The 56231-nt window shown below is 60.9% G+C and carries 56 protein-coding genes and 2 pseudogenes (1 of these 58 running past the window's edge); 27 read left to right on the top strand and 31 right to left on the bottom strand.

Annotated elements, in window-relative coordinates:
- The 5 genes from L1069_RS09195 to L1069_RS09175 form a co-directional block, all read right to left on the bottom strand.
- Positions 1–443, bottom strand: partial view of an FAD-dependent oxidoreductase gene (locus tag L1069_RS09195; protein WP_237455450.1) — the beginning only. 2005 nt of this gene lie to the left of the window's left edge; the window shows 443 of its 2448 coding nt (coding positions 1–443); its start codon is at positions 441–443; its stop codon lies off the left edge, out of view.
- Positions 444–458: 15 nt separating this feature from the next.
- A complete protein-coding gene (locus L1069_RS09190; protein WP_237455449.1) occupies positions 459–830 on the bottom strand; it encodes a GFA family protein in 372 nt (123 codons plus the stop codon).
- Positions 831–839: 9 nt separating this feature from the next.
- Positions 840–1409, bottom strand: a complete 570-nt coding sequence (locus tag L1069_RS09185; RefSeq protein ID WP_129372434.1) for an XRE family transcriptional regulator — start codon at positions 1407–1409, stop codon at positions 840–842.
- Between the two features lie 201 nt (positions 1410–1610).
- The gene (locus L1069_RS09180; RefSeq protein WP_237455448.1) at positions 1611–2066 is read right to left on the bottom strand and encodes a GAF domain-containing protein; all 456 of its coding nucleotides are present in this window, start codon (positions 2064–2066) and stop codon (positions 1611–1613) included.
- Between the two features lie 95 nt (positions 2067–2161).
- Complete coding sequence (locus L1069_RS09175; protein ID WP_237455447.1) at positions 2162–3334, bottom strand: acetyl-CoA C-acyltransferase; 1173 nt, start codon at positions 3332–3334, stop codon at positions 2162–2164.
- A gap of 95 nt (positions 3335–3429) precedes the next feature.
- Between L1069_RS09175 and L1069_RS09170 the strand changes: the two genes are divergently transcribed.
- The 3 genes from L1069_RS09170 to L1069_RS09160 all read left to right on the top strand — a co-directional run bounded on the left by L1069_RS09170 (position 3430) and on the right by L1069_RS09160 (position 6137).
- The gene (locus tag L1069_RS09170; protein ID WP_129372437.1) at positions 3430–3774 is read left to right on the top strand and encodes an STAS domain-containing protein; all 345 of its coding nucleotides are present in this window, start codon (positions 3430–3432) and stop codon (positions 3772–3774) included.
- Between the two features lie 35 nt (positions 3775–3809).
- Positions 3810–4259: an ATP-binding protein gene (locus L1069_RS09165; protein WP_237455446.1), complete on the top strand. Its 450-nt coding sequence runs from the start codon at positions 3810–3812 to the stop codon at positions 4257–4259.
- A 303-nt stretch (positions 4260–4562) separates the two neighbouring features.
- On the top strand, positions 4563–6137 hold the full coding sequence (locus L1069_RS09160; protein ID WP_237455445.1) for a gamma-glutamyltransferase family protein: 1575 nt from the start codon (positions 4563–4565) through the stop codon (positions 6135–6137).
- A 36-nt stretch (positions 6138–6173) separates the two neighbouring features.
- On the opposite strand, the gene hspQ is transcribed toward L1069_RS09160, so the two are convergent.
- Complete coding sequence (gene hspQ / locus L1069_RS09155) at positions 6174–6500, bottom strand: heat shock protein HspQ (RefSeq protein WP_035920248.1); 327 nt, start codon at positions 6498–6500, stop codon at positions 6174–6176.
- An 818-nt stretch (positions 6501–7318) separates the two neighbouring features.
- On the opposite strand from hspQ, the gene L1069_RS09150 reads away from it, so the two are divergent.
- Entirely contained in the window at positions 7319–7906 is a 588-nt protein-coding gene (locus L1069_RS09150; protein ID WP_027256819.1) for a lytic transglycosylase, read from the top strand.
- 201 nt (positions 7907–8107) lie between these two features.
- Here the strand turns inward: L1069_RS09150 and L1069_RS09145 are convergent, their stop codons facing one another.
- The 4 genes from L1069_RS09145 to L1069_RS09130 form a co-directional block, all read right to left on the bottom strand.
- Positions 8108–8692, bottom strand: a complete 585-nt coding sequence (locus L1069_RS09145; protein WP_129372440.1) for an outer membrane lipoprotein carrier protein LolA — start codon at positions 8690–8692, stop codon at positions 8108–8110.
- Positions 8693–8771: 79 nt separating this feature from the next.
- Positions 8772–11792, bottom strand: a complete 3021-nt coding sequence (locus tag L1069_RS09140; RefSeq protein WP_237455444.1) for a DNA translocase FtsK — start codon at positions 11790–11792, stop codon at positions 8772–8774.
- 116 nt (positions 11793–11908) lie between these two features.
- Positions 11909–13087 carry an aminotransferase class I/II-fold pyridoxal phosphate-dependent enzyme gene (locus L1069_RS09135; protein ID WP_237455443.1) on the bottom strand — a complete coding sequence of 393 codons (1179 nt, stop codon included), beginning with the start codon at positions 13085–13087 and terminating at the stop codon, positions 11909–11911.
- Positions 13088–13196: 109 nt separating this feature from the next.
- Positions 13197–14528 carry an amidase family protein gene (locus L1069_RS09130; protein WP_237455442.1) on the bottom strand — a complete coding sequence of 444 codons (1332 nt, stop codon included), beginning with the start codon at positions 14526–14528 and terminating at the stop codon, positions 13197–13199.
- A 111-nt stretch (positions 14529–14639) separates the two neighbouring features.
- Here L1069_RS09130 and L1069_RS09125 point away from each other — a divergent pair, with 111 nt between their 5' ends.
- Positions 14640–15866, top strand: a complete 1227-nt coding sequence (locus L1069_RS09125; protein ID WP_129372444.1) for an FAD-dependent monooxygenase — start codon at positions 14640–14642, stop codon at positions 15864–15866.
- Between the two features lie 26 nt (positions 15867–15892).
- On the opposite strand, the gene L1069_RS09120 is transcribed toward L1069_RS09125, so the two are convergent.
- The 3 genes from L1069_RS09120 to L1069_RS09110 are packed head-to-tail and all read right to left on the bottom strand — an operon-like array spanning position 15893 to position 17676.
- Complete coding sequence (locus L1069_RS09120) at positions 15893–16081, bottom strand: Trm112 family protein (protein ID WP_129372445.1); 189 nt, start codon at positions 16079–16081, stop codon at positions 15893–15895.
- Entirely contained in the window at positions 16078–16722 is a 645-nt protein-coding gene (locus tag L1069_RS09115; RefSeq protein ID WP_237455441.1) for an LON peptidase substrate-binding domain-containing protein, read from the bottom strand. The genes L1069_RS09120 and L1069_RS09115 overlap by 4 nt, the downstream gene beginning before the upstream one ends.
- Positions 16723–16749: 27 nt before the next feature.
- A complete protein-coding gene (locus L1069_RS09110; RefSeq protein WP_129372447.1) occupies positions 16750–17676 on the bottom strand; it encodes a tetratricopeptide repeat protein in 927 nt (308 codons plus the stop codon).
- A 74-nt stretch (positions 17677–17750) separates the two neighbouring features.
- Here L1069_RS09110 and L1069_RS09105 point away from each other — a divergent pair, with 74 nt between their 5' ends.
- The gene (locus L1069_RS09105; protein ID WP_237455440.1) at positions 17751–18272 is read left to right on the top strand and encodes a DUF6653 family protein; all 522 of its coding nucleotides are present in this window, start codon (positions 17751–17753) and stop codon (positions 18270–18272) included.
- A gap of 179 nt (positions 18273–18451) precedes the next feature.
- Here L1069_RS09105 and L1069_RS09100 read toward each other — a convergent pair whose 3' ends face one another.
- Complete coding sequence (locus L1069_RS09100; protein ID WP_237455439.1) at positions 18452–19240, bottom strand: exodeoxyribonuclease III; 789 nt, start codon at positions 19238–19240, stop codon at positions 18452–18454.
- Positions 19241–19474: 234 nt separating this feature from the next.
- Complete coding sequence (locus L1069_RS09095; protein WP_129372450.1) at positions 19475–20161, bottom strand: response regulator transcription factor; 687 nt, start codon at positions 20159–20161, stop codon at positions 19475–19477.
- Between the two features lie 173 nt (positions 20162–20334).
- Here L1069_RS09095 and ribA point away from each other — a divergent pair, with 173 nt between their 5' ends.
- Together ribA and L1069_RS09085 are read left to right on the top strand one after the other, a co-directional pair.
- A complete protein-coding gene (gene ribA / locus L1069_RS09090) occupies positions 20335–21423 on the top strand; it encodes a GTP cyclohydrolase II (protein ID WP_237455438.1) in 1089 nt (362 codons plus the stop codon).
- Positions 21420–21932 carry a L,D-transpeptidase family protein gene (locus L1069_RS09085; RefSeq protein ID WP_237455437.1) on the top strand — a complete coding sequence of 171 codons (513 nt, stop codon included), beginning with the start codon at positions 21420–21422 and terminating at the stop codon, positions 21930–21932. Before ribA ends, L1069_RS09085 begins: the two co-directional genes overlap by 4 nt.
- A 57-nt stretch (positions 21933–21989) precedes the next feature.
- Here L1069_RS09085 and L1069_RS09080 read toward each other — a convergent pair whose 3' ends face one another.
- Together L1069_RS09080 and L1069_RS09075 are read right to left on the bottom strand one after the other, a co-directional pair.
- On the bottom strand, positions 21990–22640 hold the full coding sequence (locus L1069_RS09080; RefSeq protein WP_237455436.1) for a YggS family pyridoxal phosphate-dependent enzyme: 651 nt from the start codon (positions 22638–22640) through the stop codon (positions 21990–21992).
- Positions 22641–22763: 123 nt separating this feature from the next.
- On the bottom strand, positions 22764–23759 hold the full coding sequence (locus L1069_RS09075) for a porin (protein WP_129372453.1): 996 nt from the start codon (positions 23757–23759) through the stop codon (positions 22764–22766).
- Positions 23760–24090: 331 nt separating this feature from the next.
- On the opposite strand from L1069_RS09075, the gene L1069_RS09070 reads away from it, so the two are divergent.
- The 5 genes from L1069_RS09070 to L1069_RS09050 all read left to right on the top strand — a co-directional run bounded on the left by L1069_RS09070 (position 24091) and on the right by L1069_RS09050 (position 29557).
- On the top strand, positions 24091–24579 hold the full coding sequence (locus L1069_RS09070) for a DUF3576 domain-containing protein (RefSeq protein WP_129372454.1): 489 nt from the start codon (positions 24091–24093) through the stop codon (positions 24577–24579).
- An 88-nt stretch (positions 24580–24667) separates the two neighbouring features.
- Positions 24668–27364 carry a leucine--tRNA ligase gene (gene leuS, locus L1069_RS09065; protein WP_237455435.1) on the top strand — a complete coding sequence of 899 codons (2697 nt, stop codon included), beginning with the start codon at positions 24668–24670 and terminating at the stop codon, positions 27362–27364.
- The gene (gene lptE, locus L1069_RS09060; RefSeq protein WP_129372456.1) at positions 27351–27866 is read left to right on the top strand and encodes an LPS assembly lipoprotein LptE; all 516 of its coding nucleotides are present in this window, start codon (positions 27351–27353) and stop codon (positions 27864–27866) included. Before leuS ends, lptE begins: the two co-directional genes overlap by 14 nt.
- A complete protein-coding gene (holA, locus tag L1069_RS09055) occupies positions 27863–28891 on the top strand; it encodes a DNA polymerase III subunit delta (protein WP_134831141.1) in 1029 nt (342 codons plus the stop codon). Before lptE ends, holA begins: the two co-directional genes overlap by 4 nt.
- Positions 28892–28966: 75 nt before the next feature.
- Positions 28967–29557 carry a glutathione S-transferase family protein gene (locus L1069_RS09050; protein WP_237455434.1) on the top strand — a complete coding sequence of 197 codons (591 nt, stop codon included), beginning with the start codon at positions 28967–28969 and terminating at the stop codon, positions 29555–29557.
- Here L1069_RS09050 and L1069_RS09045 read toward each other — a convergent pair.
- Together L1069_RS09045 and L1069_RS09040 are read right to left on the bottom strand one after the other, a co-directional pair.
- Positions 29530–30729, bottom strand: a complete 1200-nt coding sequence (locus tag L1069_RS09045) for a TIGR03862 family flavoprotein (RefSeq protein ID WP_237455433.1) — start codon at positions 30727–30729, stop codon at positions 29530–29532. The two genes, L1069_RS09050 and L1069_RS09045, sit on opposite strands and share 28 nt — an antisense overlap.
- Positions 30730–30864: 135 nt before the next feature.
- Complete coding sequence (locus tag L1069_RS09040; RefSeq protein ID WP_134831138.1) at positions 30865–31566, bottom strand: GntR family transcriptional regulator; 702 nt, start codon at positions 31564–31566, stop codon at positions 30865–30867.
- Between the two features lie 204 nt (positions 31567–31770).
- Here L1069_RS09040 and L1069_RS09035 point away from each other — a divergent pair, with 204 nt between their 5' ends.
- From L1069_RS09035 to L1069_RS09025, 3 genes are all read left to right on the top strand, one after another.
- Entirely contained in the window at positions 31771–32856 is a 1086-nt protein-coding gene (locus L1069_RS09035) for a TRAP transporter substrate-binding protein (protein ID WP_129372461.1), read from the top strand.
- A 65-nt stretch (positions 32857–32921) separates the two neighbouring features.
- A complete protein-coding gene (locus L1069_RS09030; RefSeq protein ID WP_134831137.1) occupies positions 32922–33419 on the top strand; it encodes a TRAP transporter small permease subunit in 498 nt (165 codons plus the stop codon).
- Positions 33416–34966 carry a TRAP transporter large permease subunit gene (locus L1069_RS09025; protein ID WP_237455432.1) on the top strand — a complete coding sequence of 517 codons (1551 nt, stop codon included), beginning with the start codon at positions 33416–33418 and terminating at the stop codon, positions 34964–34966. The genes L1069_RS09030 and L1069_RS09025 overlap by 4 nt, the downstream gene beginning before the upstream one ends.
- 43 nt (positions 34967–35009) lie before the next feature.
- On the opposite strand, the gene L1069_RS09020 is transcribed toward L1069_RS09025, so the two are convergent.
- The 3 genes from L1069_RS09020 to L1069_RS09010 are packed head-to-tail and all read right to left on the bottom strand — an operon-like array spanning position 35010 to position 37050.
- Positions 35010–35696, bottom strand: coding sequence for a VOC family protein (locus L1069_RS09020; RefSeq protein ID WP_237455431.1), 687 nt, complete (start codon positions 35694–35696; stop codon positions 35010–35012).
- Positions 35693–36304, bottom strand: a complete 612-nt coding sequence (locus L1069_RS09015) for an enoyl-CoA hydratase/isomerase family protein (RefSeq protein WP_237455430.1) — start codon at positions 36302–36304, stop codon at positions 35693–35695. Before L1069_RS09015 ends, L1069_RS09020 begins: the two co-directional genes overlap by 4 nt.
- Positions 36301–37050, bottom strand: coding sequence for an SDR family oxidoreductase (locus L1069_RS09010; protein WP_237455429.1), 750 nt, complete (start codon positions 37048–37050; stop codon positions 36301–36303). The genes L1069_RS09015 and L1069_RS09010 overlap by 4 nt, the downstream gene beginning before the upstream one ends.
- 135 nt (positions 37051–37185) lie before the next feature.
- On the opposite strand from L1069_RS09010, the gene L1069_RS09005 reads away from it, so the two are divergent.
- The 5 genes from L1069_RS09005 to lpxK all read left to right on the top strand — a co-directional run bounded on the left by L1069_RS09005 (position 37186) and on the right by lpxK (position 43260).
- Complete coding sequence (locus L1069_RS09005; RefSeq protein WP_129372467.1) at positions 37186–38709, top strand: DUF2125 domain-containing protein; 1524 nt, start codon at positions 37186–37188, stop codon at positions 38707–38709.
- Positions 38710–38831: 122 nt separating this feature from the next.
- Positions 38832–40178 (top strand): TldD/PmbA family protein, encoded by a 1347-nt coding sequence (locus L1069_RS09000; protein WP_237455428.1) that lies wholly within the window; start codon positions 38832–38834, stop codon positions 40176–40178.
- Positions 40165–40968 carry a 3'(2'),5'-bisphosphate nucleotidase CysQ gene (locus tag L1069_RS08995; RefSeq protein WP_237455427.1) on the top strand — a complete coding sequence of 268 codons (804 nt, stop codon included), beginning with the start codon at positions 40165–40167 and terminating at the stop codon, positions 40966–40968. The genes L1069_RS09000 and L1069_RS08995 overlap by 14 nt, the downstream gene beginning before the upstream one ends.
- A gap of 110 nt (positions 40969–41078) precedes the next feature.
- Positions 41079–42272 (top strand): glycosyltransferase N-terminal domain-containing protein, encoded by a 1194-nt coding sequence (locus L1069_RS08990; protein WP_239032496.1) that lies wholly within the window; start codon positions 41079–41081, stop codon positions 42270–42272.
- A complete protein-coding gene (lpxK, locus tag L1069_RS08985; protein WP_237455425.1) occupies positions 42259–43260 on the top strand; it encodes a tetraacyldisaccharide 4'-kinase in 1002 nt (333 codons plus the stop codon). Before L1069_RS08990 ends, lpxK begins: the two co-directional genes overlap by 14 nt.
- A gap of 105 nt (positions 43261–43365) precedes the next feature.
- Here the strand turns inward: lpxK and L1069_RS08980 are convergent, their stop codons facing one another.
- Both L1069_RS08980 and L1069_RS08975 read right to left on the bottom strand, forming a co-directional pair.
- Complete coding sequence (locus tag L1069_RS08980; RefSeq protein WP_237455424.1) at positions 43366–44037, bottom strand: DsbA family protein; 672 nt, start codon at positions 44035–44037, stop codon at positions 43366–43368.
- Positions 44034–44561, bottom strand: a complete 528-nt coding sequence (locus L1069_RS08975) for a DciA family protein (RefSeq protein WP_134831128.1) — start codon at positions 44559–44561, stop codon at positions 44034–44036. Before L1069_RS08975 ends, L1069_RS08980 begins: the two co-directional genes overlap by 4 nt.
- Before the next feature lie 84 nt (positions 44562–44645).
- Here L1069_RS08975 and mutY point away from each other — a divergent pair, with 84 nt between their 5' ends.
- Both mutY and L1069_RS08965 read left to right on the top strand, forming a co-directional pair.
- Entirely contained in the window at positions 44646–45710 is a 1065-nt protein-coding gene (gene mutY, locus L1069_RS08970; RefSeq protein ID WP_237455423.1) for an A/G-specific adenine glycosylase, read from the top strand.
- A gap of 85 nt (positions 45711–45795) precedes the next feature.
- Positions 45796–46929, top strand: coding sequence for an alkane 1-monooxygenase (locus L1069_RS08965; protein WP_237455422.1), 1134 nt, complete (start codon positions 45796–45798; stop codon positions 46927–46929).
- A 3-nt stretch (positions 46930–46932) separates the two neighbouring features.
- On the opposite strand, the gene L1069_RS08960 is transcribed toward L1069_RS08965, so the two are convergent.
- The 4 genes from L1069_RS08960 to L1069_RS08945 all read right to left on the bottom strand — a co-directional run bounded on the left by L1069_RS08960 (position 46933) and on the right by L1069_RS08945 (position 50955).
- Positions 46933–48321, bottom strand: coding sequence for an adenylate/guanylate cyclase domain-containing protein (locus tag L1069_RS08960; RefSeq protein WP_129372476.1), 1389 nt, complete (start codon positions 48319–48321; stop codon positions 46933–46935).
- Between the two features lie 192 nt (positions 48322–48513).
- Positions 48514–49617, bottom strand: coding sequence for a site-specific DNA-methyltransferase (locus L1069_RS08955; RefSeq protein ID WP_024092002.1), 1104 nt, complete (start codon positions 49615–49617; stop codon positions 48514–48516).
- Positions 49618–49724: 107 nt separating this feature from the next.
- Entirely contained in the window at positions 49725–50342 is a 618-nt protein-coding gene (locus tag L1069_RS08950) for a ribonuclease HII (RefSeq protein WP_237455496.1), read from the bottom strand.
- Between the two features lie 97 nt (positions 50343–50439).
- Positions 50440–50955 carry a hypothetical protein gene (locus L1069_RS08945; protein ID WP_129372478.1) on the bottom strand — a complete coding sequence of 172 codons (516 nt, stop codon included), beginning with the start codon at positions 50953–50955 and terminating at the stop codon, positions 50440–50442.
- A 169-nt stretch (positions 50956–51124) separates the two neighbouring features.
- Between L1069_RS08945 and L1069_RS08940 the strand changes: the two genes are divergently transcribed.
- From L1069_RS08940 to L1069_RS08930, 3 genes are all read left to right on the top strand, one after another.
- Positions 51125–51418 (top strand): hypothetical protein, encoded by a 294-nt coding sequence (locus L1069_RS08940; protein WP_134831124.1) that lies wholly within the window; start codon positions 51125–51127, stop codon positions 51416–51418.
- A complete protein-coding gene (locus L1069_RS08935; RefSeq protein WP_129372480.1) occupies positions 51390–52091 on the top strand; it encodes a hypothetical protein in 702 nt (233 codons plus the stop codon). The genes L1069_RS08940 and L1069_RS08935 overlap by 29 nt, the downstream gene beginning before the upstream one ends.
- 142 nt (positions 52092–52233) lie before the next feature.
- A complete protein-coding gene (locus L1069_RS08930; RefSeq protein ID WP_237455421.1) occupies positions 52234–53793 on the top strand; it encodes a DUF427 domain-containing protein in 1560 nt (519 codons plus the stop codon).
- A gap of 16 nt (positions 53794–53809) precedes the next feature.
- On the opposite strand, the gene L1069_RS08925 is transcribed toward L1069_RS08930, so the two are convergent.
- On the bottom strand, positions 53810–53980 hold the full coding sequence (locus tag L1069_RS08925) for a transposase domain-containing protein (RefSeq protein WP_129372482.1): 171 nt from the start codon (positions 53978–53980) through the stop codon (positions 53810–53812).
- Positions 53981–54218: 238 nt separating this feature from the next.
- Here L1069_RS08925 and L1069_RS08920 point away from each other — a divergent pair, with 238 nt between their 5' ends.
- Positions 54219–54878 carry a DUF6538 domain-containing protein gene (locus tag L1069_RS08920; protein ID WP_237455420.1) on the top strand — a complete coding sequence of 220 codons (660 nt, stop codon included), beginning with the start codon at positions 54219–54221 and terminating at the stop codon, positions 54876–54878.
- On the opposite strand, the pseudogene L1069_RS08915 reads toward L1069_RS08920, so the two are convergent.
- Both L1069_RS08915 and L1069_RS08910 read right to left on the bottom strand, forming a co-directional pair.
- Positions 54829–55368 (bottom strand): annotated as a pseudogene (locus L1069_RS08915) (IS110 family transposase); the annotation flags it as partial. The gene L1069_RS08920 and the pseudogene L1069_RS08915 overlap by 50 nt on opposite strands.
- 443 nt (positions 55369–55811) lie before the next feature.
- A pseudogene (locus tag L1069_RS08910) lies at positions 55812–56231 on the bottom strand (hypothetical protein); the annotation flags it as partial.

Genomic DNA, 56231 nt, shown 5'->3' with positions numbered 1-56231 from the left:
TCGGAGGGATCCCACAGCACACCTTCCAGGTCGTGGGTCTCCAGGAACGGGTAGTTTTCCTTGGCCTGTTCCGGGGTCCACATCTCCATCTCGATACCCTGGTAACGGCCCATCGAACAGGCGCGCTCGAATTCCTGGATCCGCTCCTTGGTATGGCCCAGGCGGATCGAGCCGGACTGGTGATAATTCATCGGGTAATCAACTTCGTCACCCAGCCGCGCATACAGTTCGGTCGAATACCGCTGCATGTTCATGATCGCCCAGGAGGTCGAGAAGGTCGGCACATTGCCCGCCGCATGCCAGGTCGAACCGGCGGTCAGCTCGTTCTTCTCCAAAAGCACACAATCGGTCCAGCCCTTCTTGGCCAGATGATAAAGCGACGAGGCGCCGATGACACCGCCGCCGATGATGACCACGCGGGCCTTGGTTGGAAAATCAGACATGTTCGCTCCCTAGTCTCAGTCCTTCTGCGGCACGCCGTCCGCAATCTCGTAGTAGTCGCCCTTGGAGGCGGCAAAGATGTGCTTTTCGACGCTGAGACCGGTGTTCCCGTCGACAGCGCCCAAAGCGAAAATTGTGGTGTCTTCGTCATGCGCCTTCCAAAACAGGAAGGAGCCGCAGCGCGGGCAGCTGCCGCGCTTGGCCGCTGCGCTGGCTTCAAACCAGCTGACCGGACCGGTGATATTGAGGTCTTGGTCGCGCACATAGGCCGAAGACCAGATGCCGCCCGACTGCTTGCGGCACTGGCTGCAATGGCACATGGACGCGCCTTTGGGCTGTGCTGCGGTATCAAAGCGGATATCACCGCAGAGGCAGGATCCCTTGATCATCGAGACCTCCTAATACACCGGCGGTGCAATCACCCAGACGGCCACTGCGGGTACGTCATAGGGATTCGACCACTGATAAGGTTCATGCTTGATCCTGAAGCTGTCGCCCGGGCCAACGGTGAAGCTGCGGCCCCCGATCAGCAAATCCAGCTTACCCGAGATCACATAGCCAACCTCTTGCGTCGGCCGGTGGGCCGGTGTCTGCATGCTTGATTTCGGGCGGAAGGTGGAATGCACCATCTCGAAATCATCCGTCAAGTCGGGCGACAGCAGCTCTTCGATCAGCCCTTCCTCGCCCGAGCCCATCGGACGGCGCGAGCCTGCGCGAACAATATAGCCATGCTCATCCGCCGGAGCGCCGGTATGGGCAAACAGCATCGACATCGGCACACCCAGGGCCTCGGCAATCTGGCGCAGGTCGGAAATCGAAGGTTCGGACATGTCCCGCTCAACCTGGCTGAGCCAGCCAACCGAGCGGTTCAGCATCGCCGCGATATCCGACAGCGTCAGCCCGCGCGCCTTGCGCAAGGCCCGGATGTCCGCCCCCAGTGTCGCCGCTGCCAGGGTTTGATCGTTCACCGGCTCTCTCCCCGCTCGTGAAAAAATGCTCTCGTTTTTCACGATGCCTTGGGATCGTGAAATTTCCAAGCCTTTTTTCATGCACTGGCCGCGAACCAAGAAAAAACCCAGCGCCTTCAGGCACCGGGCTGCTTCTTTCTGGGTGAAAATACCCTGGGGTGAGGCCGCAAGGCCGAGGGGCTAAGCCCCTGCAAGCGCGAATCAGTTGCGGCTGAAGACCTGCCGCAGGATTACTGCCAGCTGCTCAGCATCTTCCTGAGTAAAGGCGTCCGGCTGGTCGCTGTCGATATCGAAAACCCCGATCAGCGCGCCTGCGGCATTCCAAACCGGCAATACCAGTTCCGACCGGGTGGAAGAAGCGCAGGCAATATGGCCGGGAAAGGCATCCACATCCGCCACCAGCTGCACCTCTCCGGTGCGTGCCGCCGCGCCGCAAACGCCGCGGGAGAACGGGATCTGCAAACAGCCGTGCCCGCCCTGATACGGGCCGATCTTCAGCAATTCCGGTGCAACGGCGCGGTAAAAGCCGGTCCAGTCGAACCGGTCGTCGGCGTGATGCACTTCGCAGGCGACAGTGGCCATCAGCGCAACCTCATCCGTTTCGCCAGCGGTCAGCGACGCGATGGTCTTGGCAAGGGTTCCGAAATCAGCCTGCATGCCCGCCTCTCCTTCAACGCATTGAGGGGGCTGTCTGCCCCCTCTTGACCTGACGGTCAATTCACCCCCGAGAGTATTTTTTCAAAAGGTGAATATCACACCCGCTCAATTGCAATTGCCGTGCCTTCGCCGCCGCCGATGCAGATTGCCGCCACGCCGCGCTTAAGGCCGCGTTTTTCCAGCGCGTTCAAAAGCGTGACCATGATCCGGGCACCGGACGCCCCGATCGGGTGGCCCAGCGCACAGGCGCCGCCGTTCACGTTCATCTTATCGCGGCTGATGCCCATTTCATGCATAAAGGCCATCGGAACCACAGCAAAGGCTTCGTTCACCTCCCACAGGTCAACGTCTTCAACCTGCCATCCAATGTTTTTCAGCAGCTTTTGCGCAGCGGGAACCGGCGCGGTTGTGAACAAGCCCGGGGCCTGCGCATGGCTGGTGTGGCCCAGGATCCGGGCGCGGACCTTCAATCCCTGTGCCTCGGCAGCCTCGGCTGAGGCAAGAACCAGTGCTGCCGCGCCGTCAGAAATGGAGGAGGCATTCGCCGCCGTTACAGTGCCGCCCTTGCGGAAAGCAGGTTTCAGCGTCGGGATTTTTTCCGGGCGGGCCGATTTCGGTTGTTCATCCGCATCGGTCACCACCTCGCCTTTGCGGGATTTTACGGAAACAGCCGCGATTTCCCCGTTGAATGCGCCGCTTTCCTGGGCTTCCAGCGCGTTGGCCAGCGACTTCAGTGCGTATTCATCCTGAGCTTCGCGGGTGAACTGAAATTTCTCGGCGCAATCCTCGGCAAAACTGCCCATCAGGCGGCCCTTGTCATAGGCATCTTCCAGCCCGTCCAGGAACATATGGTCAATCACCTGGCCATGGCCGATGCGGGCGCCGCCGCGCATTTTGGGCAGCACATACGGCGCGTTGGTCATGCTCTCCATGCCGCCGGCGATCATCGTATCCGCGTGGCCCAGCGCGATCTGGTTAAAGGCGATCATCGCCGCCTTCATGCCAGAGCCGCACATTTTGTTAAGAGTCGTGGCCGGCACCTCATCGCCCAGGCCCGCGGCGAATCCGGCCTGACGCGCCGGCGCCTGACCCTGGCCCGCAGGCAGAACGCAGCCCATCAGCACCTCATCGACAGTAGCAGCACCGGCGCCTTCGAGGGCCGCCCGGATGGCCGCACCGCCCAGTTCCGAAGCCGTCACCCCGTCATACATGCCCTGAAACCCGCCCATCGGCGTCCGGGCCGCTCCGGCGATAACAACATCTTTCATGCAATTTTCCTCCAATCGTCAAAATAATACCTACAGAATAGTAAGCTTTGCGGTCTAGAGTGCTGACAAATGACGTTACATCCCGGGGGATCAAAATGAGCCTGACGACCACCATGACGGACGATGCACAGATCGTTAAAGTCAATGCCGAACGCATTGATGCCGCCATGGCCATCCAGTTCAAGGAGGACATGCGCACGGAAACAGAATCCGGTGCGGACCGTGTCATCCTGGACCTTTCCGAAGTGCAGTTTATTGATTCCAGCGGGCTTGGCGCGATCGTCGCCGCGATGAAGCAGCTTGGCGGCACCCGGAAACTGGATCTCGCCGGGCTGACCCCCATGGTCGAAAAAGTGTTCCGGCTGACCCGCATGGATACGATCTTTGACCTTTATGGTTCCCTTGGCGACGCAATCGCTCCGGCTGGCGCAAACTCCTGAAGACCAATGCGCTGTCAGTGCAAAGCGAGAAATCGATGGTAAAAACTTTTGCCTGCTCGTTCACGGCTACGAACCTGAATGCCCGCTCCGGCATCTCATCGGTTGTAGACCAGCTTCGGTCCCTAGGGATCCCGGGTGCCCGTGTGGATGAGGTTCAAATCGCTCTGACCGAGGCTGTGAACAACGTAGTCGAGCACGCTTATGAAAGTGCTCATCCAGGAGACGTGCGGATCCGGGCTGAGCTTTGTCCTGAACGTTTGTGGATCAGCATCCAGGACGCCGGTGTTCCCTTTGCTAAGGGAGAATTGCCGGAGGGCAAACCTGCTGATATCAGCGTTCCGGTTGAAAGCATGCCCGAAGGCGGGTTCGGCTGGTTTCTGATCCGCGAATTGGCAAGCCAAGTCCAGTATGAGCGTTCGGAGGGAAACAACAATCTATCGCTCTGCTTCGAAATCAAAGTGACCAGCCCCTCGGCTGAAGTCTGAACAGCCCCTGGTTTGCAGAGGTACGGTTGCGGGTCTGCTGCATTTTAACGCTTTGTCATAATCGCGCCGCAATCCCGGCCCACCTCAGCCCGATAGATATGCGACTTGTAAACTGTAGCTGAAATGAGCTTCCCCCGGTACCGCGTGTTCTAGCCCCCACCAGTGCGCGGCACCGGGGATACTTCCATTGGCCCGCATTCCTGACCCAGGGTGACGTTCCGTTCCTTCAGAGCCGCTGAAGATTTGAGTTGCCTTCCTGCCGTGTGCGCCTAGCCTTTGCAAGGTGACGGCAGGAGCAGGGAAATGCGCGACTTTCATCTTCCGGGGCGATCAGCCGTCTTGGCCCAAAACGGCCTGTGTGCAACCTCGCATCCTCTAGCTGCCAGCGTCGCCGTCGACATCTTGAAACGCGGCGGCAATGCAATGGACGCGGCTTTGGCCGGGGCGGTCTTACTGGGGATTTGCGAGCCGCAAATGACAGGCATCGGCGGGGATTGCTTTGTTCTGCATTCCCGCCCGGGACAGGGCATCCAGGCGCTGAACGGATCGGGCTGCGCCCCTGCCGGGGCCAGCGCTGCTGCGCTTCGGGCACAAGGGCTGGAATCCGTTCCGCTGGGCAGCCCCGATGCGGTGACTATCCCTTGCGCGATTGACGCGTTCTGCCGCCTTGCCGAAAGCGAAGGACGGCTTGGGATTGATGCGCTGCTGCAACCGGCAATCCACTATGCCGAAGAGGGCGTTCCTGTGGCGCCGCGCACGGCGTTCGACTGGATCAACGGCGCAGCGGCATTGCAAGGCGCGGCGCGGCACCATTACCTGAAAGACGGCCAGCCGTTCATCAGCGGCGATGTGTTCCGCGCACCCGGGCAGGCCGAAGTGCTGCGCCGCATCGCGAAAAACGGGCGGGATGCCTTTTATTCCGGGGAAGTGGCCGAAGATATGACCGCAGCGCTGACAGCGCTTGGAGGCGTCCACACTCTGGCGGATTTCGCCGCTGCCAGCAGCTTTGCAACACAGCCGGTTGACGGCCAGTACAATGGCCTGGGCCTGACCGAGCATCCGCCCAATGGTCAGGGTGCGACTGCGATTTTACTGCTGAACATACTCAAGCATTTTGAAATTTCTAACATGGATCCGTTTGGCGCAGAACGTGCGCATATCGAGGCGGAGGCCGCCAAGCTTGCCTATGATGCGCGCAACCGCTTCCTGGCCGATCCGGATCACACCTCCCGGCTGGCGCATATGCTGGCACCCGAAACGGCTGCCCGGCTTGCCGCGCTGATCGACCCCAAGCACGCCCTGCCGGCAGTGCAGCCGCTAACCGAGGCGGTGCACAAAGACACGGTCTATATAACTGTGGTGGACAAGGACCGCATGGCGGTCTCGCTGATCTATTCTATCTTCCACGGTTTCGGCTCGGGCATTGCGTCTGAACAATTCGGTATCCTGCTGCAGAACCGCGGCGCCGGCTTTACCCTGGAAGCGGGTCATCCGAATGAATTCGGACCGGGAAAACAACCGATGCATACGATCATCCCCGCCATGCTGCAGCAAGACGGAGAGGTGATCATGCCCTTTGGCGTGATGGGCGGCGGTTATCAGCCGACCGGCCACGCCCGGCTGGTTTCCAACCTCGTTGATTTTGGCATGGACCTGCAATCCGCTGTCGATGCCCCCCGCTGCTTTGCCGATAACGGTGTGCTGAAAATCGAGCGCGGCTATACGGCTGAGGTTCGCCGGAAGCTTGCGGATATGGGGCATCGCGTGGTGGTGCCGGACACGCCGCTGGGCGGCGCGCAGTCGATCCGGATCCATGCCTCTGGCGTGCTGGAAGGCGCCAGTGATCCGCGCAAAGACGGCTGCGCACTGGGATATTGATGAAGGGGAGTTCCGGCTGGGCGGAAACAGCGGAACTCAGTTCAGCTGATAGTGCAACGCATAGGCGCCGCCATCGAAATTACCAAACATTTCAGGGACATCCGGGTGGCCTATAGGCTCCCCTGAATAGTCCGCCACCAGGTTTTGCTCAGAGACGTAGGCGACATAATAGCTTTGGTCGTTTTCCGCCAGCAGGTGGTAGAACGGCTGGTCCTTTACCGGGCGGCTGTCTTCAGGGATCGCCTCATACCATTCGTCAGTATTGGAGAACTCGGGATCAACATCAAAGACCACCCCGCGGAAGGGATGCTTCCGGTGGCGGACGACCTGCCCGAGGTTGTATTTTGCGCGTGTTCTCATCATGGTCATGTTCGCCCCCGTACATTGTAAATAGCGCGCGCGCCAAGCAATTGTCCAACTCTTGACGTAAATTTTCAGGGAAACAGACTGTGAACCTCGCTTTGACAGTACTCGAAATCACCGCCCCGGTGTTCCTGCCGGCCATGGCCGGTACACTTGGGTGAAACTCAGGCTCGAGTACTGCACGCAGTTTGTCACCCGGATGGCGATGACCCTGGCGGTGCCTGCCTGATCTTCACCGCACTGATGAAAGCGGAGCTGGACAAAGGGGGCGCCCGGGGCCTTTTTGCTGGCCGCCTTGGCAGGACATCCGGTGCTGGCCGGCAGAGGCGGAATGGCCTGCCGCACAGCGCATCTGGACCGTTGCACCTATCTGGTGCCTTTCATCCTCGGCAATACCGGCGATCTGGGGCCCCGCTGTCGATGTTTACCTTCGGCGAGGCCGGATTGGACTATGCCGTTGGCATGCTTGCAGTTTCAGCCATCCTGTCCTCCACCTAAGGGAACTATCTGGTGGCGGGCCGCAATGCCGGCAGCAAAGCTATCCGGGAACCGATAGTTTGGGCAACGCTTCCTGGCGGGCTGTTCCTGTGGCAGGAATTGGATACACCGCGCTTTCTGACCAATGCGCCGGAATTGACCGGGCAGAAAATTTGAAGCCGATTCCAGCGCTTTGGCCGGGCTTGTGGCGGTCTCAACCCTGATATCAACTGCATTGCTGCCACTGCTGCCGACCCAGATTCTGTAATTGTGATTTCCTCACCTGCTGCAATCCGCTAAACTTGCCGCAAAATAACCCAAATCAAAAATGGGCAGAGGCAATGAGCAGAATAATCAGCGCCCTCGTTCTCCTCATGGCGGTTGCGTCTTGCGGAGGCGGGCACAAAGCGCCGCCGCGCAATCTGGATAATGCGTGCAGCATCATTCAGCAGCGGCCCGAATACCTGAAAGCCTTCCGCGCGTCCCAACGCCGCTGGGGTGTCCCGGTACATGTGCAGATGGCAACGATCTATCACGAAAGCCGGTTCCGCGGCGATGCCCGCACGCCGCACCAGTACCTGCTGGGAGTGATCCCGGTCGGCCGGCAATCCAGCGCTTACGGCTACAGCCAGGCGCTGGACGGAACCTGGGATGATTACCGGCGCGATACCGGCCGGCGTCGGGCCAAGCGCGACCGGATCAGCGATGCGGCCGATTTCATGGGGTGGTACATGCGCAAGAGCCGCGAAAAGAACGGCATCCAACTGTATGACGCGCGCAATCAATACCTCGCCTACCACGAGGGACATTATGGCTACTCACGCGGCAGCTACCGGTCCAAACCTTGGCTGCAGCGTGTTGCAGGGCAAGTCGAATCCCGCGCCCAGACTTATCAGGCTCAGCTCGCAACCTGCCGTAAGTTCCGCTGAGGTACCGAAGGGGCGTTCTTTGTGAAGCCCCCTCAGCTGTTGGGCCTAACACTGCACCAAAGCGCATGTCAGGCCTGGACTAATGTTCCCTAACTGCTGAATTCAGGCGGAGCCGCACCGGGCGCCAGCCCGGTGCCGGGCCCAAGGCCGTCAGGCTGTTCCGGCAAGGCCGGTGCAGCCGCGGGCGCGGGAGCCGCTGCTTCAGCGGGATCTGCCGCTGGTGGTGAACAGGCTGGAGGACAATTTTTGGCCGGTTTCCATTGCACCCAGAATCACGGTTGTCTGGCCGCCCGCACCGTCGTGAATGACCCATTTGCGCAGCTCTACCGGCGCGCCGGTGAACATCATTTCGATACTGCCATAGTCCGGGTGTTCCGGGTCCTGTGCCCGCACAATAGTAGAGGTACCGTCAAAACTGTGCCCCACCACCATATTTGCACGCCCTAAATTCACGTTGCGGTCCAGGATGATCGACAGCGGTGTCCGTTTGAGCGGGTAGGTCTCGGGCGGCTGGTTGGATTTGGGATCGTGGATCACCACCGCCCCGCCGCCGGCAACCACGGTACCGCCGCCCTTGCCGTCATATTCAAACCGCATCCGGCCCGGGCGGTGCATGTAAAGCTTGCCCGTCGACAGGCTGCCGTCGTCATTGATCTGGGTGAAGGGGGAGGCGGCGGTGGAAATCCCGTTCAAATAACGGGAAATCTCATTGAGGCTAAGCTGCTCAGCCGCCCAGGCGGCCGGTGCAGCAAGGGTCAGCGCAAAGGCGAGTGCAATCCGTTTCATGGCCTCAACATAGGCACGCTGCTGCAAAAGTGAAGATGCCGGAACCCTACGGATCCGGCATCGGCAAATTTTCGTCAGCTCATTGTTCGGGAACCAGAATTTCCCGCTTGCCCACGTGGTTGGCAGCCGACACGACGCCCTCGTCCTCCATCTGTTCAACCAGCCGCGCGGCTTTGTTATAGCCGATCGCCAATTTTCGCTGGATGTAGGAGGTGGAGCATTTGCGGTCCTTGACCACGATGGCAACTGCGGTGTCGTACAAAGCGTCCTCGGTATCGGTATTGCCGCCGGTGTTCAGTCCAAGAACCGCATCGATGTTATCAGCCTTGTCGTCAGCCGGACCATCCAGAACGCTGCCGACATAGTCCGGCGGGCCGAATTGCTTGAGGTGGTTGACCACTTCCTCGACCTCTTCGTCCGAACAGAACGGCCCATGGCAGCGGGTGATCTTGGCGCCGCCGGCCATGTAGAGCATATCCCCCATACCCAAGAGCTGTTCAGCGCCCATTTCACCCAGAATGGTGCGGCTGTCGATCTTAGAGGTGACCTGGAAGGAAATCCGGGTCGGGAAGTTGGCCTTGATGGTGCCGGTGATGACGTCAACCGAGGGGCGCTGTGTCGCCATGATAAGATGGATGCCCGAAGCCCGCGCCATCTGCGCAAGACGCTGGATGCAGGCTTCGATCTCTTTGCCCGCGACCATCATCAGGTCTGCCATCTCGTCAACAATCACAACGATATAGGGCAGAACAACGGGTTGAAACTCTTCGGTCTCGAACACCGGCTCGCCGGTGTCGTCGTCGAAACCCGTCTGCACGGTTCGCGAGAACATCTCGCCCTTGGCCAGCGCTTCCTTAACGCGGCCATTGTAGCCGGCGATGTTGCGCACACCCATCTTGGACATCTTGCGGTAGCGGTCTTCCATCTCACCCACCACCCACTTCAGCGCCACAACGGCCTTCTTCGGGTCGGTCACAACGGGTGAGAGCAGATGCGGGATACCGTCATAAACGGAAAGCTCCAGCATCTTGGGATCGATCATGATCAGGCGGCATTCATCTGGCGTCAGCTTATACAGCAGCGACAGGATCATGGTGTTGATCGCCACCGACTTACCGGAACCCGTGGTGCCGGCAATCAGCAGGTGGGGCATTTTGGCGAGGTTCGCGACCATGGAATCGCCACCGATGTCTTTGCCCAATGCCAGCGGCAGCGCGTGGTTGCCGTCGCCGAAATCCCGCGACGACAGGATCTCGCGCAGGACCACCTTTTCGCGTTTCTCATTCGGCAGTTCGATACCGATCACCGTCCGGCCCGGCACGGTTGAGACCCGTGCCGAAAGCGCCGACATCGAGCGGGCGATGTCATCGGAAAGGCCAATCACCCGGGATGCCTTGAGGCCCGGTGCCGGTTCCAGCTCATACATGGTGACAACGGGACCGGGACGGACCGAGGTGATCTCTCCCTTGACGCCATAGTCATCCAGAACGGCCTCCAGCATCCGCGCATTTTCTTCCAGCGCTTCGTCGCTCAGGTGGTGACGCTCGACGCCGGTCGGGTTGGTCAGCAGGCTCAGCGGCGGCAACTCAAAATCGCTGCCGCTGGGATCGAACGCCAGATTGGGCTGCGCTTCGGCCTTGGCACGCGCCGAGGGCTGTACGGTTTTGCGTGCCGGCTGTTCGACCACTGCCTTGCGCGGCTCGGCCACGGGCAGATCAACGGTCAGACGCGGCCCCGGCGCCGGGCGCGGTTCAGGCGCGGAGGGAACTGGCGCAGGCGGTTCCGCAGCATCCGGCAGATCCTCGGACGGCACGTAGTCCGGAGCGATCATACTGTGATCCGAAGCGGCCATTGCAATCTCATCTTCGTCCCGCAGGCCAGCATCCGATGCATCCGAACCAAAGGCGTCATCTGCGGAAGCCTGCCAGGAAAGCGATGGATCCTCCGGCAGCGGCGGCATCGTTGCAAGCGCAGCGGTCAGCGGCGGCTCAGGCGGCAGCCCGTCCTGGTCCATGGCAGGGTTATAGATCAGCGGCGCGGGGCGCTGGCCGCGGCCTTTGGTCAGCGGCAGGGCCGGATCCTGCTCCGGCGGCACATCTGCTGCCCGGCGAATACGCACGGCATTGGCGATTTTCTGGGAGATCCGGTCTTCGCCGCCCTCGCCATCAGCCGGAAATTCAACCTCGTCCTCATCCTGCATGTCAGCCGCATAGGCGCTGTCCGCCGCCGGCGCAGGTGCAACACGGCGGATCAGGCCGGGCACACGTGACAGCAGGCCGCCTTTGGCAGGCGCTTCCGGTTCTTCCTCCTGACTGTCTGCAATGTATGCGTCTTCCGCATAATCCTCGAACATCTCCGGCTCAGCGTCGGCAGCGTCATAGGCAGTTTCTTCCGCTTGTTCCGCCCGTGCTTTACGATAGGTCATTGCGGCCTGCAACCCGCTGGACGCCCCGCGCCCCAGTAATGCGGCCACAGCGCCATAGCCCAGGATCAGGCCAATCATCACTTTGTGCAGGCCCTTCTTCACCTCGGGCCAGGTGAACCCAAGCACCGCACAGCCAAGCGCCAGCATTCCCGCGGCACTCAGCAGCGACATGATTTTCACCATGAAATGCAGGCCCACGGGCAGCAGCGCCAGCAATGCGCCCAGGAAGGTGTAACCAACCATACCGCCAAGGCCGAAGTCATAGTTCTGCTGCCAGGTGGAGCTGGCGTTCAGGGTTTCCATGTGCAGCGCCACCACCAGCAGCCACGGCACCGACAAAAGCAGCGGCCAGACCACCCGGTCCTCGCCCCGGTGCAGCACAAACCGCAGCCCCCAGGCTGACAGGAACAAAGGCACGGCCCAGCTGGCCTTGCCGAACAAGGTAATCAGGATGAAAGAGACAGAAGCGCCGGGACGGCCCAGCCAGTTCTGCACTGGCGCGTCCGTAGACACGGTCCAGTTCGGGTCGTCCGGCGTATACGACCCCAGCATGGCGGCAACCATCAGCCCCACGAGGATCAATGCAATCCCGATTAATTCCTTGCCGCGCTTTTCAATAGCCGCCTGCATATTGCTGTCGAGCAGCGGATCGCGGCTGCGGGTTTGAAATGCCATGCCTACCTCAGTTCCGTTTCTTTTGCCCGTGCCCGCTGTTACCCGCAAGGTCACGAACCTGTCCGTTTATTAGTCTTGGCTGCGCGGCCCCAAACCAGGGGCCGCGCAGCAGAATTTCAGTACAGGCAGCCGCGCAGCGTGGTTAGCGCCGCGCGGGTGTCCTCGGCGGGGGCGACCAGCGCCACCCGGATATATGTCTCGCCCGGGTTTTGTCCCGGCGCGCCTTGCGCCAGGTAAGCGCCGGGCAGCACCCGCACGCCGGTCTCCTGCCACAGCTTCAGTGCGGCCTGCTCGCCATTTTCCACCGGAAGCCAAAGGAAGAAGCCCGCTTCGGGCGCCATGTATCCGTTGAGGCCGGCAAAGACCTCATCGGCTATTGTGTATTTCTCCTGATAAAGCGCGCGGTTCTCCTCCACATGCGCCTCATCCGCCCAGACCCTGGCCGCGGCCGCCTGCAACGGGGCCGGCAGCGGGGCGCCGGAATAGGCGCGCAGCTGTTTGACCCGTTTGATGGTCTCGGGACCGCCAGCAATCAGACCAGAGCGCAGCCCCGGAAGGTTTGAACGTTTCGACAGGGAATTGAACAAGACCACACGCTCAGGATCAGCGCCCAGCTCCTGGGCGACGGTCAATGCGCCAACGGGGGCCTCATCGCGGTAAATCTCGGAATAGCATTCATCTGCGAAGATGCGGAAATCGTATTTCTCTGCCAGCTGGATCAGCCGGGTCCAGTAACTGCGCGACGCGACAGCGCCCTGGGGATTGGCGGGCGAGCATATATAGGCCGCAGCGGTACGGTTCAGCACATCTTCGGGCAGGTTCCCGTAGTCCGGCAGATGGCCGGTGGCCGTTGTTGCGGGAACGAAAACCGGCTCTGCCGCAACCGAAATCGTGGCCACCATATAGACCTGATAGAAGGGGTTCGGGATCAGCACCACCGGCTTTTGCCCGTTCTTCTGCTCAGGGCACAGCGCCATGGCGGCATTGTACAGCCCTTCGCGGGTGCCGTTCAGTGCCATGACTTGCGTTTCAGGGTCGGCGGTTACGCCGTAACGGCGGGCAATCCAACCCGCGATGGCACCGCGCAATTCGGGCGTGCCATCATTGTTAGGATACTGGTTAAACCCGGCGGCGTTTTCAGTGATGACATCGGTGACCCAGGCCGGAAACGCATGTTTCGGCTCGCCAATGGTCATATGCACCACATCCCCGCCAGGGGTGTGATGGTCCAACAGCGCCCGCAGGCGCGGAAACGCATAGGCTGGCAGGTTTGAAAACCGCTCAGGAAAATCCATATCTAATGCCTCGGTCACGGGATCATTGGCGCCCCGTTTGCGCCTCAGGTTACAGGTGGCGGACGGGTGCGTCCACCCGGTGAGTGGCCCGCTGGGCCGAATGTGGCTTTCAGGCCAAGGCCATTTCAATCGCGGCACCGGTGCGCAGCAAGGCTTCCTCGCAATCCGGCTGGCCGAGCACCTGAAGGCCGCAGCTGGGTGTGCCGGTGGGCAGCGAAAGCGCGCACAGCCCCATCAGGTTTCCGATCCGCGTATTGCGCAGTGCCAGCAGGTTGGACTGCACATAATAGTCATGATCGCTTTGCAGCCGTTGCAGGTTCGGCGGCAAAATTGGCGAAACGGGGCTGAGCACCGCATCAAACCCGGCTGCCGCTTGATCCCAGGCCATACGGCATTGCTCCAGCTTAGCCCAGGCCGCGACATAATCCGGTCCGCTGAACTGCGCACCGGTGCGGAAGCGTTCAAGGATTTCCGAATACATCAGATACGGCGTTGCCTCGATCACGTCTTTCCACAGGCCGTAGGCTTCGGTTGTGTAGAGAATCGGGCTCAGCGCCATGGCCTCTTCCAGCTCTGGAACTTCCAGCGGCACGATTCTTGCGCCGGCGTCTTTCAGGCGCTGCAGCGTATCACGATGGGCGGCAAAAACCTTTGGGTCCAATTCGTTTTGCGCCACATTCTGCAAATCGGCAAACCGGCACCCTTTCAGCGATCCGGGATTGCGCAGATCCGGTCCCGCCGTTCCCTCCAGCAGCCCTAACAGCAGCCCGGCATCCTCCACCGAGCGGGCCAGCGGACCGATAGTATCGAATTTCAGGCACAGCGGCACAACGCCTTCCAGAGTAACCCGGCCTGAGGTGGTTTTGAGCCCTACCAGATCATTCCAGGCAGACGGAATACGGACCGAACCGCCCGTATCAGAGCCGATTCCTGCTGCGGCCAGACCAAAGGCAACCGACGCAGCCGCCCCGGAGGACGATCCGCCTGGCGCGGCCGACTGATCATTGACGCAAGGCGGTGTTTCCTTGATCGGGTTGAAGCCAAGGCCAGAGAACGCCAGTTCGCTCATATGGGTTTTGCCCAGGCAGACCGCCCCCAAAAGTGTTGCGTTGCGCAGGACCGCTGCATCCTGTTCCGGCACCCGGCCCTTCAGCAGATCCGAACCGGATTCGGTTGCGGTGCCTGCGCTGTCAAACAGATCCTTCCAACTGACCGGCACCCCGTCCAGCAGCGACCGGCGCAGGCCCAGATCCGCACGTTCTTGCGCAGCCTCCGCTTCGGCCAGGGCGCGATCATGGGTCACTTGGGTATAGATCCGGTCCTTCAGCGGATGGGCATCTATGGCGTTCAGATAACAGCGGGTCAGCGCCGCCGGACCGATTTCACCCGCCTCAATCCCCCGTCCCAAAGCGGCGGCGGTCATTGTCAGCCAATCTTGCATCAGCCCGTCTCCCCAAATGCAGTTGATGCAAACGGTAGCGGCAGTAAGACACAGGCACAATCCCACGCTTCCCGGATGGACAATCCCGCCAGCAGGCGCATATTGCGGGGCATGAAAAATGCCTCTGATATCCTGATCGTGGGCGGCGGGCTGAACGGCCCCGCGCTGGCCCTGGCCCTCGCGCAGACCGGCCACAGCATCACTGTGGTCGACGCGCTGACCCCGGACAAGCTTGCTGATGAAGGCTTTGACGGGCGCGGTTACGCGCTGGCGCTGGCCTCGCAGCGGCTGCTGCAGCAGACCGGCGTCTGGCAGCATGTCGGAGACAACGCGCAAGCAATGCTGGAGATCAAGGTGACAGACGGTCATGCGGGCCATGGTCCGTCACCGTTTTTTATCCATTTCGACCATGCCGAGCTGGAAGAAGGCCCGATGGGCTATATGGTTGAGGACCGTTTCCTGCGCCGGGCCTTTCTACAGGCGATGGAGGACGCGCCGGGCATCACCCTGGTGTCCGGGCGCACCGTGGTTGCACAAGCACCGGACCAAAGCGGTGTCACTGTCACCCTAGACGATGGCGGCGAGCTGCGCGGTCAGGTTCTGGTCGGCTCGGACGGGCGCCGCAGCGGCACTGCGCAACGGGCGGGCATCAAGCGCACCGGCTGGGACTATGGCCAGACCGCCCTGGTCTGCGCCATTGACCACGAAAAACCACACCACGGCATCGCGCATCAGTTTTTCATGCCGCCCGGGCCGCTGGCGATCCTGCCGCTGCCGGGCAACCGCTCCTCCATCGTGTGGAGCGAACGGACGGAGACCGCCAAGGCCATCCACGCGTTGAGTGACGCCGAGTACATTCAGGCGCTGCGGCCGCGCTTTGGGGATTTCCTCGGCGAGATTTCCCTGGCAGGCAAACGCTTCACTTACCCGCTGAACCTGACCATCGCCAACAGCTTTATCGGCGACCGCATGGCGCTGGTGGGGGATGCGGCGCATGGGATGCACCCGATCGCCGGTCAAGGGCTGAATGCAGGCCTGCGCGATGTCGGCGCTCTGGCGGAAGTCATCACCGAAGCCTCACGGCGGGGCGAAGATATCGGTTCATCCCTGGTGATGGAGCGCTACCAGCAATGGCGCCGCTTCGACACTGCTTCGCTGGCTGCAGCCACGGATATTTTCAACCGGCTTTTTTCCAACGATAACCCGCTGCTGCGGTTGGGACGTGACATCGGAATGGGATTGGCAGGAGCGGTCCCCGGCCTGCGCCGCAATTTCGTGCGTGAGGCAGCAGGCCTGACCGGAGACTTACCCAAGCTCTTAACAGGGCAAGCTATCTAAGGCTTAGGCGCTGCCTTTGTGCAGCGTCAGTCCAGCGCGCGCGCCTCGTCCACCAGCATCACCGGGATGCCATTGCGGATCGGAAAGGCAAGGTTGGCAGCACGCGAAATCAGTTCTTGCGCCTGGGCATCATATTCCAGCACCGCCTGGGTCAGCGGGCAGACAAGCGCTTCCAGCATCCGGCGGTCAAAGGCAGGCGCCTGTGTCTCGGTCATTGCAGAGTTTCCTCCTGAGTGCCGCCGCGCAGGGCGAATTCAATCAAAGTGACAAGCGTTTCCCGCCTTGTGACAAGGCAGGGCGCTTCGAGCAAGGCCTGTTTCTCTTCGGTGTCGAATTCCAAGAGCATCGCCAGTGAATTGATCAGCAGCTCGTCATCCGCGTCTTTCAGGGCTTCCCAATCGGTTGACAGGCTCCGGGCAGAAAAGAACCGCTCAAGCAGATCCAGGAACGACGGCCGGTCAAGGGTATCATCCGCCTCGGAGCGGCCAAGGTCCCGGTCAAATCCCGTCCAACTGACATCACAACGCTGATAGGGGGTAAATCCATTGGCTTCACGGGTGATACGGAACCGGGACACGCCTGAAAGCGTGACCAGGTATCTGCCGTCTTCTGTTTCGGAAAACTGTGTGACGCGCCCGGCGCAACCAATCGCGTGCAGCTCCTCCCCGGTTCCGTGCGGACCCGGGCAGGGCTGCACCATGCCTATCAGACGCTGCCGCGTCTTAAGCGTATCTTCGAGCATCTGCAGGTAGCGCGGCTCGAAAATGTGCAACGGCAAACGCGACCGGGGCAGCAAAAGCGCCCCGGGCAATGGGAACACGGCAATCGTGTCCGGCAGATCAGCAGGCTGGATCATGGGACAGAGTGTAGTGCTGCCCCGGACTTAGGCAAATATCATTGAGCTAAGTTTCCGGCGCCCGTTGAGAACCACCGGGTCGTTGGGTTTCAGCGCATCAAAGATGGTGAACAGCTGTACCTTGGCAGCACCCTCGTTCCACTCGCGGTCACGGCGGAAAAGCTCCAGCAATTCGTCTACTGCGGCTTCTGCATCTCCAGCCGCATGCAGCGCCTGCGCCAGGTCGAAACGCGCCTGCAGGTCCTCCGGACTGGCGTCCACTGCAGCCCGCAATTCCCCCACCGGGCCAGCATTCTCGGCCTGCCGCGCCAGGGCGATCTGCGCATGCGCGGCTTCGATCTCGGCTGCATCCGCAATCTCGGCGGGTGCGCCATTCAAAACGGCCTCCGCCTGATCCAGATCGCCAAGCGCGATATGCGCGCGTGCCAATCCGCCATAAGCCGCGGCGTTCTTGTCATCTTCGCCCAGGATGGCAGCAAAAGTCTGCGCGGCATCCGCCACGGCACCCTCAGTCAGCATCAGTTCGGCTGCTTCCAGCGCCTCGCCCAGACCGCCGTCGGCTGATCCGCCCCCAGCCTCGATGGCCTTGTTCACAAAGGCTTCGATCTCCGATGCCGGCAGTGCGCCCTGGAACATGTCCACCGGCCGTCCCTCAACAAAGGCGACCACAGTGGGGATCGACTGCAGCGGCAGCCCCTGCTGCGCCAGTGCCTGCGCCAGGCGCTGGTTTTCATCGACGTTGATCTTGGCCATGGTGGCGGCGCCCTTGGCCTTGGTGACAGCCGCCTCCAGCATCGGGCCCAAGGTTTTGCACGGGCCGCACCAAGGCGCCCAGAAGTCCACGATCACCGGCGCCTGCATCGACGCTTCGACAACGTCCTGCATGAAAGTGGCTTCGGTCACGTCTTTGATCAGATCACCCGCCGGTGCGGTGCTGCCAAGAATTTCGGTCATCAGATTGTTCTCCGCTTGGAACTTGCCCCCTATATGGAATCCCAAGCGCCGGAAACCAAGAGAGGAGTTTGCCGATGGCCAGCCGCAGGTTCGATCTCTTTGCGTTATCTGAAAAGATGATGCGCATGGATGACGCCGCTTGGGCGCGGCACGCCAACCCATGGAGCGTCGTGAGCCGGATGACGGTTCTGCCGCTGATGACACTCGCCGTATGGTCACGGGTGTGGCTGGGCTGGGCTGCGGTCCTGCCCATTGCGCTGGTGCTGGTGTGGACCTGGTGGAACCCGCGCGCCTTTGGGCTGCCTGCCAGCACCGGCACCTGGGCGTCCCGCGGCACATTTGGCGAGCGGGTGCTCCTGAACCGGGCGCAGGTTCCCATACCGCGCCATCACCTGGGCTGGGCAAAGGGTTTGGCTTGGGCGTCGGGCATTGGAGCGATCCCTTGGGTCTATGGTCTTTGGATCTTGGATCCTGGTTTCATCCTTGGCGGTCTGACGCTGATGGTTGGCGGTAAGCTGTGGTTTGTGGACCGGATGGTCTGGCTCTACCAGGACATGCAGGACAGGCACCCCGAATACGCCCGCTGGCTGCTTTGAGCGGTAGTGCTCCCGCCCCCGTCAGCGGGCCCTGGCTACGCCAGAACCCTTACGGCGTTGGGCAGGGCGCCGCGCTGACGCGCGGCGGCACTGCACTGCGCGGCAGCGCAGTGCCATGCCCAACGGAGAAGAAACATCCTGCGGATGTTGCGGATCAGGCGGGAGCACTCCGCCTGCTGTTACAGATCAAAGGTTGCAAATACCGGCGCATGGTCGCTGGGCTTTTCCCAGCCGCGGGCATCCCGCAGGATCCGGCTGGAATGGGCCGCGTTTTTAATGTCCGGCGTCGCCCAGACGTGGTCGAGACGGCGCCCTTTGTCGGCGGCATCCCAATCCTTGGCCCGGTAGCTCCACCAGCTGTACAGGCGGCCGTCAGGGATATCGTTCCGGGTCACATCGGACCATCCGCCCGCATCCATCACGTCTGCGAAATGCTCCACCTCAATGGGCGTATGGCTGACAACCTTCAACAGCTTTTTGTGGTCCCAGACATCATCCTCGCGCGGGGCGATATTAAGATCCCCGACCAGGATGGATTTTTCCGGTTTATCGGCCTGGAACCAGTCGCGCATCTCCGTGAGGTAATCGAGCTTCTGGCCGAATTTTTCGTTCTTTTCCCGGTCCGGCACATCGCCGCCCGCCGGGACATAGAAGTTGTGGATCACCACCCCGTTTTCCAGCCGTCCGGCCACATGGCGGGCATGGCCAAGGCTGGCAAAATCCTGATCCCCTGCATCCTCAATCGGCAAGCGCGACAGGATCGCCACCCCGTTGTAGCCTTTCTGGCCACGCGCAACCATGTGGCTGTAGCCCAGGGCTGCAAAGCCTTGCAACGGGATCTTGTCCACCGGGCTTTTGCACTCTTGCAGGCAAAGCACATCCGGCCCTTCCTCCTGCAACAGTTTCTGCACAATCGGTTCGCGCAGGCGGACCGAGTTGATATTCCAGGTGGCAAGAGTAAATGGCATCGCGCGCCTCATCGTGAAATCCGGGTTCCGGCGCGATACTGCCTGTCCGGGCCTGGAAGGGCCAGAGATGAATTGGCCCGTGTGTGTAAACAATACGGACAAAAAAAGGCCGGGCATCACGCCCGGCCAAGTCCAACAGGGAGGTGCATACCGTGACCCGGATATGCGCGGGATAGGGTCTGTTTTAAAGATGAACCTCAGGTTCTTCTTTAATCTGGCTCAACGCCGATTACATCACGCGACCAGCCGGTAACCGCCGGATTCCGTCACCAGCAGGCGTGCATTCGACGGATCGGGCTCAATTTTCTGCCGCAGCCGGTAAATATGGGTTTCCAGCGTATGCGTGGTCACGCCTGCATTGTATCCCCACACCTCATGCAGCAGAACATCCCGCGGCACCACACCATCGCTGGAGCGATAGAGAAACTTGAGGATGTTGGTTTCCTTCTCGGTCAACCGGATCTTGCGTTCATCCTCCGCGATCAAAAGCTTCATCGACGGTTTAAAGGTATAAGGGCCAAGCGCAAAGACCGCGTCCTCGGATTGTTCATGCTGACGCAGCTGCGCCCGAATCCGGGCCAGCAGCACCGGGAACTTGAAGGGTTTAGAGACATAGTCATTGGCGCCGGCATCCAGACCCAGAATAGTGTCGGCATCGCTGTCGTGGCCTGTCAGCATCAAGACTGGAGCCTTCACTCCCTGCTTGCGCAGCAGGCGGCATAGTTCGCGCCCGTCCGTATCCGGCAAGCCCACGTCCAGAATAATCAGATCATAGAGGGCCTCCTTGGCGCGCTCCATCGCGCCTTGACCGTTCTCTGCCTCGAATACATCGAAGTCCTCGGTCATCACCAGCTGCTCGCTCAAGGCCTCTCGCAGGTCTTCATCATCATCAACCAGCAGAATTTTCTTCAGTTGCGCCATCGGCTCGCCCTCCTGTTCACATGACAACACATGCGCATCCCTTGCGCCCTCGGCAAGATTTGCTGCAATACTCTCACGCCGACGTGTCCATGGCAGGGAAAATGTTTCACATCCGTTGCATTTGGGCGTAAAGACAGCGAGCCTTTGTTACAAAATAACACCGGAATCCCCGTATGAGCCTGATGCCCACTATAATCGAACTGCTGGCCCGTGCCCGGGTCGATCTGCGCATGGGCCTGCCGGTGGTATTGAGTGATGGAAAGAGTGCCGCGCTGGCAATTGCCGTGGAATCGCTGACAGAAACACGTCTGGCAGACATGCGTGCCTTGGGCGCTCCGACATTGGCCTTGACGGCCCGGCGGGCGGAAACCCTGAAGGCCCGGGTGTATGACGCGGACACCGCCCGCATTATTGTTCCCGGTACTGAGGGGCTGAAGTGGATCCAGTCGCTGGCCGACCCGGCGGATGATCTGAACACACCGATGAAGGGTCCGCTTTCCAGCCAGCGCGGCGGCAGCGCAGACCTGCACCGGCTGGCAATTGCACTGGTGAAATCCGCGCGCCTGCTGCCAGCTGCTGCTCTTGTGCCTATCAGCGATCCGTCCGGGTTTGCCGCGGCCCACGGCCTTACCAGCATTTCTCGTGCAGCTGCAGAACCGCTGCTGAGCCAAAGCTCCCCCCTGCACCCGGTCGCAGCTGCCCGCCTGCCAATGAATGCCGCCGAAGCCGGCAGGCTTCACATCTTCCGCCCGGAGGATGGCGCCGAGGAGCATTATGCTGTAGAAATCGGCCGCCCCGACAGATCCAAACCGGTTCTGGCCCGGCTGCATTCGGCCTGCTTCACCGGCGACGTGCTGGGCTCGCTGAAATGCGATTGCGGCCCGCAGCTGCAGGGCGCACTGGCACAGATGGGCGCGGAAGGTGCGGGTGTCCTTCTGTACCTGAATCAGGAGGGCCGCGGGATCGGCCTTGCCAACAAAATGCGGGCCTATTCACTGCAGGACCAGGGCTTTGATACGGTGGAGGCCAATCACCGTCTGGGGTTTGAGGATGACGAGCGCGACTTCCGCCTGGGCGCCTCTATTCTGCAAGAATTGGGTTTCTCCCAAGTGCGGCTGCTGACCAACAACCCGAACAAGATTGCGATGATGCAAAAGACCGGCGTGCATGTGGCGGAACGGGTGGCGCTGAAAGTGGGTGAAAATGCCCACAACCAGCATTACCTGGCGACCAAGGCCCGGAAATCCGGGCATATGCTGTGACATCACCCGCCGATCTGGTCCTGACACCCCGCGGCGTGCGGTTTCTGGGTCGGGTGCTGCCGTGCACAATCGGCAAAGGCGGGCTGTCCCGGAACAAACGCGAAGGGGATGGCGCGACTCCCATTGGCGTGCATCGCATTGCAGGCATGTATTACCGCCCCGACAGGCTGTACCGCCCTGCCTCCTGGGCCAAGCCTATTGGTCCGCGGGACCTATGGTCGGATGATTCAGGAGATGCAAATTACAACCACCATGTGCGGGCACCGTACCCGTTCAGTCACGAACGACTGCGGCGCAGCGATCCGCTCTATGATCTGGTTTTGATCACCGATTGGAACTGGCCAACCGCAATTCCGGGAAGCGGTTCCGCGATCTTCCTTCATCAATGGCGCGGCCCTGGATACCCCACTGAAGGCTGCATCGCTTTCTCGCGCGCGGATCTCCATTGGCTTGCTGACCGGGTTCAGCCTGGATCCCGGGTTATCGTCCCGCCTCTGGCACGCACCTGACGCAACCAAGACTTTTCAAAAAGTCTTGGCAAAAGTTTTGCCTAAAACTTTTGTGCTTCAATAGGTGCGGGCGCCGAAAATGGCAGAACCGACGCGAACATGGGTGGCGCCAAGGGCTATGGCTTTCTCGAAATCGCCGCTCATTCCCATCGACAAGCCCTTCAATCCGTTGCGCTCAGCAATCTTTGCCAGCAGCGCGAAATGCAAGCTGGCCTCTTCTTCCACCGGCGGGATGCACATCAGCCCCTTTAGAGGTAGATCAAGCTGGCGGCACTCTGCGATGAAAGCATCTGCATCGGACGGCAACACGCCTGCTTTTTGCTCCTCCTCGCCGGTATTCACTTGAATGAACAATTCGGGGCATTTGCCCAACTCCTGCGCCAGCCTGGCCAGCGTATTGGCCAGTTTGGGCCGGTCGACTGAGTGGATGCTGTCAAACAGCTCCATCGCCTGGCGGGTTTTGTTGGTCTGCAGCGGGCCGATCAAATGCAAATCGATACCGTCAAATTGCTCGACGAACCCGGGCCATTTTCCAGCCGCTTCCTGCACCTTGTTTTCACCGAAACAGCGATGGCCTTCCTGCAGCACCGCCTCGACCCGCTCGTCCGGCTGCACTTTGGAAACCGCAATCAGCTGCACACTGCCCGGCATACGGCCGGCCTGCTTCTCAGCTTTGGCAATTCGGGATCTGATCTCTTCAAGCGGCATGGGTTTGGCCTCGTAGCTGTTTAGCCGCAAAAAACACTGTTTGCCCGCAAATGTTAAGCCACAAAAGGAAAGGGCGGGCTCCCGAAGGAACCCGCCCCGAATTCACGCTAGGCGTGCTTCAGCTTAGAAGCTGAAGTACAGACCTGCCTGAACAGTGGTGAAGTCGGAGGACGATTCAACCGCACCCGCTTCGAACGACACGCCGCCGCCCAGATCGTAGGAGTAGTTGATGCCGAAGGCGGTGCCGTCGGTGCCGTTAACACCGGTGCCCGCCGGGTTGTCTTCGCTGCTCACGAAGGCAACCAGAGTGGAGGCTGCGCCCAGCTCAACGTTGCCGGCCAGGGTGATTTTGTCGACGTCTTGTGCAACGCCGCCAACAGTCACTGCGTCCATGTTGTTGCCGTATGCAAGGCGAACACCGAACTGACCCAGGTCACCTGCAACGGTGAAGACCAGTTTGTCTTCGGTTGCGACGTTGGAGTCCTGGTAGCCCAGAGCGGCAGTCCAGTCACCGAAGGTGTAGGCAACATGCACAGCAGTACGCTCGGTGCCGTTTGCGGAACCGGCAACGGTGCCGCCGTTTGCCTGGGAGTAGGACAGGTGACCCGAGAAACCGCCAGCGGAGTACAGAGCTTCGATGCCGTTACGGCCGGCTGCTGCGGAGGTGTAGGTGTCCCAGTCAAAGCCGTTGCCCGCAACGTTGGTCACCAGCGAGTTAAAGCCGGCGCCGTCGATGCCGATACCAACCGAACGGGTTTCCAGGTAGAAGCCCGGCATGTTGTCGATCGCGCCCCAGATGTTGCCAACGTTCACACGCAGGCCGCCGTATGCGACGTGGAACTGTGCGCCGTTGAACGCGCCGGTGCCGGGTGTGCCATCACGGTTTTCGAACTGGGCACGAGCACGTGCGCCAACGGTCACGCCGCCATCGGTTTCGGTCGACGCGTCGAAGGTGAAGCGCAGACGGCTGGTGATGTTGGTCTCGGAACGGCCAACAACGGTTTTGTTGGCTTCGTTGTAGTCCAGACCAAAACGGCCATAGCCGGAGATTTTGACTTCGGCCGCGGCCATGCCTGCGGTGGCGATCAGCGCGGTGGTCGCGAAGAGAACCTTTTTCATGTTTTTCCCTCGGTTTTCTAATCTTAAGCCCAAACCGGGGAATCCGGCGTGGGTATGCCAAGGGGTTTCGCTCTTTCGCCCCCGTTTTGGCAAGTCTTGGGAAAGTCGGGCGAAACGATGCGGTCCGGGATGGTGCAGCTATGCCACAGTCTGCCTCGCTACTGCACCGGATGGACGGCAAGCGCACAGGTTTGCAGGCTTCTGCACCATCGGCCTATCACTCCGGAGGCGTATCGCACGACGGGAGGGCCTTCTATATAGGGCAAAGCACTTGCTCCGCCCGCGCCGCTTGCGCTAGGTGTTCGCCCAGAAATTGGCTCTGGGAGCGGTTATGATCAGAACAAAGACTCTGCAGGCAACTTTGGCCGGCGCAATATGCCTCAGTCTTGCTGCATGCGGCGGCAACAAGGACCGCAGCCAGGATGGCACCCTGCTGGGCAAGGACCGGTTGGCGGTTGATGAGATCGGGGCACAAAGCAATCCATCCTCGATCTGGGATGTGTTCCGCGGCCAGCCGGACCAGAACGTGCAGGTCAACCGCTACCTGTGGGCGGCCAGCCTGGACGTGCTGAACTTCCTGCCGGTGCAATCGGTTGATCCCTTCACCGGTGTTATCATCACGGGCTATGGCACCCCGCCTGGTGGCGGCCGCACCTACCGGGCCACCGTTCACATAAAGGACCCGGCCCTGGACGCGCGTTCCTTGAACGTTGCGCTGCAATCCAAGGGCGGCCCCGTCAGCGCCAGCACGTCCCGCGCAGTTGAGGACGCGATTCTTTCCCGCGCACGGCAGCTGCGGATCGCGGATAAAAAACTCTGACCCGCTGCGCTCTGGAAACACCAGCCAAACCCCATTATCAGAAGCGCCGGGCCACTTGCCCGGCGTTTTCATGCAAAGGACCGCTCTGATGTCGCGTTACTCCGCCACGGAAATCGAAGCTAAATGGCAGGAAGCCTGGGACAAGGCCGGGATATTTCAGGCCAAGCGCACCGGCGGCAAGCCGAAGTATTATGTGCTGGAAATGTTCCCCTACCCGTCGGGCAAGCTGCACATGGGCCATGTGCGCAACTACACGATGGGCGATGTGATCGCGCGCTACAAGCTGTCCACCGGCCATAACGTGCTGCATCCGATGGGGTTTGACGCTTTTGGCATGCCGGCCGAAAACGCCGCGATGGCCTCGGGCGGGCATCCCAAGGACTGGACCTATTCCAACATCGACACGATGGTCGAGCAGATGAAGCCGCTGGGCCTGTCGCTGGACTGGAGCCGCATGTTCGCCACCTGTGATCCGGAGTATTACGGCCAGCAGCAAGCGCTGTTCCTTGATTTCCTGGAAAAGGGTCTGGTTTACCGCAAGAACGCGGTGGTGAACTGGGACCCCATCGACATGACCGTGCTGGCCAACGAGCAGGTCGAAAACGGCCGCGGCTGGCGCTCCGGTGCGCTGGTCGAGCGGCGCGAGCTGACGCAGTGGTTCTTCAAGATCTCCGATTTCTCCGAAGAGCTGCTGTCGGCGTTGGATGGCTTGGAGAACTGGCCCGCCAAAGTCCGCCTGATGCAGGAAAACTGGATCGGCAAGTCGCGCGGCCTTCAATTTTCGTTTGAACGCACCGACGGCGCAGAGCCGATTGAAGTCTACACCACCCGCCCGGATACGCTGATGGGCGCGTCTTTTGTCGGCATCTCGCCCGATCATCCGATTGCCAAGGCGCTGGAAGCCGAATCGGAAGAGGTTGCAGCCTTTGTTGCCGAATGCCGCAAGGGCGGCACCACCGAGGAAGCCATCGAGACCGCCGAGAAGCTGGGTTATGACACCGGCATCCGGGTGAAACACCCGCTGAACCCGGAATGGGAGCTGCCGGTCTGGATCGCCAATTTCATCCTGATGGATTACGGCACAGGCGCGATTTTTGCCTGCCCGGCGCATGACCAGCGCGACCTGGATTTCTGCCGCAAGTATAATCTGCCGGTTACCAACGCCTTCTTTGCACCGGATGAGGACGCGCCGGTCGCGGCCGAGGCTCTGGTGCCGCCGAAGTCCGAAAAGGTCCGCTGGGTCAATCACTTCGCCGGGCTGACCGAGGCGACCGGCGAAGAAGCGGTCAACGCCACCGTTGACTTCGCGGAAAAAGCCGGCTGGGGCCAGGATGTCACCAAATACCGCCTGCGCGACTGGGGGCTGAGCCGCCAGCGCTACTGGGGCTGCCCGATCCCTGTCGTCCATTGCGAAGACTGCGGCGTGGTGCCGGAGAAGAAAGAGAACCTGCCGATCGCCTTGCCCTATGACGAAGACGGCAAACCCATCGACTTTTCCGTGCCGGGCAACCCGCTGGACCGCCATCCGACATGGCGCAACTGCGAATGCCCGTCCTGTGGCAAGCCCGCCCAGCGCGAAACCGACACCATGGACACTTTCGTCGATTCGTCCTGGTATTTCTCCCGCTTCACCGCGCCGCGCGCCGAAACGCCCACCGATCTGGCCGAGGCCGAATACTGGATGAACGTCGACCAGTACATCGGCGGCATTGAGCACGCGATTCTGCATCTGCTGTACTCGCGCTTCTTTGCCCGCGCGATGCAGATCTGCGGCCACCTGCCCGAGAAATCCTCGGAACCCTTCGATGCGCTGTTCACCCAGGGCATGGTGACCCACGCGATCTATCGCACGCAACAGACAACCACAGTGGGTGACCCTCGCGGTCCCGGGATTAACTACCACAAATACCATTACCCTAACGAGGTCACTGTCTATTCTCTGGACGGAACTCAGTTCGCAGTTTTGAATGAAGAGATCGCAAGACTCGAGGATGAAAAAGGGGGGCTGGTTGACACCTCTGATGCCGCTCAAATGCATACACGACATCAAGGTCTGACCCCCGACAAAAAGGTCGTCATCATTCCTTCCGCCAAGATGTCCAAGTCCAAGAATAACGTTGTGGACCCGCTGCACATCATCTCAACCTACGGTGCCGACACCGCGCGCTGGTTCGTGCTGTCCGATTCCCCTCCGGAACGGGACGTGGAATGGACCGCAGCCGGCGCTGAGGCGGCCTACAAGCACCTGAACCGGGTCTGGAACCTGTGCGACCGTATTGGGGAGATGGACCCGGATGCGGCGGGTGAAGGCGACGAAGCGTTGCTGCGCGAGACACATAAATGCATTCGCGACGTGACCCTGGGTGTCGATTCCTTTGGCTTTAATGCTGCAATTGCAAAGCTTTATGCCTTTACCAACACGCTTGCCAAATCCAAGGCCAGCGCATCGGTCCAGAAGCAGGCGATCATGACGTTGGCACAGCTGATGGCGCCGATGACCCCGCATCTGGCTGAAGACATCTGGAACCATCAGGGCGGCAAAGGCTTGTGCGCCACCGCGCCCTGGCCGGTTGCGGATGAGGCCATGCTGGTTGAGGACACGGTCACCCTTCCGATCCAGATCAACGGCAAGCGCCGCGGTGAAATCGAAGTCGCCAAAGATCTGGACAAGGCAGAGGTTGAAAAACGCGCCCTGGCACACGAAGCTGTGCAAAAGGCGCTGAATGGCGGCGCGCCGAAAAAGGTGATCGTGGTGCCGGGCCGGATTGTGAATGTCGTTGCTTAACCGCAGAACCCTGTTGCTGGCCCTGCCCCTGGTGGCAGCGGCCTGCGGCTTTACCCCGGTGTACGCCCCTGGCGGCACCGGCTCCGCTCTGTATGGGCAGATCGAGGTTCAGGCGCCGGAGGAGATCAAGGGCGCCACCGGCACCGACGCCTACTTCCTGGTGCAGAATCTGGAGCAGCGCCTGGGCCGCGGTGGCAGTGCTGCCTACAAGCTGGACCTGACGCTCAGCACCCAGGAAGAAGGCCAGGCAATCACCGCGGGCAATGAGATCACCCGCTATTCGGTGATCGGCAGTGCTGGCTTTTCTCTGACCCGCTTGTCGGATGGCAAGGTGACCTCCAGCGGCACCGTGCAGAACTTTACCGGCTACTCCGCAACCGGCTCTACCGTGGAGACGCTGGCAGGTGAACGTGACGCGCATGAGCGGCTGATGGTCATTCTGGCCGATCAGATCACCGCGCAGATTCTGGCAACCGCGGATCTCTCCGCGCCGGTGGAATGAAGCTCTCTCCGCGCGAAGCGGATGGCTATTTCGCCAAACCTGATCCGGGCAAGACCGGCATCCTGATCTATGGCGCCGACGCCATGCGCGTGTCGCTTAAGCGGCAGCAGGTGCTGGCGTCCCTGCTTGGCCCCGGTGCCGAAGAAGAAATGCGCCTGACCCGCCTGCCCGGCAGCGACCTGCGCAAGGATCCAGCACAGTTGCTGGATGCCGTGAAGGCGGTGGGGTTCTTTCCCGGTGTCCGGGCGGTTTTTGTCGAAGGCGCCAATGACACCGCCACCCCTGCCATTGCGACAGCGCTGGAAGACTGGCAGCCGGGGGATGCGCAGATTGTGGTCACAGCCGGGCAGCTCAAGGCCGCCTCGAAACTGCGGAAGGCGTTTGAAGGCCACCGAAATGCCTATTCGGTGGGAATCTACGACGACCCGCCCTCGCGCGCCGAGATCGAACGGATCCTAGGGGAGGCTGGTATCCGGGACGTCCCCGGCGACAGCATGTCAGCGCTGACGGATATCGCGAATGATACCGGCCCCGGCGACTTCTCCCGCATGATCGAGAAGCTGGCGCTTTATAAACACGGCGACAGCAGCCCGCTGTCACTGGAGGATATCGGCGCCGTTGCTCCGCAATCGACCGAGGCCGCGCTGGACGATGTTCTGAATGTGGTGGCCGAAGCCCGCAGTACCGAAATCGGGCCGCTGATCCGCCGCCTTCAAGCACAAGGCACAAATGCCGTGACGCTCTGTATCGGGGCAACCCGGCACTTCCGCACGCTCTACACCATTGCCGCTGCACCCGGCGGCCCTGCCCAGGGCATCGGCCAGCTGCGCCCGCCGCTATACGGCAAACGCCGCGACCGGATGCTGCGCCAGGCACAGAACTGGGGCGCAAGCCGGCTGGAAACCGCGCTGACGATCATTACCGATACCGACCTGGCGCTGCGTTCCGCCGGTCAAACCGCGCCTGCGCTGGCGCTGATGGAGCGCGCCCTGATCCGGCTGGCCATGCTGGGCCGCGCCCGCTGATCCAGTAATGCCTCTCCTGGCTTGATCCCCCCTGCTGTGCCGCCCATCTTAGGGACACACAACAGGAGAGAGACGATGTACACCGTCACCGGCATTCCGCTCACCCGCACGTTCCGGGTGCTTTGGGCGCTTGAAGAACTTGGGCAGCCCTATGAGCTGAAACAGCACGGCCCCCGCAGCCCGGAAGTTCAGGCGCTGAATGTTTCGGGCAAGGTGCCAGTGCTGCAGGCCGAAGGCGAGGCCATCAGCGATTCAACTGCCATTCTCACTTATCTCGCTGACAAGCACAGCGCCCTGACCGCACCCGCCGGCACGATAGCCCGTGCCAAGCAGGATGCGATGACGCACCTCCTGCTGGACGAAGTGGATGCTGTGCTGTGGGCAGCGGCCCGCCACAGCTTCATCTTGCCGGAAGATCAGCGGGTACCGGAAGTGAAAGGCAGCCTGAAGTGGGAATTTGCCCATAATCTGGCGCGGCTTGAAGATAAGATGGGCGCGGAGTTCCTGATGGGTACGGAATTCACAATCGCCGACATCATCTGCACCCATTGCCTGAATTGGGCCCACAGCGCCAAATTCCCGGTCGAAGGCGAAAAACTGCTGGATTATGGACACCGGATGCGGCAACGCGAAGCCTATCAGCGGGTTGCCGCACTCGCCAAGTAATGTGCCGCTGCCCGGCCCGCCCAACGCCCGGTGGCCAGGCACGCAGTCAGCAGATAACCGCCCGTCGGCGCCTCCCAATCCAGCATTTCCCCGGCGCAGAACGTGCCGGGGATTTGTTTCAGCATCAGGCCGTCATCCATCGCGTCCCGCCGCACGCCGCCAGCGGTGGAGATCGCCTCGTCCATTGGCCGCAGGCCCGCGTGATTGACGGGCAGCGTTTTGATCAACCGAGCTAAGGCCTGGACATCCTGCGGCAAGGGCCGTCCGAATTCCTGCAATACTGCTGCCCGTCCATCGCCCAGCTTGAGCACCTTTCGCAGATGGTTTGAAACGCTTGCCTTGCCGCGCGGGCGGGACAGGCGGCGGATGACTTCTGCCGTTTCCAGGTCCGGAAGCAGATCCATCTGCAATGTCTCTCCCTCCCGTACCGCGGCGCAGACGGAATAGACGCCGCCGCCTTCCAGCCCGCGCTCCGATATCACGGCTTCCCCACGCGAAGACAATGGGCCGGCGTGCAATGCTATACCCTTAAGCGGCTGCCCGAACTGCGGTGCCATGTGATCGGACCAATCCACCAGAAGCCCCGCATTGGCAGGTTTGAACGGTGCAATCTCTACAGCTTTTCCATCCAGCAGAGGGACCCAGCCCGCGTCCGACCCAAGCCGCGCCCAGCTGGCGCCGCCCAGTGCCAGGACCACTGCCCTGGCTTCTATCCGCTTCGGCCCGTCCGGCGTATCAAATGCAAGCCCTGTGCCCTCCCAGTCAGCCCAGCGCCAGCGCGTGCGGATCTGTGCGCCGAAACCATCAAGGCGTGCCAGCCAGGCGCGCAGCAGCGGAGAGGCTTTCATGACTGTCGGGAACACCCGGCCTGTCGAGCCGGTGAACAGCTCGCTCCCCAATCCCTGTGCCCAATCCTGAACGGCCTGTGAATCACAGGCGCGGATCATTGGCGCCAGCCAGTCTGCGGCCTCTCCATAGCGGGTGATCAACTGGTTAAACGGTTCGTCCTTGGTCAGATTCAAGCCGGACTTGCCCGCCATCAGGAGCTTGCGCGCCACCGACGGCTTGGCCTCAGCCACCAGCACGCGGTGCCCGGCGCGACCCAGCTCCTCGGCGGCCATCAGCCCTGCAGGCCCGGCGCCGATCACCACTGCATCCCAAGTTTCTGTCATGCCATCCCCTTGCCAGCACCCGTTTCCAGCGCCCCGCGCCAGCGCTTTTTTTCGCTGCATCGAGCCAAGGCCCATGTATTTCCGTTCCAATCTGCCCGCATTGCGGCCGGCCAGCCCCGAGCGCTCAGCATTGCATCAACCCTGAGTGAACAGCTGATAGCCCGGGTGAGCAACGGCGCGCAGGCTGGTGATCGGGGCGTCGCCGATCCAAGTCGTGCGTTCCATGACAAACAGTGCGTCTCCGATCGCACTCTGGAGAATTTCGCTGTCGTCCTTGGTTCCAGGGCGGGCATAAAGACGCAAATCGCACCTGCTGTAGGGGCGGTTGCGGACAAGCCATTCGTTTGCGCTTTCGCGTGTCAGGTCCACCGTATTTATTTCCGGTACGGTTTCCAGGCAGATCCAGCGGTCCTCGAAGATATAGGGGCGGCTGTCGGCAAGATGCAAAGCTTCAACCCGCAGCATCGGCCGGGCTTCATGCAGGCCGAAGTTTGCCATTATGGCCGGGCTGGACCGCTGTACCGACTGCCTGATCAACTGGTAGCGGTGCACGCAGCCTTTCTGTTCGACCTCCAGCCTGGTGATCGGGATGTTCAGGGTTGCGCGGGTCACAGGATCGCGCTGCACCATTGTGCCGCCCTTGCGGCGCCGTTCCACCAGACCGCTTTGAGCCAGATCCCGCATGGCCCGGTGAACGGTGGAGCGGGCACAGCCGAACCGTGCGGCAAACTCCTCGTCCCGCGGCAGTTTGTCTCCCGGCCCATAGGTGGAGTTCAGGATCATCTCCCGGATGCTGTCCCGGATGGTTACCCAGGAATGCCGTGGCTTGTCCGTCAATATTCATCCCCCAGGTCAAACGGGAAAATGTTTGCCGCCGCTCCATATTGCATTCTGCGCAGAAAGGCGAACTTGAACCGCGCAACTGTGATTGACAAGAATATGTAGCTACATATTAATGTAAAGCGCCTACAAAACATAACAAAGTCTGCGCTGCCGGCATCCGCCCATCGCAGATGCACCGACAGACGGAGGAATGGAGACATGGAAAGACGCGCGTTTTTGAAAACCGGCGTATTGGGCGCAACGGCAACAGCGCTGGCCAGCCCCGCCATTGCCCAGGGCAAGATGCAATGGAAGATGGTCACCGCCTGGCCGAAGAACCTGCCTGGACCCGGTGTGGCGGCACAGATGCTGGCTGACCGGATCACCACCCTTTCAGGCGGCCGGATCGAGGTGAAGCTTTTCGCCGCCGGTGAGCTGGTTCCGGGCCGCGGCGTGTTTGACGCGGTTTCTGAAGGCACCGCCGAGCTGTATCACGCCGTGCCGGCCTATTGGGGATCGAAATCCAAAGGTATCCTGCTGTTCGGCTCGCAGCCTTTCGGTCTGCGCGCGGATGAGCAGTTCGGCTGGATGTACCACGGCGGCGGCCAGGCGCTTTATGACGAGATGTACGGCCGCTTCGGGATCAAACCGTTCCTGTGCGGCAACTCCGGCCCGCAGTGGGGCGGCTGGTTCAAGACCGAGATCAACTCTGCCGAGGACCTGAAGGGCCTCAAGTTCCGCACCACCGGGCTGGCCTCGGAAATGGCATCGAAACTTGGCATGGCGGCCGAGGCCACCAGCGGCCCGGCGATGTTCCAGGGCCTGCAGACCGGGGCGCTGGATGCCGGTGAATTCATTGGCCCCTGGACCGACAGCGCGCTCGGCTATTACCAAGTGGCCAAGAACTATTACTGGCCCGGTGTCGGCGAACCTTCCTCGGCCGAGGAATGCGGAGTCAATGCCGCGGCCTTCGGGAACCTGCCGGAAGACTTGCAGCAGGTTGTGTCGCTGGCCTGCGAAAGCCTCTACAATCCGGTTTGGACGGAATACACCACCAAACACGCCCTGGCGCTGAAGAAGATGGTCGAAGAGGATGGCGTGCAGGTGAAGATGTTCCCCGAGGATGTGATCGCCGCGATGGGCGCCGCTGCCAAGGAGGTGATCACCGACTTGCAGGAAGACGACGATGAGCTGGTGCGCCGCATTACCGAAAGCTTCCTTGGCTACCGCGACAGCATCGGCAGCTATATGACCTATGCCGATAACGGCCAGATGAACGCCCGTGCTTCGGTAATGGGTTACTGACGGGCAGCAACGGCAGCCGGCGCCCGGAACGGCGGGCGTCGGCTTTTTGATGGGGAGAGAGCGGAATGCGGCGGATTGCAAATGCGCTGGACGGTATCAACCGGGGGCTGGCGCATGTGGTGCGCTGGCTGGCGCTGATCATGGTGCTGACACAGTTTGCGATCGTGGTCGGCCGCTATGTGTTCGGAGTGAATTCCATCGCCGCACAGGAAAGCGTCCTTTATATGCATGCAACCCTGTTCATGCTCGCCGCCGGCTACACGCTGCTTGTCGACAAACATGTGCGTGTTGACGTGTTTTACGCCGGCCTCAGCCCCCGGTCGCAGCGCCGCATCGACATTTTCGGCCACCTGTTCCTGCTGCTGCCATCAATGGCCGCGCTTCTGTACTGGTCCTGGCCGTCGGTGCGGAATTCCTGGGCTATTTTCGAAGGTCCGATTGCAGTTGGCGGCATCGAAGCCGTGTTCCTGCTGAAATCGCTGATCCCGGCGTTCTGCGTCCTGGTGATGCTGCAATCTGCTGCCCTGCTGATCCGCCTGTTTTCCGAAAGTGACGCCCGATGACCGCATACCTTGACCTGATCATGTTCGCAGCCCTGATGGCAGCGATCCTCATTGGGTTTCCGGTGGCCTTTTCCATCGCCGGCGTTGCGATCATCTTTGCCTGTCTCGGGTGGATACTGGGCGTGATGGACATCTCGCTGCTGGGCGCGCTTGGCCAACGGGTATTCGGCCTGCTGAGCAATCAGGTGCTGATCGCCATTCCACTGTTCGTTCTGATGGGGGCGATCCTGGAGAAAAGCCGCATTGCCGAAGAACTCCTGGACACGATGGGGCGGCTGTTCGGCCAGCTGAAGGGCGGCCTGGGCATCTCGGTGGTGCTGGTGGGCGCGCTGCTGGCGGCCTCGACCGGCATTGTCGGCGCCACGGTTGTGGCCATGGGTATGATCGCCCTGCCGGCCATGCTGCGCGCCGGCTATGACCCGCGGGTGGCCTCTGGCATTGTCTGTACCGCCGGCACGCTAGGGCAGATCATCCCGCCCTCGACGCTGCTGATTATCCTCGCCGACGTTATGTCCAACGCCTATCAGCAGGCCCAGTATGAGCAAGGAAAATTCTCAGTCGAGGCGCTGTCCGTGGGCCAGTTTTTTGCCGCCGCGCTGGTGCCCGGACTGGTGCTGGTGGTGCTGTATCTTCTTTATATCCTGGTCAGAGGCATGCTGCGGCCTCAGGACATGCCCTCCGCCCCAGCGGAGCTGGCCCGCCCTGGCGGACGCCAGATCATGCGTGCTGTGGTGCCGCCGGTCCTGCTGATTTTCGCCGTGCTCGGCGCCATCCTGGGCGGCGTCGCCACCCCGACCGAGGCCGCATCGGTGGGCGGCATCGGTGCCTTGCTGATGGCGGGAGCGCGTGCAGGGGGACCATCCCGGCTGATCCTTTCCGGTGCCGCCGCGCTGATCCTGCTGGGGATTCTGTCAGGGGTTCATCCGGTCCGTCTGCAACGCAGCGACCTCAGCGGGGCCGACCTCGCAGCGGGGCTGTTCTATGCGCTTCTGGCCGCGGTCGCAGCCATTGCCGTTTTGGCCGCCCTGCGCAGCGGTTTGAAGAAACGCATCCTGCACGATGCGGTAACTTCGACCACCACCATGACCGCAATGATTTTTGCCACCATCCTGGCCGCAGGCATGTTCTCGCTGGTGTTCATCGGCCTGGGCGGCGAGGAGCGGGTGGCGCATATCCTTGGAAACATGCCCGGCGGCCCGTCCGGTGCGCTGCTGTTCTGCATGCTGTTCATTTTCGTGCTCGGCTTCTTCCTCGATTTCGTCGAGATCTCTGTCATCGTGCTGCCGCTGGTGACGCCTGCCCTGATCATCATGGGCCATGACCCGGTCTGGCTGGGCATTCTGATCGCGATCAACCTGCAGACCAGCTTTTTGACGCCGCCGTTCGGCTTTTCGCTGTTCTACCTGCGCGGCGCCGCGCCAAAGGAGGTCACCACCCGTCAAATCTACCAAGGGGTCGTGCCGTTCATCGGCCTGCAGGCGCTTGGGGTGCTGCTGGTCTGGCTGATACCCGGCCTCGCAACCTGGCTGCCATCTGCAATTTTCTGACGCCGGGCGCCTTGGTGGCGGGCGCCTGGAGCACAACGAAAGGCTAGGTCGTTTCCAGCCCCAGAAACGCCGGGCTCTCCCGCAACTGCACACCGGCAATATGCTGAAATTCCAAAGTGGTGTATGGACGCCGCCACAGCCATTCGCGGTTTGCCACGGCCCGCAAATCCGGGTTCGGCGGTGTTTCGTCGGTGAAGGCCAGAAAATGCAGGTCGAACCCGAATTCCGCAACATCCTGCACCGACAACAGCTTCATATTCGCATGCGCTGAAACTTCGGCGGCGATATCCCCGGTCCGCAAGGTGATTTGCCCGATATGCGCCCCGCCGCCCAGCGGCAGCGCCGGATCGCCTGCCCCATCGGGGCGTTTGCCTTGGAAGTCATGCTGCAGCAGCTCAACGGCAAAGCCTTCGGGATCGTGCAGATGCGCCATATATCCGATGTCGCGGAACTGATGCGGAGCGGAGACCTCAATGCCTTTCTGCCGCAGCTGTTCGCAGGCGGTGTCCAGATCGGGCAGACAGATCCCGATCTTCCAATACCGCTCGTCCCGCGTGTGGGAACCCTGGACACCGCCGGGCAGCAGAATCAGGTCTGCATCCTGTCCTGCGTACCCCGCACGCCAGGCCTCGCCTTCGGCCTGGACGTCCATGCCGAACACATCCGCATAGAACCCGGCGAGACGTTCAGGACTCCTTACCTGCAGCCGCAGGCCGGACAGCCGTTTCACCGGCACATCCTCAGGATACCAGCCGCGATCTCTGGCTGGGCCTCAAGAGAATGCGCCAGCAGGTCCTGCGCAGTATCCATCAGCGCGTCCGGTTCCACGATCCGGTCGACCAGGCCATAGTTGCAAGCCTCCTGCGCGGTGATTTTCTGCCCGGCTGCCAGGATCATCTTGGTGCGCGCAGGTCCGATCAGCGCCGCCATCCGCCCAGCATCCGAAGGCTGCGGCAAATACCCAAGCTTCATCACCGGGTAAAAAAACTTGGCCGAAGGCACCGCAATCCGGATGTCGCAGGCCAGCACCATGCCATTGGCACCGCCAGCCAAGGTGCCATTCAGCGCCGCCACTTTCAGACAGGGAATTGAAGCCATAGAATTGGACAACCGCTCCCACACCGGCGAGGTCGCCAGGCCTGCCCGCGCCTCGTCCAGGTCAGCACCCGCGCTGAACACCCTGCCGGTTCCAGTCAGGATCAACCCCCGGGCCTCCTGCGCGCGTTCGGCGATTTCAGCCAGTTCGGTCAGCATCGCTTCGGTCAGAGAGTTGGCCTTATCCGGGCGGTTGATGGTGACGGTCCACAGACCGTTTTGCGCAATCTCCAGATCAATCATACCAAGCCAACCCGCTGACGGATGCTGTCTTCGCGCAGGGAAACTTCCTGGCCGATGCAATCGTCCGCATCATTCGTGCACATCCACATCAGCGTCCGTGCGGGCCATTCGGCAGGGATGTGGTCTTCCCACTCCAGCTCGCTCACCGGGTTAATGCCGCTGGTCTTGATTTCCCGCTGCATCCGGGTTGCGACCGTGCCCGGCGACAGCCCCATGGCACGGATACCATTGGCACGTTCTTCCAGGTCCAGTGCGCTGGTCAGCATTGCTGCGCCTGCTTTGGACGAACAATACGCGCTCCAGCCCTCCAGCGCATGATGCGCCGCGCCGGAACTGACGGTGATAATGGTGCCGGTGCCCGCGGGCTTCATCAGCGGCAAAGCGGCGCGGATACCGTTGAACACTCCGGTCAGGTTGATATCGATCAGCTTGCTCCAGTCGCCGGGCTGCACATCCGCCAACCGGGCAATCGGCTCAATCACACCGGCATTGTTGATAAGAATGTCCAGGCTGCCGAAATGCTGATGGGCCTTGGCCAGCGCGCCCTCTACCGATGCGTAGTCTGATACATCGCAGGCAAAGGTCAGCACATTTCCGCCGATCTCCTCCGCCAGTTCCCGCAGCGCCTCTCCACTCCTTGCCAGCAAGGCCAAATTGGCCCCGGCGGCGGCGAAAACCCGGGCCGTATCCGCGCCGATCCCGCGGCTGGCGCCGGTAATTGCAACTGTTTTTCCATTGAAATCCATCGGCCGTCCCTCCAAGTGGCTGCTGACCCATGTGGTAAAGCGGTTAGGGGGAACGGTCCAGCCCAAGGCCCCCTTGACGGCACCGCCCGCCGGGCCGACGATGATTTCAATTATCTCACTGAGAAAGGTTCTCTTATGTCCGTTATTTTTGCACGCAGCGGCGTTGCAGCGGCAATTTTTGTTGTTTCCGCCCAGGGTGCCCTGGCCGATTTGAGTGCCCAGGACGTCTGGGCTGACTGGAAAGCGTATCTGACCAGCACCGGTTACACGGTTTCCGGCACTGAAGCAGTTTCGGGAAGCACCCTGACTGTCTCCGATGTCTCGATGGTCATGCCGATCCCGGATGAGGACGGCTCCGGCACGGTGAGCTTGCCCGAAATCCAGTTTGTGGAAAACGGCGATGGCACCGTCAACGTGCTGCTGCCCGCGGAATTCCCGATGGGTTTTGATTTCACAGCTGAAGGTGAGAGCTTTTCGGGCAAGCTGATCTATGCCCATGACGGCACCCCGATGAAAGTGTCGGGCGACGCCGAAAGCATGAGCTATGATTACAGTTCCTCCAAGGTCACCATGACGCTGGACGGGCTGACTGCAGACGGCGAGGCCGTGCCGGCGGACGTGGCGAAAATTCAGATCGTCATGAACGAAGTTGCGACCAAGACCGATATGAAAATCGCTGGCGCGCGCAACTATGACCAGACGCTGACTGCTTCCAGCCTGAGCTATGACATGGGCTTCAACGATCCCGAAAGCAACGGCACAGGCTCTTTCAAAGGCGCGCTGCAGGGGCTGAATTTTGCCGGCACCAGCACCGTGCCGGCAGGACTGGAAAGCCCCGACATGTCAGCGCTGCTGGCAGCCGGATTTGCCTTTGACGGCATCTTCACTTTTGACAGCGGCAATGGTTCCGTCTCCGGTGTGGACGGCAGCGAAAACTTCGCCATGGAAAGCAATTCCCAGGGCGGCTCGATCGCGGTGGCTATGGACAAGCAGCATCTGACCTATGATGTGTCCCAGACCGGCACCAATGTGAACATCTCCGGTTCCGAGATCCCCTTCCCGCTGGCGCTCAGCATGGCGGAGACCGGATTCAAACTGATGATGCCGCTCGCCAAATCCGAGGAAGAGCAGGATTTTGCCCTGGGCATCACCCTGCGCGATTTTGCGGTTCCGGATATGCTGTGGGGCATGGTCGATCCAACCGGCCAGCTGCCGCATGATCCGGCCACCGTGGTGCTGGACCTTGCCGGCAAGGGCAAGGTGCTGTTCGACCTGTTCGATCCGGAAGCCATGGAATCGGTGGAATCCGGCGAAGAACAACCGGGCGAACTGAACGCGCTGACCGTGAAACAGCTGCAGGTCACCGCAGCAGGCGCCGAGTTGACCGGCACCGGCGACTTCACCTTCAACAATGAAGACCTCGTTAGCTTTGACGGCATGCCTGCCCCCTCGGGCGAGGCTGACCTCAAACTGACCGGTGCCAACACCCTGATCGACAAGCTGATCGGGATGGGCCTGATGTCCGACAGCGACGCCATGGGCGCGCGGATGATGATGGGCATGCTGGCCGTGCCGGGCGAGGGTGAGGACACGCTGACCTCGAAGATTGCGATCTCCGAGGACGGCCAGATCCACGCCAATGGCCAGCGCATCAAATAACCGTCAAATCCCTGACAGGTTTTGCAAAGGGGCTGCTATGCGCGGCCCCTTTTTTGCTGCCCGCCCTTGCGGCAAGCCGCCTCACTGGATAGCTCTGGAAAGGAGCAGAACAGAAGGTGCCCATGACCCAGTCCCCCGAAGCGCTTTGCCACGCCCTGATTGATGCCGCCCGCAAGGCCGGCGCGGATGCCGCCGATGCCATGGCAGCGGAAGGCAGTTCCCTCAGCATTGAAGTGCGGGAAGGCAAACTGGAGCATGCGGAACGCTCTGAGGGCACTGACCTGGGCTTGCGGGTATTCGTCGGCAAACGGCAGGCGCTGGTTTCATCATCGGATATGCGCCCGGAGACCATCGCAGCAATGGCCGAACGTGCGGTTGCAATGGCCAAGGAAGCACCTGAGGACCCTTATGCAGGCCTTGCCGATCCATCGCAGTTGGCCAAGAGCTGGAACCTGGCGGCGCTGGAACTGGAAGATCCCCGCGGCGAGCCGGAGCCTGCTGCCCTGCAATCTGACGCCCTGGCTGCCGAGACCGCTTGCCAGGAAATCAGCGGCATCACCCAGGTTCAATCCGCAGCAGCCGGATATGGCCGCCACGTTGTGCATATGGCCGCAACCAATGGGTTTTCCGGCGGCTACCAACGTACTGGGCGCTCACTCTCTTGCACCGGAATTGCAGGCAGCGGCACAGGTATGGAGCGTGACTACGACGGGGATTCACGCACTTTTCAATCCGACCTGCGCAGCGCTCAGGACATTGGCACAACCGCCGGTGAACGCGCGGTTGCCCGGCTGGGCGCCCGCAAGCCCAAAACCGGCAGCTTTCCGGTGCTGTTTGACGAACGCATCTCTTCCTCTCTGATCGGCCACTTGCTGTCTGCTGCCAATGGGGCGGCGATTGCCCGCGGCTCCTCTTGGCTGAAGGGGTCATTAGGTGAGCAGGTTTTGCCCGAAACCCTGTCCATTGTTGAAGACCCGCACCGCCCGCGTATTTCCGGCTCCCGCCCCTTTGACGGCGAAGGGCTGCCGACCCGCAAGCGCACTGTTGTTGAGAACGGCGTGCTGACCGGCTGGACACTGGATCTTGCCTCGGCCCGGAAACTGGGCCTTGAAAGCACCGGCAACGCCGCCCGCGGCATCGGCGGCGTGCCCTCTCCCGCGACCTGGAATCTTGCGCTGTCTGAAGGCGAAGCCAGCCGCGAGGATCTCGTCGCGCAGATGGGCACCGGTCTCTTGGTGACGTCGATGATCGGCTCCACCATCAACCCCAACAACGGCGACTATTCCCGCGGAGCCTCGGGGTACTGGGTGGAAAACGGCGAGATCGCATATCCGGTCAACGAATGCACCATCGCGGGCAATCTGCTTGACATGCTGCGGAGGATCGTTCCCGCCAATGACGCGCGCCGGCACCTCTCGACCGTGGTCCCGTCGCTGCTGATCGAAGGAATGACCCTTGCCGGAAACTGACCTTTCCCTGCTTGTGAAAGCGGCGGAACAGGCCGGCGATATTGCGTGCCGTTTTTCCGGTCCCGAAGCCAAACGCTGGGACAAGCCCGGCGGCGCTGGTCCCGTGACCGAAGCCGACCTGGCAGTCAATGCTATGCTCGAAGACATGTTGCAGCAGGCACGGCCCGGCTATGGCTGGCTGTCGGAAGAAACTGAAGACAATAGCGCGCGGCTGCTGCGCGAAAAGGTCTTCATCATCGACCCGATCGACGGCACCCGCAGCTTTGCCGAAGGCTCCCGCACCTGGGCGCATTCCATTGCTGTCGCCGACCACGGCGAGGTGACCGCCGCCGTGATCTACCTGCCGCAGCGGGAGCTGATGTATACTGCCGCCAAGGGCCAGGGGGCGGATTGCAATGGCAGCCCGATTCATGTGTCCCGGACCACAGAACTTTCCAGTTCTGAAGTGCTGGCCGCCAAACCTAACCTGCAGGCCCATCACTGGCTGGGCGGCACCCCGCCCGAATTCATCCGCAGCTACCGGCCCTCGCTTGCCTACCGGCTGGCCAAGGTGGCAGACGGCCGTTTCGGCGCCATGCTGACTCTGCGCCCCAGTTGGGAATGGGATATAGCGGCGGGCGATCTGCTGATACGCGAGGCTGGTGGCATCCTTACCGATCAAACCGGCCGCCCCTTGCGCTTCAACAATCCGCATCCGCGCCTGAACGGGGTGGTTGCCGGAAATCCGGCCCTTCAGAATTCACTGCTGACGGCGCTGGACCCGAATGCGCCTGGCATCGCTGGACATTAGACCGGACTGGCTTTAAGCGGCAGCAGCAGCGCTATCGTCATACCCAAATTTTTCACAGACAAGCCCGCATGTTGCAGGTACCTTGGGCCGGAAATTTCAGATCGAGCCAGATGCAACGGCGAACCGCAGCTCCCAACCGCACTTCCGTTCTGCAGCCCCGCCCCAAAGGAGAGCTGTTGTGGGTGCATGCGACCACCCCTGAACGCTATCAAGCGCTTTGCGATATCGGCCGCCGCCTAAAAACCCTGCGCCCGGACTTGTCGGTGCTGGCAAGCTGGGAACCCGGACTGCGGCTGACCGGTACAGTTGGCTGCGATATTCCGATTGGCCCGCTGCCTGAGGACACCCTGGCAGAGGCCCGCGGGTTTTTGAACCATTGGCGGCCCGACGCTTGCATCTGGACCGGTCCGCCGGCACGACGGGTGCTGCTTCGGCAAATGCGCGAGCGCAGTACCGGGTTACTGCTGGCGGATCTTCTGGAGGATGAAATGCCCAACCGCACCAGCCGCTGGCTGCCGGACCAGCGGCGGCGGCTGCTGGATGGGCTGACCTGCATCCTGACCCCGTCCAAATCCGTGCAGGCCCGGCTGACCCGGATCGGACTGCCAGCGGAACGGGTGCAACTGGCCGGCAAGCTGCGGGTGTCTGCAATTCCGCCCGGTTGCAATGACGAAGAGCTTTCTGCCATGCAACAGACCCTTGGCAGCCGACCGGTCTGGCTCGCCGCCCATACCAAGCTCAGCGAATTGCCCCGTATTCTGGACGCGCATCGCGGCGCATTGCGGCTGCTGCACCGGCTGCTGCTGGTGGTCGCGCTGGAAGACGGCGCGGATCTTGCAGCAGCCCGCCGCCAGCTGCAAAACAGCGGGCTGTATTTTGCCGATTGGGAAGACGGCGGTGAACCCGAGGACCTGACCCAGGTGCTGTTGGCGGGCAGCGAGGATTTGGGATTGTGGTACCGCCTGTCTCCAGCCGCGCTGATCGCCAGCAGCCTGGACCCCATGGCCCAGGGCCAGTCGCCTTTGGACGCCGCAGCCTTAGGCTCGGCGCTGCTGCACGGACCGGGTATCCACGCGTATCGGGACCTTTATGAAAGACTGGCCGCGGCGGGCGCTGCCCAGCCGGTGCTGACCCAATCGGATCTGACCGATGCTGTCATTGCGCTATCCGCCCCGGACAAGGCCGCCGAAATGGCGCTGGCCGGCTGGCAGAGCGTCACCGAAAGCGCCGCCACAGCCGACATGTTATTGGAGAAGGTCCAGACCCTGCTGAACCAGCGCGAGGATACCGATGCGGGCACCTGAATTCTGGCACAAACCGCCGGGAGATTTCGACTTCCGGTCAGCTTTGCTAGCGCCGCTTGGCTGGGTCTATGCACGCGCCACCGCTTCCCGGGTCGCCAAAGGCAACCCGATGCGTGCTAACGTCCCGGTGATCTGCGTTGGCAATCTGAATGCCGGCGGCACCGGCAAGACGCCCACTGTGATCTGGCTGCTGGAAACATTGCGCAATCAGGGGCATGAACCGCATGTTGTGACCCGCGGCTATGGCGGCACGATGGAGGGGCCAGTGCAAGTCTTCCCTGGCCGCCACAAAGCCGCGCAGACGGGGGATGAACCGCTTCTTCTGGCAGCCTTTGCCGAAGTTTGGGTTGCCAAGGACCGTGCTGCCGGCGTAAGCGCCGCAGCAGACGCAGGGGCAACCGTCATCGTGCTGGATGACGGATTTCAGAACCCCGCGGTTGCCAAGGACCTGTCACTGATCGTGGTGGACGCGCAGCAGGGCTTCGGCAATGGCCGTTGCCTGCCGGCAGGCCCATTGCGGGAGCCGGTTGCCATTGGCCTGAAACGGGCTGACGCGGTGCTCTCGCTTGGGCCTGGGGAGACCCAGAAGAAATTTGCCGCGGCTTGGGGAAGCCAGCTGCAGGGCTTGCCGCATTTCACTGGTGCGCTGGAGCCATTGCAAACCGGGATGCCCTGGAATGGCACACGTGTTCTGGCTTTTGCCGGCATCGGCCAGCCGCAGAAATTTTTCAACACTCTGCGCGGCCTTGGCGCCGATATCGTCCGCGCCGAAGCACTAGACGATCACCAGCCGCTTTCACCGGCGCTGATGAACCGGCTGGAGAACGAATCCAAGCTGCTGAACGCCCAGCTTGTCACGACGGAAAAAGACGCCGTCCGCCTGCCGGACAGCTTCCGCTCCAAGGTCATTACCCTGCCTGTGCGGCTGCAGGTTGCAGGAGATGATGGGTTGAAGGAGTTGTTGAAGAAGGCCGCACCTGCACCCTGACCCCCAGCTCTCGCAGAGGCTGCCGGGAGAGCAATTGCCCGGTTTGCTCTGCCCTGAAAAGCCCAGGCACACGGCCCGGGCTTAAAATTTTGCTGCAGGAAGAGCTTAGCCTTCCAGCTCTGCGTCCAATAGCGTCTTGAACTCTGCATAAGACTGATTGGAGATCTTTTCACCATTCAGGATGAACGACGGCGTTGCCTCGATGCCGTGCTCAGTGGCGTTTTCCTGATACCAGGCCACCAGGGTTTGCGCTTTCTCGCCATCCTGCAGGCAAGTTTCCAGCTGCTCATTTTCGATCCCCGCCAGGCGGCCGATCTTGCGCAGTTCATCGACAATCTCGGTTGCGCCGCCGGCCCGCGTCCATTCGGACTGGCCCTTGTAGATCAGATCGGAAATACCAAAGAACTTATCCGGTCCGCTGCAGCGCGCAATCATCGAGGCCCACAGCCCGTAGCGGTCGAAATAGACCTCGCGGTAGATGAACTTCACCTTGCCGGTGTCAATGTAATCAGCCTTCAGCTTCTTGAAGGTTTCATTGTGGAAACTGGCGCAATGCGGGCAAGTGTAAGAGGCGTATTCGATCAGCGTGACCGGCGCGTCCTCGGCCCCCAACGTCATCTCGGCGATTGTTGAGATGTCCACCTCGGCTTCTTGCGCAACAGCGGCGCCAACCAGCGGGTTCTGCGGCAGATTGTTCTGAGTGTTGAATCCCGACAGGGCATAACCGCCCGCAACAACCGCAACCGCGGCAAAGACACCAGACATCAGACGGGTCATTTGAACCCCTTTCCTTGCGTTTTCTGTTTTGTCAGCACGTTCTGCCCCAGGCGTTCCAGGGCAGCACGCAGATCATCGTTTTCCACACCAGCAGCCGCCTGGCTGGCAGCCGCTGTATCCTGCGGGTCGGGCTGCCGGGGTGCTTGCACTTTGGGGGCATATTTGAATTCAACGCGGCCATCGGAAAATCCCGTCGGTGCCGTTTGCGTGATCCGCACCTTGGAGATGGCATTGAAGCCATAAACCGCGTTCACCCGCTCACGCAGGCGTTCTTTTTGCATTTCAAGCATTGGCGCATTGGCTCCGGTCGTCAGCACCGTCAGCGTTGCGCCAAAGGAACCGCGTCCGTAGCCGACGTTCACCGGACGCGCCATGGCAGCGATATCCGGACCGGCGATCTCTTCCCAGTGGGTCAGCAGCCGTGACACCGCAAAACCGCGGCTTTCCCCCGCTTTGCGGATCTGCTCGTTGAGGAGCTTGGAGGTTCGTGCGAACCCGCGTGTGGTGCTGCGCCTGAATGCCATGATCTAGCTTTTGCGTGACTGCCTGCCCTATTGTAAAGAGCCGGAATGCAGGCGCCAGCCAAACCGCGAGCCAAGGAATAACGAATGCGTGACTTGATCAGTAATTCCGCCGCGATGAGCGGAGACCTGCTTGCGTGGTATGACGTCCATGCCCGCGGGATGCCCTGGCGGGTGGGCCCCGCAGAGCGAGCGGCAGGCAACCGCCCCGATCCATACAAGGTTTGGCTCAGCGAAGTGATGCTGCAGCAGACCACGGTGGCCGCGGTGCGGGACTATTTTCTTCGCTTTACCAGCCGTTGGCCGACTGTAACCGATCTTGCTGCAGCGGCGGACGCCGAAGTCATGGCCGAATGGGCCGGCCTTGGCTACTATGCTCGCGCCCGCAACCTACTGAAGTGCGCCCGTTCGGTCGCAGGCGGTTCCGGTGGAGAGTTCCCGGACAATTACGATGACCTGCTCAAACTGCCCGGTATCGGCCCCTACACCGCCGCCGCCATCGCCTCGATTGCGTTCAACCGCCCGGAGACCGTTCTGGATGGTAATGTGGAGCGGGTGATGGCCAGGCTGCACGACATTCACGACCCGCTTCCCGGTGTGAAACCTGTCCTAAAAGAACGCGCGGCAGAACTGACCCCGTCTCAGCGGCCCGGTGACTACGCCCAGGCGGTTATGGACCTTGGCGCCACCATCTGCACGCCCCGTAACCCGGCCTGCGGCATCTGTCCCTGGCGCGATCCCTGTGCTGCGCGGTCTGCGGGCACTGCGGCTGAGCTGCCCAAGAAGACGCCGAAAAAACCGAAACCCACCCGGAAGGGTATCGTTTACCTGGCGAAATCTGCCGACGGCACATGGCTGATGGAACGGCGGCCAGACAAGGGGCTGCTGGGCGGCATGCTTGGCTGGCCCGGTTCGGAGTGGAGTGACGCCCCTGGTCCGAACCCGCCTTTTGAAGCGGATTGGCAAGAGCAGGATGGGGAAGTGCGCCACACCTTTACTCATTTCCATCTGATCCTTCGGGTGATGACGGCCGAATTGCCTGAAGGTTATAACCGGAATGCAGCGCAGGAACTGATACCACGCCACGATTTCCGCCCCTCCAGCCTGCCTACGGTAATGCGCAAGGCTTTCGATCTTTATCAAGGCCTCTAAAGAACCCGGCGCCGCTCTTGGGTTTTCAGATGTTAGGGCATAGTGTCAGCGCAAACGCGCGCTGATTGATTTGGGAGACACAGGCATGATCGCCCCCGAAACCCTTGCCCGCTGGCAAAGCGCCCTGCCGTTCTGGATGTCTTTTTTGCTGCTGCCGCTGGTTTGGGTCGCCGCACTTCAAGGCGGTTGGACACTTATCCTGCCGCCGCTGGTAACCTGGCATCTGTTTGCAATGCTGGACGGGGCATTCGGGCTGAACCTGGAGAACGCCGACCCGGAAACGCCGGACAGAGATCTCACTTGGTACAAGGCGCTGACCGCAGCTTGGGTGCCCCTGCAATTCGTCACGCTGTTCGGATTGATCTGGTACGTCAGCGGTGCCGATCATTTGAGTGCATTCGGAAAATTCGCTGTATTCTTTGGGGTTGGCGTCGTCACCGGCGCAGTGGGTATCACCTACAGTCACGAGCTGATGCACCAGTCCAGCCGGGTTGAGCGCTGGCTGGGGGATATCCTGCTGGCTATGGTGATGTACTCGCATTTCCGGTCCGAGCACCTGCTGGTGCATCACCGCTATGTCGGCACTCCGCGCGACCCGGTGACAGCCCGCTATAACGAGGGCTTCCACCGGTTCTACCCTCGGGTTCTGCGGCAATGCTGGCATTCCGCATTCCGCGCTGAACGGGAGAAGCTGGCGAAGAAGAACTGCCACTGGACCGACCAATCGAACCCGTTCTTCCGCTACTGGGCGCTGCAGGCCGCGATGCTGCTGCTGGCGATGCTGCTGGGCGGGCTGACCGGGGTGCTCTTGTTTCTGGTGCAGGCCGGGGTCGCCATCTGGCAGCTGGAGGTGGTCAACTATGTCGAACACTACGGGCTGACCCGCAAACACCTGGGCGATGGCAAATACGAACCGGTGCAGCCTCGCCACTCGTGGAACGCGGCGCATAAGGCGTCGAACTGGCTGCTGATCAACCTGCAACGCCATTCGGACCACCACTACAAACCAAACCGCCGCTTTCCGCTGTTGCAGAACTATACTGAAGCCGACGCGCCGCAGCTGCCCTATGGCTACCCGGTGATGACCGTCGCTGCGATGATCCCGCCCTTATGGCGCCGGGTGATGAACCCGCGGGTGCGGCGCTGGCGGCAGCGGTATTACCCCGAGATCACCGATTGGCACGCCTATAACAAAGCGCAGAATCCGTTACCCCGGTAGGGCTTACGTCCAGGCCAGAACCGTCATCGGCTGATCCAGCCCGCGCACCTCTTGATCCGGATGCCGGGCGTTGCCGTCCAGCAGATCCAGGCCGGCCTGCTCTGCCCTCACCTGCGCGGCCAGCGTTTCGCTGATCACAATCCCGGCCTGCAGCTTGCGGGTCAGGTTCTCCAGCCGGGCGGCGATATTCACTGTCATGCCCAACACCGCAAACTCCAGCCGGTTGGAGCCGATATCGCCCAGCAACGCTTCGCCATAGTGAATTCCGATCCCGGCGCGGATTTCCGCCTTACCCTGACGGGCGCGCTCCCTGTTCCATGCCATCAGCGACTCGCGCATGGAATGGGCACAGGCCAGTGCATTGGTGGCATCCTGCCGGCCGGCAACCGGCGTTCCAAAGGTCGCCATCAGCCCGTCGCCCAAGTATTTGTCCAGCGTGCCGTGATGGCGGAACACCTCCCCCTCCATCCGGCCATGGAATTCCCGCAAGAGGTCAATCACCATTCGCGGGTCCATCCCTGAAGACAACCGGGTAAAGCCAACGATATCGATGAACAGCACCGCCACATTTTCGCTGCGCACCTGCTTCAGCGGCTCGTCGTTCTGCGACAGCTGGTCCACCACATTGGGCGAGAAATAGCGCGACAGATTGGCCCGCTCCCGCTCCAGGCTGGCGTTGCTCCTCAGCAGCGCGTTGAACCGGCGCACCGAAAAGCCCAGCGTCACCGCCACCAGCACAAAGACCACGGCCTCCTGCACCCGCAGCTGGATCACAAAGCTGTTTGGGTCAAAAAACCCGGCCAGCTCCGGGTCAAAATCAAGCGCTGTGGTTACAGCCTCCGAAAGGCCGGGAACCGGAACGGCAAACCACCACGCCAGCGCCAGCGCGCTGAGCCACATCGTCGCCGTCCATGTGCCGATCGCAATCACTGTGCGCCAGGAATAAGCCATAGTGCCTGCGGCCAAGATGACAAAGAAATATTGAAAGTTATCAAACCTGTATTGCATAGCTACCGGTATATCCCGGGCGTCGAACGGGTTGGGCACGACCAGGCCGATGGTCATAATGAGAAGATCGAGAAAGATCAGAAACAGCTCCTGCCGTGACCTGCCCACTGTCCCCACCCGGCTGATGAACCAGCCGTTAAGGCACAAGAGCGCAAGAATGCCGTGGTAATACAGCACGCTCCAGACTGGGTTCAGGAAGACGATGAAGACCGCGATTATGGGCAGTGCGATCCAGCGGGCCCGCACTGCCAGCTGCAGCCCGCGCCGCTTGTGCGCATCCAGCGCCGCCTCTGCAAATCTGTTTTCCGCAGTCGAAATGTTCTGACCACCGGTTCCGGGTTCCTGGACAGCTCCGGTTCCGGAGATAAATGCGGTATCGGTCATGGGCTTTCCCCTCTTCCCGCTGGCTGCCGCCGCGTCAGTATTGCAGATAGTTGCGCTGTTCTGATCAGGGAATAGCGCATCACAGCGCAGAAACTAAAAAACCCCGCCTGATGCAGGCGGGGCAAGGTGTGCGCCTGTGCATTATGCACAGGCACCTGCAATAGGTTTTCACGCTCACAAAAGCCCCGGGCCTTAGTTCTGCATCTCAGCCCGGATCTGCTGGCGCAGCACGTCAATAGGCACGGTCTTGCCTTCGCGCTTGAAGCACCAGTAGGTCCAGCCGTTGCAGGACGGGGCGTTTTCCAGATGCGCGCCCACCTGATGGATAGAACCCTTGATGTTGTCGCCGATCAGAGTGCCGTCAGCCCGCACTTTGGCCTTGTGGCGGCGGTTCATCGAATACAGTTCCTCGCCCGGTCGCAGCATGCCGCGCTCGACCAGCTGGCCAAAGGGCACCCGCGGTGCCGCGCGTTTGCTGGCAGACACTTCCAGGGCCTCACGGTCGAATTTGCGCACAGCCTTGATCCGCTTCTCCGCCACCTTGCGATAAGCTTCCTCGCGTTCGATGCCAATGAACTCGCGCCCGAGCATTTTGGCCACAGCGCCGGTGGTGCCAGTGCCAAAGAACGGATCCAGAACCACATCGCCCGGGTTTGTCGAGCCGACCAGGATCCGGTGCAGCAGCGATTCCGGCTTTTGCGTCGGATGCGCCTTGTCGCCGTTTTCGTCTTTCAGCCGCTCATGTCCGGTGCAGATCGGCAGCACCCAGTCGCTGCGCATCTGAATACCCTCGTTCAGCGCCTTCAGGGCTTCGTAGTTGAAAGTGTATTTCGCGCCTTCCGACTTGGACGCCCAGATCATCGTCTCATGCGCGTTGGTGAACCGCTTGCCGCGGAAGTTCGGCATCGGGTTCGACTTGCGCCAGACCACATCATTCAGCACCCAATAGCCTGCGTCCTGCAGCGCCGATCCGACACGGAAAATATTGTGGTAGGAGCCGATCACCCAGATTGACCCGTTCGGCTTCAGCACCCGGCGCGCCGCCTTCAGCCATTCGCGGGTGAACTGGTCATAGACCGCAAAACTGGAAAACTGGTCCCAGTGGTCATCAACAGCATCGACTTTGGAATTATCAGGGCGATGCAGCTGGCCTTTCAGCTGCAGGTTATACGGCGGATCCGCAAAGATCAGATCGACCGAATTGGCCGGAAGACTGTTCATCGCCTCGATGCAATCGCCGCCCATAATCGTGTTTAAAGGGAGCGCTGCCGCGCCCTTTGTCATAGTTTTATTCATTGCTCTGCCTCATACCCGCGGCGCATTTTTGCGCTCATTAGGTTGTCCACAGGATGAGTCATCGCGGATTCGAGGTCAATTTGTTTATTAGAACAACACCCTACGGTTCACTCTTGATACAAGATGTTGTGTACGGGTTTGAATGACCGCCGATGATGTGGGGTCACACCTAATTCAATTAGCGCCTCACGGTGCTGTTTCGAGGGGTAGCCTGCGTTTTTCTCCCAGCCATATCCAGGAAACTGTTGCGCCAAATCCACCATGACCCTGTCACGCTCCTGTTTGGCAATTATCGACGCCGCCGCGATGGAGACTGATTTGGCATCTCCCTTGACCACAGCCTCCGACGTCAAAGCCAACCCTCTGGGTATCAGGTTTCCATCTATCAGCAGATAGTCCGGTGCCGGATCCAGGGCCGCTACCGCGCGCTCCATCGCCAGATGCGAAGCACGTAAAATATTCAGGGAATCAATCTCTTCGACTGAGGCATGGGCAACGGATACCTGGCCAGCGGCCAGAATTTTTCCTTCCAGCGCTTCGCGCTTTTTCAAGCTCAGTTTCTTGGAATCGTTGAGCCCTTCGGGAATAGCAGAGATGTCCAGCACCACCGCTGCGGCAGTGACCGGCCCGGCCAGCGGGCCGCGGCCCACCTCGTCCACTCCGGCTATTCTCAGGTACCCTTTCGCAAGGGCCGCATCTTCCAGGCTGTAGTCAGGTTTTGTCATGCCAGTCACAAAGCCAATTCGAGCCGGAATTTCAACCCGCACAAAAAAGAGGGGGCCGAAGCCCCCCAAGTTGCTGCTGCCCGAAAGCGGAATATCGTTAACGGTTGACCATCCGGAAGCCATGCTGCTTCAGACAGCGGGGTTTGTAACCGGTGCGGTTGCGTTTGCCGTTCCAGAAGGTCACCTTGCAAGCCCGCGGCAGTTTCTGTGTGTACCCGTAATTGCGGTCGAGACAGCCTTTGCCGGCCAGCGGATAGTTGCGGCTGTAGCGCGGAAAATAGCGGACACACTGTGCCGGCAAGTCATAGCGGTGCACCCGCGGCGGCAGCGGTTTCACATGGCCGCCATGGCGGTTGTGCGAGTTATGCCTGTGGCCGCCATGCCCATGGCCACGCGGCGGGTTGTAAGTCCGGGTTACTGCGTGATCGTCGTCTTTCCTGGCATCATTAATGGCCGCGCCAAGAATCCCAAGCAGGGCCATGCCGGCAATGAATTTGGCGACATCCTCGTCTGCGCGGGCAGGCGCTGCCGAGAAACCGGTAATGGCAATAGAAGCTGCCACGATCATGGCAATGAATTTGCGGTGCGGCTTGGAACCATATGTCTGGGCCATTTCGGGACCTTTCTTTTGATTGTCGGATGCGCAGCCTGTGCGCTTGGATGCCTCCAACCTGGCCCCGCCCCCTTCAGACAGGCAATATCGGCCGCTTGTTATCGGATATCAGCGGTCTCAACCCCCTGCGGTTATTGAATTTCAAGACCCGCCGCCGCAGGATGCCCATATGAAACAGAACCTCCTGATCCCCGCTCTTGCGGCTGCCCTTCTGGCACTTTCGCTGCCAGCCCAGGCGGCAGATTGCTATGCCGATTACAAGGCCAAGCAAGACAACCCGCTGCGCCTGCACTACGGCGTGATCCAGCTCTCCGGCGCCTGCAAGAAAAAGGCCGCCCGGCGCGAGGTCCAGGCCCGTATTGCGCCCGGCGGCTGGAAGCTTTTGAATGTCCTTTCCGTCTTCGGCCCCGAAGGCCTGCAGCAAAGGAAGGCCAATGCCGGATCCTACTATCTCCGTTTCTGAGGCCCGCGCGGCTGGCAGCAGGGTAATCGCGCTCGGCATAGCTGCTATTGTTGCACTTTTGGTGATTGCCGGCACGGTTCTCTTGCTGACGCTGCCCGATGCCAATGCCTTTAACGCGCGGGTTGAGCAGCTGTTTATCGAAAACGATCTGACAGCCCAGGCCGAGATCAAGCTGCTGGAAATCCTGGCCCAGTCCGGCACTGCCTTTGCCGACACGCTGACCAGTTACCGGATGGTGATTTTTGTCTTGCTGCTGTTTGCCACTGCGATGATGGTGGCAGCATTGGCGGTGCTTGGCATGCTGGTGATGCTCAACCGCCGCATGGCGCAGATCGAACGCTCCGGCATCCAGGTGAACGAACTGCTGATCAGCCGCGATGAAAACACTGTCTATCTGAACAACATGGGGTTCAAACTGACGCCCGCCGCGATGGAAACTCTGGCGGTTCTGGCGGAGGCCAGGCTCGACGATGACGTGCTGTCAGGCGCCGAGATCGAAGCCGTGATTTCCGGCCGCATCTCCGCAGACTGCGAGGAAGCCGCCGGCGCCACCCGGATAAAACGGCTGCGGGATACGCTGGGCAACCAGATGGTGAGTGAACTGCTTGTCAAAAATATCGCCAAGCGCGGTTATGTGCTGGCCATCAGCAGAGACGTGATCCGTATGGTCTGAACCGTCTGGCTCCGCTTTGCTCAACATCATGTGTTCAACTCTGGAATTTCAGTCCCCAGACCCCACATAGTCCAGAACCGGCCCACGCCGGCCGGTCCTGGTTTTCAGCACATTTCCGGCGCAACGGACAAGGACCTCAGGGATGGATGCACAGGTACACGCACCGCATCGGGGCTACGGCATTGTTATCGAGCCGCTTCAAGGCTTGGTCACGGCCCGGCGCAATGGCACCGTTCTGGCGCAAAGCTCCCGCGCCAAGGTGATGTATGAAACCCGGCTGCCCCCAGCGATCTATTTTCCCTCGGAAGACGTGACAGTACAGCTAAGTTCCAACACCCCCTTGCAAACCTTCTGCCCGTTCAAAGGCACCGCCAGCTACCGCGACGTACTGTTGACTGGCGGCGGCTTAAAGAACGCTGTCTGGTCTTACGACGAGGCAATGCCGGAGGCAGCGGCCATATCCGGCCATATTGGTTTTATGCCTGGCGCAGAGGCCGAATTCGACCTGGGCAGCAACAGCGTGGAAATGCCGGACTACGGCAATATCTCCGGCCCGGTGATCGACTGGCTGCTGCGGGACGCCGCCCTGGTTCCGACCCCCGAGGAGCTGACGGCCGCTCTGGCAGAAAAACTCGTGGAGCAAGGCATCTACTTGTCCCGCATGTCCGTCATGGCATGGTCCCTGCATCCGCTGATCGCAGGCAAGAATTTCATCTGGCAGAAGACGTCCGGCGAGGTTACCACCTATGCCCCGTCTTACGAAATCCACGACCACCCGGCCTATCAGAACAGCCCGCTGCGCCACGTCTCCAACGGCTTGGGCGGTGTGCGCCACCGGCTTGGCTGTTGCCGGTCCGCAGATGCGTTTCCGATCCTTGAAGATCTGCGCAAGGAGGGGGCCACCGACTATGTCGCCATGCCGTTGCGCTTTTCCGACGGGCGCATCAATGTGCTGACCCTCACCAGCGACCACCCGAACGGCTTTTCCACCGCTAACCTGGGGCTGATCTTCGAATGCTCCGATGTGATTGCGCGCTACTATGAAATCTTCATGCAGCGCGAAAACGCGCAGTCGCTGCTGGAAACCTATGTTGGCAAGCGCACCGGCGCCCGGGTACTGGGCGGCGAGATCCGTCGCGGCGACGGAGATGAAATCGACGCCGCCATCATGTTTTGCGATCTGCGCGGCTCCACCCGGCTGGAAGAACAACTGGGCCGCCAGGACTATATCGCGCTTCTGAACCAGTTCTTCGAGACTGCCTCGACCATCGTGCATGAGCACGGCGGCGAGGTGCTGAAATTCATCGGCGACGCTGTGCTGGCGGTGTTCCCGGCCGGCAGCGATCCTGAAAGGGCCCGCAGGCAGGCCCTGAACAGCGCCCGCACCATTGTGGCCCGGTTGGAGGAAATCGCCCAGGAAGAAGACGGCCACCGCTGCGAAGCCGCCATCGGCATCGCCTACGGGCGCGTGACCTACGGCAACGTCGGCTCGCGTGAGAGGCTGGACTTCACGGTGATCGGCCAGGCCGCCAATATCGCCGCCCGGCTGGGCGACTACGGCAAGACGGTCAACCATCCGGTCATTGTCAGCCAGGACATCCTGAGCGATCCATCACAAGGCATTTCGCTGGGTGCGGTCACCCTTCATAACGTGTCCCAGCCGGTCACCTGTTTTGCAGTCCCGGCCAAGACTGAACCGTAAGCGCCTCGGCGCTCCCCTACGCGGCGCGGCTTGACGCGGGCGAGGAATTCCAAGGCATGAGGCCGTCGATGCGGCTTTTAGGGTGGCCGTCGAGCAACGCGCGCAGCGTACCGGAAAAGCAGCTGACCGGATCGACGTCGCACATTTTGCAGCTCGCGATCAAGCTGGCGAGCAAATGAACGGCCACTGAACTTTCATCCAGAGGAAGGGTCGAGTGGCTGAGCGCTTCATCATCGCGCTTCCCCTGGAAGCCTCTCCTGGACAACAAAAGGCACTGGCAGCTGCGTTCCCTGCCGCCGGAGCCAATCTCCCCCTAATAAGATGAAAATAAACGATAAAAAGATCCACCCCGGGGGCGCTTTTGTCGTTCTGGTCACATCCTCTGTCACATCCGATTACACAGACCGCCTGCGGGAGCCGGAGCATTGAGAAGATTAACACCATGTCTGCATTTGGAACGCAGACCATCGTCGTTTTACTGGCGGTGGCGCGTCCCGGAATTCTTTTTAAAAAACGCCTCAAACCGGTTTCTGGTTTTTTCCTTGAAGACACATGTCGTCCGCGAGGTCGAGGTGCTGGCCCACCGATTGACGTGGCGCAGCACCCTTGCCTTCGACTATGCGAGGGGCGTTGCAAACATGGAAACAGGTTTGATGGAACGGGTGCTGTCCGAACTGGTGCGATTTGAAATCGCAGCATCGGATCATGCGCGCGCCGTTGCACCTGAACGCACCCGCGTGGAAGCACAACTGGCAATTCAGCGGGAACAAGCCTTGAAGGAAACTCTGCGCGAAGCGCTCTTTCTCGGTAACCGCGAAGCCGCACGCGAGCCTGTTCGTTCTGCGGCAGGGCGTCTTTGTGTGCAAATCGCGGAAAACACCAGTGATTGGATGATTCTGGCTTACGAGGCAACCCGCGTTCTACTGGATCTCAGCATGGAACGCGCGCGGCGCGATCAGGGAGTCTATTCTGAACCCAGCCGCTTCTTTCAAGCCGCTATAGCAACTGAGGCTTCAACCGCACCCGCCGGGTACGGATCACCTCGTTGGCGATGTCCGGCAGATCGAGAACTTCACCAAGGGTGATGCCGTCAGCGAACCCGATCACCCGTGCCAACCCTCTGGGGATGTAGATGCCAAACTCGGCGACCAGACCACGCAAGCCATTGATCAGCTGCGTTCTTTGACGAACAAGAAGGTCACGCGCCCGATGCAGTGACAGCAGGGACTGCTGCTCCACTGTCTTGATCGCCACGAACCGCATCGTTGGTCGGGTCAATGCTTCGCAAATTGCTTCGGCATCAATAGCGTCTGATTTACCGCGTTTGACGTACGGTTTCACATACATCGGCGGGATTAAACGAACATCGTGGCCCAGGGCGGTCAGTTCGCGCGCCCAGTGATGGGCGCTACTGCATAACTCCATGCCGATCAGACAAGGTTCCAGTTTCTTGAAGAATGGCAACACCTGCGCACGCCGCAGCGGACGGTTGAACACAACGGCATCATCTTCGGCAATTCCGTGAGCCTGAAAAACGTTCTTGGCCAGATCCAAGCCGATGGTGGTAACTTGCATGGGGTGGCTCCTCTCAAAGCAGACTGAGACACCTGCACTATGGCGCATTGCGATGCCGGTTGGAGCAGGAGCCATCCACCCCATCAGCTTCCCGCCCTTCGCGTTGAAGACCCGGAGCAGTGCTGCGATCTGGACGAAGGTCCGCAAAAAAAGGCTGTTCCGAGCATTTTGATGTTGACAACCGGTGTGCATGAAAACCGGCTTCTGTGCATTCTTATGCCTCCTTGGCAGCAACAGGTGCCAATGAGGCATATGAATGCGCGCCTTATTGATTCGGCAATCCGACTCGCGAATTTTACCAATTAAAATCAGTTACTTGTGAGTTGACAAATGGTGGCGCACCCCAAAAACATGCACGCCAAAACCAAAAGCATGCACACGTCTGGCAAAGAAAGAGCCCGCTCAAAGCGGGCCCTTCGCGGCAACTACAGGCGCTCTGATCGCTATTGTTCTTTGTGAAGCAGCGACGCCATCACCTCGGGATTGAAGGCCTCTTCGAAGTCGACAACAGTGAAAGGTGAGTATGCAGGCGGGAGACGGTACGTCTTTGCAAATGCACTCACAAAATGGTCGAGCGAACACGACTGCGCACCTTCGAGTTTAGCCAAGGCAAAAGCCTCGACGACTAGCTCAATGACCAGCCCCCAGCGATTTATGCATGCACAGAGCAACCTCTTGAAGAACTCTGCGTGAGAAAGTTGGTCGAAGGATATCCCAACTGCGTCAGCGTAACTGTATACAAGCCTGTTCAGTTCATGTGCATCCTTCTTGAAGTCAATTAGATCGAAGTGAACTGGTCTGAGGAGGTGTGCGAGTTGCTCGTATTCCTGTATATACTTAGCCAGAACTGGAACCCCAGACAG

This window comes from Leisingera sp. MMG026 (genome assembly GCF_021654205.1).
Lineage (GTDB): Bacteria > Pseudomonadota > Alphaproteobacteria > Rhodobacterales > Rhodobacteraceae > Leisingera.
Note: the sequence above shows the minus strand (reverse complement) of the source record. Positions and strands in the feature narration are given on the sequence as shown.

Coding starts and splice junctions, on each gene's coding strand:
- L1069_RS09075 (WP_129372453.1), bottom strand. CDS start 23,759: ATGAAAAAGGTTCTCTTCGCGACCACCGCGCTGATCGCCACCGCAGGC.
- L1069_RS09140 (WP_237455444.1), bottom strand. CDS start 11,792: ATGGCATTTCAAACCCGCAGCCGCGATCCGCTGCTCGACAGCAATATG.
- L1069_RS09005 (WP_129372467.1), top strand. CDS start 37,186: ATGTCCGTTATTTTTGCACGCAGCGGCGTTGCAGCGGCAATTTTTGTT.
- ribA (WP_237455438.1), top strand. CDS start 20,335: ATGAGCCTGATGCCCACTATAATCGAACTGCTGGCCCGTGCCCGGGTC.
- L1069_RS09115 (WP_237455441.1), bottom strand. CDS start 16,722: ATGATCCAGCCTGCTGATCTGCCGGACACGATTGCCGTGTTCCCATTG.
- L1069_RS08960 (WP_129372476.1), bottom strand. CDS start 48,321: ATGACCGATACCGCATTTATCTCCGGAACCGGAGCTGTCCAGGAACCC.
- L1069_RS08955 (WP_024092002.1), bottom strand. CDS start 49,617: ATGAATAAAACTATGACAAAGGGCGCGGCAGCGCTCCCTTTAAACACG.
- L1069_RS09180 (WP_237455448.1), bottom strand. CDS start 2,066: ATGCAGGCTGATTTCGGAACCCTTGCCAAGACCATCGCGTCGCTGACC.
- L1069_RS09080 (WP_237455436.1), bottom strand. CDS start 22,640: ATGCCGCTTGAAGAGATCAGATCCCGAATTGCCAAAGCTGAGAAGCAG.
- L1069_RS08980 (WP_237455424.1), bottom strand. CDS start 44,037: ATGACCCGTCTGATGTCTGGTGTCTTTGCCGCGGTTGCGGTTGTTGCG.
- L1069_RS09130 (WP_237455442.1), bottom strand. CDS start 14,528: ATGCAAGATTGGCTGACAATGACCGCCGCCGCTTTGGGACGGGGGATT.
- L1069_RS09150 (WP_027256819.1), top strand. CDS start 7,319: ATGAGCAGAATAATCAGCGCCCTCGTTCTCCTCATGGCGGTTGCGTCT.
- L1069_RS08945 (WP_129372478.1), bottom strand. CDS start 50,955: ATGGCCCAGACATATGGTTCCAAGCCGCACCGCAAATTCATTGCCATG.
- L1069_RS09170 (WP_129372437.1), top strand. CDS start 3,430: ATGAGCCTGACGACCACCATGACGGACGATGCACAGATCGTTAAAGTC.
- L1069_RS08950 (WP_237455496.1), bottom strand. CDS start 50,342: ATGACAAAACCTGACTACAGCCTGGAAGATGCGGCCCTTGCGAAAGGG.
- L1069_RS09120 (WP_129372445.1), bottom strand. CDS start 16,081: ATGACCGAGACACAGGCGCCTGCCTTTGACCGCCGGATGCTGGAAGCG.
- L1069_RS09070 (WP_129372454.1), top strand. CDS start 24,091: ATGATCAGAACAAAGACTCTGCAGGCAACTTTGGCCGGCGCAATATGC.
- L1069_RS08975 (WP_134831128.1), bottom strand. CDS start 44,561: ATGGCATTCAGGCGCAGCACCACACGCGGGTTCGCACGAACCTCCAAG.
- L1069_RS08990 (WP_239032496.1), top strand. CDS start 41,079: ATGCAACGGCGAACCGCAGCTCCCAACCGCACTTCCGTTCTGCAGCCC.
- L1069_RS09100 (WP_237455439.1), bottom strand. CDS start 19,240: ATGCCATTTACTCTTGCCACCTGGAATATCAACTCGGTCCGCCTGCGC.
- L1069_RS09175 (WP_237455447.1), bottom strand. CDS start 3,334: ATGAAAGATGTTGTTATCGCCGGAGCGGCCCGGACGCCGATGGGCGGG.
- L1069_RS09030 (WP_134831137.1), top strand. CDS start 32,922: ATGCGGCGGATTGCAAATGCGCTGGACGGTATCAACCGGGGGCTGGCG.
- L1069_RS09110 (WP_129372447.1), bottom strand. CDS start 17,676: ATGACCGAAATTCTTGGCAGCACCGCACCGGCGGGTGATCTGATCAAA.
- L1069_RS09105 (WP_237455440.1), top strand. CDS start 17,751: ATGGCCAGCCGCAGGTTCGATCTCTTTGCGTTATCTGAAAAGATGATG.
- L1069_RS09165 (WP_237455446.1), top strand. CDS start 3,810: ATGGTAAAAACTTTTGCCTGCTCGTTCACGGCTACGAACCTGAATGCC.
- holA (WP_134831141.1), top strand. CDS start 27,863: ATGAAGCTCTCTCCGCGCGAAGCGGATGGCTATTTCGCCAAACCTGAT.
- L1069_RS09145 (WP_129372440.1), bottom strand. CDS start 8,692: ATGAAACGGATTGCACTCGCCTTTGCGCTGACCCTTGCTGCACCGGCC.
- L1069_RS09135 (WP_237455443.1), bottom strand. CDS start 13,087: ATGGATTTTCCTGAGCGGTTTTCAAACCTGCCAGCCTATGCGTTTCCG.
- L1069_RS08965 (WP_237455422.1), top strand. CDS start 45,796: ATGATCGCCCCCGAAACCCTTGCCCGCTGGCAAAGCGCCCTGCCGTTC.
- L1069_RS09015 (WP_237455430.1), bottom strand. CDS start 36,304: ATGATTGATCTGGAGATTGCGCAAAACGGTCTGTGGACCGTCACCATC.
- L1069_RS09125 (WP_129372444.1), top strand. CDS start 14,640: ATGAAAAATGCCTCTGATATCCTGATCGTGGGCGGCGGGCTGAACGGC.
- mutY (WP_237455423.1), top strand. CDS start 44,646: ATGCGTGACTTGATCAGTAATTCCGCCGCGATGAGCGGAGACCTGCTT.
- lpxK (WP_237455425.1), top strand. CDS start 42,259: ATGCGGGCACCTGAATTCTGGCACAAACCGCCGGGAGATTTCGACTTC.
- L1069_RS09095 (WP_129372450.1), bottom strand. CDS start 20,161: ATGGCGCAACTGAAGAAAATTCTGCTGGTTGATGATGATGAAGACCTG.
- leuS (WP_237455435.1), top strand. CDS start 24,668: ATGTCGCGTTACTCCGCCACGGAAATCGAAGCTAAATGGCAGGAAGCC.
- L1069_RS09045 (WP_237455433.1), bottom strand. CDS start 30,729: ATGACAGAAACTTGGGATGCAGTGGTGATCGGCGCCGGGCCTGCAGGG.
- L1069_RS09035 (WP_129372461.1), top strand. CDS start 31,771: ATGGAAAGACGCGCGTTTTTGAAAACCGGCGTATTGGGCGCAACGGCA.
- L1069_RS09010 (WP_237455429.1), bottom strand. CDS start 37,050: ATGGATTTCAATGGAAAAACAGTTGCAATTACCGGCGCCAGCCGCGGG.
- L1069_RS08935 (WP_129372480.1), top strand. CDS start 51,390: ATGCCGGATCCTACTATCTCCGTTTCTGAGGCCCGCGCGGCTGGCAGC.
- L1069_RS09050 (WP_237455434.1), top strand. CDS start 28,967: ATGTACACCGTCACCGGCATTCCGCTCACCCGCACGTTCCGGGTGCTT.
- L1069_RS09190 (WP_237455449.1), bottom strand. CDS start 830: ATGATCAAGGGATCCTGCCTCTGCGGTGATATCCGCTTTGATACCGCA.
- L1069_RS08930 (WP_237455421.1), top strand. CDS start 52,234: ATGGATGCACAGGTACACGCACCGCATCGGGGCTACGGCATTGTTATC.
- hspQ (WP_035920248.1), bottom strand. CDS start 6,500: ATGATGAGAACACGCGCAAAATACAACCTCGGGCAGGTCGTCCGCCAC.
- L1069_RS09000 (WP_237455428.1), top strand. CDS start 38,832: ATGACCCAGTCCCCCGAAGCGCTTTGCCACGCCCTGATTGATGCCGCC.
- L1069_RS09160 (WP_237455445.1), top strand. CDS start 4,563: ATGCGCGACTTTCATCTTCCGGGGCGATCAGCCGTCTTGGCCCAAAAC.
- L1069_RS08940 (WP_134831124.1), top strand. CDS start 51,125: ATGAAACAGAACCTCCTGATCCCCGCTCTTGCGGCTGCCCTTCTGGCA.
- L1069_RS09025 (WP_237455432.1), top strand. CDS start 33,416: ATGACCGCATACCTTGACCTGATCATGTTCGCAGCCCTGATGGCAGCG.
- lptE (WP_129372456.1), top strand. CDS start 27,351: ATGTCGTTGCTTAACCGCAGAACCCTGTTGCTGGCCCTGCCCCTGGTG.